We start from the raw sequence: 57,671 nt of genomic DNA on the forward strand, positions 1-57,671 counted from the left end.
GCCGACTATTGTGAATAGGTAGCGGACTAACTGGCAAGTCGAGAAGGTAAAATCTAGGGTCTGTTGACGTTCTAAGCCGCGACCTCATTGTGCTGCCATTGGCGAGGCATGGTCTGGCGTAAAAATGCCAGCAGCGCCTTCACGCGCCGAGGCTGGTAGCCGTAGGCGTAGAGCAGCGTGATAGGAAGCGGCGCTGGCTGCCAATTGGGTAAGCAGGGAACCAGTTCGCCGGGATGATGGGCCTCGCGTTTGTCGGCCAGCCAGTGAGGCAGCAGGCCAATACCCTTGCCGTGGGCGATGGCATCCAGGTGAAGGGCTGTCATGTCCACCCGCAAGCGTGAGCGGGGCGGATAGAAGTGGTAGTTGGCCTGGCTTTCATGGTGCAGCAGCAAGCCATCCTGAGTCGTGCTCAGCAGGTCGATCCAGGGGTGGTCGGCAAGATCGCGCGGGTGTTCAAGCAACGGTTGCTGGCTGAGGTACGATGGGCTGGCATAAAGACCACGCGTCAGACTGCCTAGTGGCTCCTGGTGGAGGCCGTTTTCCGGCACTGGCCCAAGGCACACATGGACACTGTGACTGTTAAGCGAACTGGGCGGCTCATCCCGGGTACGCAAGGTGAGCTCGACTTGGGGATAGCGTGCCATGAAGGTATCCAGGACCTGCCCCATCCAGCCTCTTGCCAGCGCGCTGTGAACCTCCAGAGTCACCGTCCCGCTGATATCTTCACGCAGTTCGGCCAGCGCTTCATGGCTGCTTTCCGCCAGTTTCAGCATGTCCTGGCAGTAGCGATGGAAGACAAGCCCCGCCTCGGTAGGCAGCAGCCGATTGGCCTGGCGACGCAGCAACGGTTGCTCCAGGCGCGCTTCCAGATGGCTGATGCGTCGGCTCAGGGTGGATTTAGCCAGCCCCAACTTGCGCGCGCTGCGCGTCAGGCTGCCGGAGGCCATTACCTCAGCAAAGGCTTTGAGTTCGTCGAAATCGTGCATGGGGTACACCGCAGGAACGGAGAAACGGACATATTGTGCCAGCATTTTGAGCGAATAAAAATTATTGTGATTTATATTGCGACTTGACGCCTGTGCGCACGGGGTCTGCAGTTTTGATGCGAGAGAAACTGAGGCTTAACCGCTCAGCGCCTGCCAAACCAAGCGAGCGGCCAGCAGTGTCAGGACCCAATTGAAGATATGGGCGAAGCGGCGTTCCGGCATATGCTTCAAAATGCGCAGCCCAACCCAGGTGCCGATGGCACCGCTTGCAATCATGGCGCCCGCAAGCGACAGCCAGGGCACAAGGCTAAAGCCCGCCTGCTGAAAGACGAGGATTTTAATGACGTGCTGCACGCTCATGAACGCGGCCATCGTTGCGACGATGGTGAAGCGTTGTTGATAGAGCTGCTTGAGATAGGCGCCGATCAGCGGCCCGGTTGCCCCGACAAACAGCGTCAAAAACGTTGTGACGCCGCCCATCAGGAGTGTGCCTCTGCAGCCCATGACGATTTTGGGTAGTGCCGGGCCCCAGCATAAATACACAATAAAGCTGGCAATGCTCAAATAGAGAAAATCAGACGGCAGGGAAATCAACACCAGGCTACCAAGCAACGCACCCACCGCCGCACCCGGCAAGAAAGCAACAACCATCTGACGGTCAATATCCCGCCAAAGCATCGCCGCCCGGTTGGCGTTGGAACCCAACTGCACCATGCCATGCAGCGGAATAATAGCCTGGGGCGGCACGATCTGGGCCATGATGCCCAGCAACAAGATACCGCCTCCCGCACCCAGGCAGGCGGTAAGCAGGGAAGTCAGAAAAGATGTGCCTATGAGTAGCCCTGCCATGAGAGGGGATAGGCTATTGAGTAAATGTTCCAGTGAGCTTTCTCCACGAAAGGTATCAGCTCAATAACTTAGCAGATGTCACCTTACTACCACTATGACATCAACGTGGTGACACTCATAAAAAGCCCAGGCCAGTGACCGGGGCATGCATCAGCATTGAAGCAGCATGCTGAAAAGTTTGGAACGCGTAGCGTGCTGAGAACCATAGGTGGCGGCCGTCAGCTAACCCCTATGGCTGAGGACTGGATAGTGCCTAATTAGCGCTGTGCACCGTGACTGGAGCCCTACAAAAAAGCGGCCTTTATAAGGCCGCAGCAAACGATCAATAAGACACAAAGTATTTAGAATTTTATGCGTGATCCGAACATAGCGACATTAACATTGCTATATTCGGCATTAACACCAGATAAAGAATGACGCCTATAGCCCGCATAAATGTCAAGCCATTGAGATGGCTTATAAACATACCCAACGCCGACAGTCTCGGCATGATCCCCTTTTAATCTTAGATCCTTGGTCTCCGCATAGTGGGCATCAATCGCATGGGCTTCATTAAACCTATAACCCGCTTTTGCCCAATAAAACTCTGAGTCTGGTGACATGCCGTTGTCATCAGCCCGATTTGAATATGCCCCCGTCAAGTTGAAACCGCTTGTATGTAACCACGAGATTGATCCGCCAATGGTTTCCACATCGCCAGATGTTTCGCCCAAACCCTTTGTTGAATAACCTAATCTGGCGACAACCCGACCTGCCAAAGGCAGCGAGATGCGTCCACCAAGTTCAGTGACATCTGAGTTGCTCTTAACCCCCTGGCTAACAGACAATTCAATGGGGCCTAATGAAGGCGTGTCATATCTAAACCTAGAATACCTGCTCTCAAAGTCTTGATTGCTGACGGAGTTTTTAAGAGCGATTTCTTCCATGGATCCTTTGTTAACAAATGGCAACCCCCCACCAACTAGAGGAAGATTAGCGGAAGAAACCACATTAGTTCCAGACAGATCTGCTTCAATGTTACCATTTGCCGCGCCATCACCCTGGCCAAGTGAGAAACTGCCTGCCGCCCCTTCCAAAAAAACATTAAAGTGACGATCCTTGAATTCTCCACTGATATTTTTACTCTCAGGGTTCACTGCACTTGAAGGATTTTGCACATAGCCAAGTTCAATATGTGCACCAACCGCAATGTTGTGGCTTTCCAGATCCCCCCTTTAACCTGGCGCCCACCCTGCTCGAGCTATTGTTATTGTTCACAATGTAGCCCTCCGAGCCGAGCCCAGTATTACTATGCATATACCCTAAATTAATTTGACCGTAAGGGTTGAAGTCTATGTTTTTAATCGTGTCTGCATTAGCTGAACCTGTTCCCGCAAAACTTGCAGAAATCATTAAAATTGTTTTTCTAAGAGATTTGGTCATATATGGATCCTCGGTTATTTATATAATTGATATTTTGTTGCTGATTTTATTTGCTCATGTGAGTTTTTTATGCATCACCTCCAAGTTTTAAAGGTTGTAGTTTAGGCGCACTTGTCCCTCCCAAGATCACCTTGTCTGGTTCTTGGTTACTTGGTTTATAAAGATAGGTTAAGCGCAGCCGTTGCTAATTTTTAAAAGTCAGAATATATATGGAATAATTTTTACTCCTGAATTTTAATTAACTGTATTGAAGGGTCTGCAGTATCTCTGGTATGGACAAGGTGTTCATATTGTTTCCTTTCGTTGCGCGGGCCGCTGTCGCTAATGGTCGTCGGCCCGCGGTGGGCGTTCATGGCAGGACTGATTCAGCCGAACAGCCAGGGGTCGATCAATCCGCTTGGGTAGGTCAGGGTCAGGAACTCGGCCATGCCAACCAGAAAAGCGGTGACTCCAAGCGCCATGACAGCGGCCGCCCAAGGTTTGAGTCGCGCAATGGTGAGCAGAAAAACGAAGGAGAACAGCGTCGCAATAGTGATAAAGCCCAGTAGCAACATGGCGCCTACCAAGGTAAAGAAGCCCACCAGCCAGAGGCCCTGCAGACTGGTAGCCTGATGCTCCCAACGGGGCCGGCGAATCACGCAGCGGACAATCTCCGCCAGACAGGAAAGGGCCAAGATTGCGATGGCCAGCCGCGGCATGATGCCACCAAGCACAGTCAGGTCGGCTATATCCACCCAGGCGATGACCGCGGTGCCCAGCAGTACGGCGAAGAGCACCACATCGATGACGCCCAGGGTAGGGGCGGTCTTTTGGGTGGCCGCCGCGCCCACGGAGACGGCTTCCCGGCGCTTTCGCCACGCGGCAGTGATCATGGGAATGAACATTGCGCTGAGGATCAGAGCACCAATGATCACCACGCCGGGGCGCATGAATGCGTCTGTACCCTGGAACTGCACCGCCTGATAGAAGTACCCCTCCGCTCCTGGCGCCAGCACGAAACCAATCAGGAAGGCAGGGCGCGACCAATTCGCCTGCTTGAACAGAACGCCCAAGACGCCGACTGCTCCCAGGGCGAGCAGGTCACCCGAGGAACGCGTGGCCTGAAAGGCGGCGAACATGATCAGCACCGTGATCAAAGGTGCCAGCGTGGCGAAGGGAACCCGGGTGAGGCTGGCCACCGGGCGAGCCAGCACCAAACAAAGCGCGGCCCCCAGAATATTAGCCAGGGCCAGCGACCAGATAATGGTGTAGGTCAGGTCAAGGTGATTCTCGATCATACCAACACCGGGCTGCAACCCAAGCAATAACAGTCCACCCAGGAACACCGCGGCCGTGCCCGAGCCGGGCACGCCGAACAGCAGGGTCGGAACCATGGCGCCGCAGGCGCAGGCATTGTTGGCGGATTCAGGGGCGATCACCCCACGGATATCCCCCTTGCCAAATTGGGACTTGTCCTTGGCACTTTGCACCGCGTGGCCATACGTGAGCCAGTCGACCACCGAGCCAGCCAGACCAGGGATGGTGCCAATCAGGCTGCCGATGGCAGCACAGCGCGCGACGAGGCCACGTTGTTCGCGGACATCGCGGATGCCTTTTCGCCAGCCTTCACCCAGCTGGCAAGGCTCTTCGGCGATGGTCCCTCGTTTGACCAGCAGGTCGATAATCTCCGGGAGTGCGAAGATCCCGAGCCCGACCACTACCAACGGAAGGCCATCGTAGAGATAGTCGAGTCCGAAATTGATGCGGAACTCGCCGGTGGCCGGCGCCATGCCGATGGCACCCACCAACAGGCCCAGGCCACAGGCGGCCAGTCCCTTGAAGAGGTCGCGGCCGGAGAGCACGGCCACCATCGACAGGCCGAGCAGGGTCAGCATGAAGAGCTCGGAAGAGGAGAACGACAGCACCAGTGGGCGGGCGATCAGGATAAAACCTGTCAGTACGACGGCACCGATAATGCCTCCGATCATCGAGGAGAGGAACGCACTGGATAGCGCGCGTGCCGCTTGCCCGCGCTTGGCCAGCGAGAAACCATCGATGACGGTTGCCTGAGAAGCGCTGGAGCCGGGTATGCCCAACAGCACCGAGGCAAAGGTGTCGCCGGTAGGGATCACGGCAACCAGGCCCATCAGCATGCCAAGGGCCACGGTCGGTTCCATGCCATAGAGGAAGGGCAGCAGCAGCGACATACCGGCAATGCCCCCGAGGCCGGGAATGATGCCGACGACGAGGCCAACCAGCACGCCCAGCACCATGAAGAGCAAGTGAGACAGAGTGAAGAGCTGTCCCAGACTGGAGAGAAAAATATCGAGCATGGCGTATGGCTCTTATATTGTATGATCGGTAGGGGCCGAGGCTGCCGCTCTCATGGGGCGGCAGGTCCCTCTGCGCGTTAGATCTTGGCGCCGTGCTCCGACTTCAGCCAGTCGGCCAGCCAGTCGCGAGTGGCGTCATCGATGGACATGGCATCATCAAGGTGACGTTGGACAGTGTCTCCGACAACCGGCGTGTATGGTCCCAACTGGGCGTTGGCCGCCTCCTTGAACGCGTCGGTCTCCACGAAGTCACGGGCCGCCTGACGATAGGTGTCGACCAGGGCCTGCGGGGTGTCCTTCGGCACCATGATCAGCTTCTGCAAGGCATAGCCGGAGGCAAAGAATTTGCGGAACGCATCAAACGCACTGCCTGACGGTGCCTCACCATGCCGAGCCTGGTAGACCTCATTGAAGGTAGGTAGCTCGGGGAAAGCCGGATCACGGACGATCTTCCCTTCGTCGTTCAGCACCCCAAGCGAGAATAGTGGTATTGCCTTGCCAGCCTCTACCAACGGCTCAACGTTGCTCAGATAAGCGGAAGAGGTCTGAAAGTCGATATCGGCTTCACCACGCTCGAATGCCAAGCGGCCCTCGCCTCGACTGCGCATGCCGAACACGGCCTGTACGTCGGCGCCCAGCATGTCCAGAGCTATCAAAACCGGAAGCTCGACGCCAGTGGGATTCTGCGCCGCCAATTTGACTGGCTGTTCCAGCAGGGTGTCCAGTGCAGTATCGGACGTCTCGCCGAAGCTGGGTTGGGCATAGACTACCCCGCCTGTCGGTGTGGCCAGAATGGGCGTCCAATCACTGTAGTCATAGCGAACGCGAGGGTCGTCGAGCATGGCTGGATACTGGGTCGAGGCCGAGGTGCCTAACCAGTCGCTACCATCCGACTTGGCACGCATGGCGAACAGATTGGCGCCGTTGATCGAACCGCCGCCGGGCACGTTATCGATCATAATGGTCGGCTCTCCAGGCAGTGACTCGCTGAACCAGGGAGAGAAGAACCGCGCCCAGACATCCGTACCGCCGCCGACCCCAAATGGGATGGTCCATTTGATGTTGCCGGGTACCTCGCTGTCTTGAGCCTGCACGGACGTCGTCAGGCTCAGTCCGGAAATCGCAATCCCGAGCAATACGGCTTTATTGAGCCGTCCGAGCGAAAAGGAAGAAGTTACCGTCTTGTTGATTAGCATGGCGTTACTCCTGATGTGTTGTAGTTGTCATGGTTGATGAAACTCATCCCGGCGGATATGAGGGTTTAGCTGGCCCTTGATGTCAGCATATCCTGACTGGGAGGAGAGGGAAGTGAATAGAAAATGGTTCCGCTCATGATTTTTCTGGCGGTACGAATGAGGGAAACGCGGGCAATGTCGACAGGATTCCCGTCGCGGTGCTCGACATCCAGATCAATGAAACCGGAGGGGTGTTCCAAACTTATCTTTGACAGCTGACCATCAGGCTCCAGTTTCCCTGCCTCGACCACGATGCGGTTGGCTACGGTGCCAGGAACGCTTATGGCCGTGGCCACCGCGATGGCGCCCGTGACGGCAATAGCCTTATGGCAGCGGTGAGGCACGAAGTAACGGGTGCACAAAGTGTTGGTGCTGTCGGATGCTGCCGTCACCAACACGGGCTTGGGCAGGACACTCTGGCTAACATCCCCCAACCCCATTCTTAGTCCGGCCTGGCGACGAATCATCTCCAGTCTCTCGAGCATGGTGGACTGAGCGTCTAACTCCGATGCGGATTCCCGGCCGCTGAGGCCCAGGTCGGCCGCGTTGACCATCATGATGGGAGTGGCGGCATCGAGGCAGGTGACCTCGATACCCTCTATCATGTCGATGGCATTTCCGGTCGGCAGGAGCGCGCCCGTCTTGGTGCCAATGATATCCAGGAAGCTGAGCTGAATGCCGGCGGCATGCCCTGGCACGCCGCTGATGGTCGTATCACCCTCGTAGGAAACTTGTCGCCCGGGCGTCGGCACGCGACACTCGATCAGCCGTTGAGTATTGAGGTTGCGAACGCGCACGACGGTGGTTCCTTCCTGAGGTTCCAACAGCCCTGTCTCAAGTGCATAAGGCCCCACAGCAGAAAGCATGTTGCCGCAATTCGGGTTGAAGTCGACGCGCCGGTTGAGCACATCGACCTGCGCGAACAGGTAGTCAACATCCGCATCGGGATGAGAGGAGTGCTCTACGATGGCTACCTTGCTAGTCAGCGGATCCCCTCCTCCGATGCCATCTATCTGAAGAGCGTGGCCAGACCCCATGAGATTCAGCAGGATCTCGGCTTGCGCTTCCTGACTATCGGGAAGGTCCTTCATGCGCAGGACGGGGCCTCGGGAGGTGCCGCCGCGCATGATCATGCAGGGAATGCTGTTCATCATCGTCATGCCATATCGCGTTTCAAAGTGGTGATATGAGCATGTCAGGGAGCTTTTGATGCTTCAAATGCAAATAAATGTTTATGTCAATGTGGTAAACGCATTAATGTGCTATCGTTATTAATCTTCGCTGCTTCATGCAAGAGTTATGATATGCAACATCGACTAGAATTTCTTGATCTGCAAGCCTTTATCCAGGTCGCAGAGCTGGGATCATTCCACGAGGCTGCGCAACGTCTGCACCTCTCTCAGCCAGCGCTTTCTCGCCGCATTCAGAAGCTCGAAGAACTCCTGGAGATCGAGCTGCTGGAGCGCACCACCCGGCGGACACGGCTGACCCCCATCGGTACGGATTTCCTTCCCCGTGCGAGACGCATGATTGAGGAGTACGAATCGTCGATCCTGGGGATTCGTGAATTGGCCACGCATCAGAAGGGCACCGTCACCATTGCCTGTATTCCCACCGCGGCCTTCTACTTCCTGCCTAGTGTGATCCGCGGGTTTAGCGAGGCATGGCCAGGGATCCGTATTAGGATCCTCGATGTGAGCGCCAAGGAGGGGTTGGAAAAGGTGACCAGCGGCGAGGCCGACTTCGGCATCAACATGTTTAGTGCTCAGAGTCCGGAGGTTTCCTTCACACCACTATTACGGGACCCTTTTGTCCTAGCGCTGCGTTACGACCATCCTCTCGCGGATAAAGACCATATCGCATGGTCAGACCTCGAGCAGGTCAGATTGATCACCGTGAGTCGAGACAGTGGCAATAGGATGCTGTTGGACAACACTCTCTCGGCAGAGGGAATTAGGCTGAATAGCTTTTACGAAGTCCAGCACCTTTCCACTTCGCTGGGTCTTGTTGAATCTGGCCTTGGAGTGGCCATTCTTCCCAAGATGACAATGCCAGGCCCTGACCATGACACTCTCTGCTCTCGGGAACTTCCCGAGCCTAGCATTCAGCGCACGATCGGTCTGGTGAGAAGTAATTCGCACAGCTTATCCAGCACAGCCCAGCTTTTTATCGACATGCTCCTCGAACACTGGGGAGGCTCCATTTCCTCCTGAACGATCGTTGGCATTAACTGCGCTGCCCGCTGTGTCTTCTGCTACACGGCAATGGCTATGGCGATACTCATTCACCACTAGCTATCTCACGAAAATGCAGAATGGCAAGTTCAGATGCTCACGGCTCCTGTTATCTATCGCTATACTCCATAATCTGGTGAGCGCATAAAAAAACCGGCACTTGGCCGGGTTGAAGATCAGCATTGAAGCGAGTTAAAGGAACCGGAAGCGTGCGTGGTGATTAGAATTCGTAGCGCGCCGAGAACCACAGGCGGCGGCCTTCTTCACTGTTGGCGTACACGTTGCCATAGCTGGTTTGCGGGTTACCCGCACGGTCGGTGGATGCGTAGCTTTGGTAGTCGACAAAGTCCTTGTCGAACAGGTTATAGATCGTCGCGCTCAGATTAAGCTGGTCGGTGACCGCGTAATTACCGCCCAGATGGAACAGCGAATAGGCTTTAAAGTCGCCCAGATCATCAAAGGAAGGCGCGCCGCGTACGCTTTCACGGTTACGGTAACGCTCGCTGCGGTACTCTGCGGAAAGCCAGGCGTCCAGTTTGGCGGTGGCCTGCCAGCGCAGCGTGGCGTTAACGGCGTGTTCGGGAGTATCGGTGAGCGGGTCACCCTCGTTTTCGCCGCTTTTCTGTTCGCTATCGGTGTAGGTGTAGTTGGCGTTCAGGCGCCAGTCGGGGGTGAACTGGTAGCCGGTGGAAAGCTCAATGCCCTGGGTAATCGCCTCGTCGACATTGACCTGTTGGCTGTAAACACCGTCAGGAATCAAGGGGTCGTTGGTCACCTGCCTGTCGTTACCACTGGCGATTTTATCGTCAAACTGGTTGTGGAACAGCGTCGCGCTGGCGATAAAGCCCTGCTGGTTATCGTAGTGGGCGCCGATCTCGCTGCTGGTGCTGGTTTCCGGCTCCAGGTCCGGGTTGCCGATGGTCAGTATGGTGCCTTGGCCCGTGACGCCGTTGATACCGTCGTGAAGGTCGTTGAGCGACGGCGTTTTGTAACCGCGGCTGACACCGCCTTTAAGCGTCCAGTTAGGGGTAGTGTTCCAGACCAGGTAGCCGCGCGGGCTAAATTGACTGCCAAAGGCATCGTGGTGGTCGTAACGCCCGCCGAGCGTGAGCGCCAGATCATCGCGTAGCATCCATTCGTCTTCAGCAAACAACGACCAGGTGGTCTGCTCAAAGGTTTCACCCGCCAATCCGTCATCCAGCTCGGCGTCCCACCACTGCATTCCCACGGTGGTCATATGGTCGCCCAGCGGCATGACGAATTTGCTGTCGAGCACCGTGTTGGTGGTTTCCAGCTCGCGCGGGTCACCGCCGACAATGCCCGGGAAGCCGTCATAAGCCTCGCCAATCGCACCCGGAATCGTACGCCCTTTGGTCTCGGTGGTGTTGCGCATCAGACTGGATTCCAGCGTGCCCGAGGCAAAACGCCCGGTGTGGCCGATGGCAATCTGCTCACGCTCAAAGCGCAGCTCGTCAGAGTAGCCAAATGCTTCGCCCGGATCGGGCTCACAGCTGCGCGTGCGGCCATCCAGAGTGCCGAGCTGGCAGTCGTCGTTGTTGTAGCGCTGGCGATTGACTTCACCGTCGAGCCACAGGTCGTGGTCATTGGTCGGCGTCCAGGTCAGCTTGCCGCCCAGGTTATAGGTGTCGCCTTCCACCGGACTGGGGCCGCGCTGGCTGACCTCGATAGGGTCGCCATTTTGGTCACTGTATTCCAGACTGGACGCATCGCGCTCATAGAAGCGTCCGCGTAATTGCAAGCCCAGGGTGTCTTCCACCAGGGGGCCACTGGTGTAGAGATTGATCTCGCGGCGGTCGCCAAAGTCCCGGTCTTCGTTATAGGTGTTCTCGACGCCAATCGAGCCGGTCCAATCGCGGCCGACCTTGCGGGTAATGATGTTGATCACCCCGCCCATGGCGTCGGAGCCGTAAAGCGTCGACATCGGCCCGCGGATCACCTCGATGCGCTCAATGCTTGAAACCGGCGGAAAGAAGCTGGTGGAGGTCTCGCCAAAGCCGTTGGGTGTCACGCTACCGGCGGTGTTCTGGCGGCGGCCATCAATCAAGATCAGCGTGTAGTCGCTGGGCATGCCGCGCAGGCTGATGTTGCGTCCCCCGGTTTTACCCACCTGGCCACCCACGTCCACGCCCTCCACGTCGCGCAGGGCATCGGCAATGCTGGTAACGCGCTTACGCTCCAGTTCCTCGCGGGACACGACAGAAATGCTGGCCGGTGCGTCGACCATGGCCTGCTCAAAACCGCTGGCCGAGACGACGATATTATCGAGCTGGTCGCTTTGCTGGGCGTAAACAGCCGGGGAGGAAACGGTCAGCGCAACAGCGCTGGCCAGAACGGTACGGGTGAAGCGTGGCATGGAGAACCCCTTGTTAGAACAAGTAACCTTGTATTGATATTCGTTATCAAATGCGATGAGGATTCTAAAAACAAAAGTTCCCAAATGCGAGATGAAAGAAGGGAACGACCCGTTGCATGGAATGGAACGCCGTTGACCGCTGGGGCGTTGCGTAGAAAGGAACACGCCATTCGAATGAATGTTGATGAAAGTGCTTTTGATAATCGTTATTATCCCTGCCTCTCAAATCCAGTGAGGATAACGTATGCGAGCGAACGTACTGCGCGTCGGCATTGTGGGACTGCTGTTGAGTGGGCTTTGGGGAGGCGCTGCCCAGGCACGTACCCTGGATACCGCTTTCGGCGAGGTGGACGTCACCGGCACCCCCGAGCGTGTGGTGACGTTGTACGAAGGCGCGCTGGATGCCTCGCTGGCGGCGGGGGTAACCCCACTGGGCGCGGTGACCACCCGCGGCGGCGACAACGTTGCTGAATACGTTGAAGCCCATTTAGGCGATGAGCGTCCCGCCATCATGGGCGTGGTACGCGAAATCAATACCGAAGCGGTGCTGGAGCAGCGACCGGAGTTGATATTGGCGCCCGCCCGGCTGACCGAGGCCCAGTACCGGCTGCTGTCGCAAATTGCTCCAACTATCGTCCCGCATAGTCAGCCGATTGCCCCGGATAACTGGAAAGACGAAGCCCGGCTTTACGGTGAAGCGCTGAATCGCCAGGAGGCCATCGAAGCCGCCATCAACGCGGTTGACGAGCGTGCTGCCGGGCTGGCCAGTGCGCTGGAAGAGGCGGGCGTGGCTGGCAATGCCTTCGTGGTGCGCTGGATGCCGGGCGGGCCCATGGTCATGTCGAAAAACCTGTTTGCCGCCGGGCTGCTTGATCAAGTCGGCCTCACGGTTGAAGACGCCGGGCTGGTAGGCGAGCAGGGCGTGCACAGCGATGTGCTGAGCCTTGAAAACCTCTCCCAGGTGGATGGTGACTGGCTGTTTTTGGCCACGCTGAATAAAGACGGACGGGAAGCGTTGGAAGTTGCCAAGCAAAGCAGTGCCTTTACGCGGCTGGACGTGGTACAGCGTGACCAGGTCGTGCCGGTGAATGGCCAGCTATGGTCGAGCGCTAGTGGCCCGCTGGCGGCCCAGGCGATTCTTGACGATATTGAAGCTGCCCTGTTGCCGTGATGTCGATACGCGTTGCCCAGCAACGAACGCAGATGACGTTACTGCTCACCGCCCTTGTGGCGGTGAGTCTCGTGAGTCTGCTGGTCGGCGCAGGTGAGGTTGGGCCGCTGCGTTCACTGGCGGCGCTGGCCGGTACCCAGGATAGCGATGCCAGCTTTGTGGTGTGGCAACTGCGGGCGCCGCGCACCTTGATTGGCATTGCTGTGGGCATGGCGCTGGGAGTCGCGGGGGCGCTGTTGCAGGCGGTGTCGCGTAATCCGCTGGCCGAACCCGGCCTGCTGGGCGTCAGCGCCGGGGCGGCGTTTGCCGTCGCGCTGACCCTGGTGATGGGCGCTAGTGCCGCGACGCTGCGTATTTCAGTTGCCCAGTTGGGGGCCTTGGTGGGCTGTCTGTGTGTGCTCAGCGTAACGCGGGTGCGCGGCGTCGGCAGCGACCCGGTGCGGCTGGTGCTGGCGGGGGCGGCGTTTTCCGGGCTGTTGGGCTCGCTGACCTCGCTGATGTTGCTGTATGACCAGCGCGCGGCGGACGAAATCCGCTTTTGGGTCATCGGCAGCCTTGCCGGGCGACGCCTGGATGACCTCGCCGCAATGCTGCCCAGCATGCTGGTCGCCGCCGTCGCGGTGGTGTTGATGGCGCGCCCGCTGGCGGCGTTGGCACTGGGCGAGCGGGCAGCCTCAGGGTTGGGCCATCATCCGGGGCTGATTCGTTGGTGTGTCGTGGCCTGTGTGGCCTTGCTGGTAGGGGGCGCCACGGCAATGGCCGGACCCATTGCCTTTGTCGGCCTGGTGGTGCCGTTTGCCGCCCGGGCGATGGCCGGGCCGGACATTCGCCGCACGCTGTGGTTCTGCCTGCCGATCGGTCCCTTGATGGTGCTGGCAGCGGATATGATTGCCCGGGTGGCGGTGGCGCCGTCGGAGTTGCCGATTGGTGTTCTCACCGCGCTGTGCGGTGCGCCGGTGCTGGTCGCCGTGGTGCGCGCCAGGCGGCTGCCGTCTTTATAACCCCTGGCGTTGGCTTGTCATGAATTCAAACCCAAGTGATTTTTCCACATCGGCCTTTATGCCTGAGCACCGTCCACAGGCGGTGACCGCGCCGTCGGGCTACTGGCATATTGCATGGCGTTCCCCATGGGGCAACGCCTGCAGCGTGCTGGTTGAGCGACGTGCGCTGGTTGTCAGCACGGGGCTGTGCGTCGCGCTGCTCTGCGCGTGCGTGCTTTATTTGAGCCTGGGGAGCATGGCGCTACCCGTTAGCGCCGTATTGCCCGCGCTATTCGGCCGGGGCGAGATGATCAGCGTGTTCACCGTCCAGGAACTGCGCCTGCCCCGGTTGGTGGCGGCCTGTTTGACCGGGGCGGCTTTCGCGCTCGCCGGTGTACTGATGCAAACCCTGGCGCGCAACCGCCTCGCCACGCCGGGTATCATCGGTATCGATAACGGCGCGACCGCGTTTGCTGTGGCCTCGGTGGTGGGGTTGGGTGTCTCGCTGGCCCCGCCTGCCATGGCGCTGGCGGGGGCCGCCACTGCCGCTGCGCTAACCTTTGGCCTGGTGGCGGGCGGCGGCACCCAGGGCTATCGGTTTATCGTCGCGGGCATCGGCGTGGGGGCGGTGTTTGGTGCTGTCACCCAACTGATGCTGGCGCGGGTAGCGATCGATACCGCCAATGCGGCCTATCCCTGGACCGTCGGCTCGCTTAATGCGCGCCCTGGCGGTGCAGTAGCGCTACTCGCTGCGGGGTTGGTGATGGGTATGATCGCCGCTTGGATGGTCGCACGCCCGTTATCGCTGATGCGCTTCAAGGACGCCACCGCCTATGGGCTGGGCATCAACGTCAAAGCCCGCCGCTTCCAGGTGCTGATGCTCTCGGTCGTATTGACCGCGCTGGCGGTGGCAGTGGCAGGCCCTGTCGGCATGGTCGGGTTGATTGGCCCGGAGGTCGCCCGCTCGCTTTCCAGCTCACGCCAGGTGCCGCTGCTGGCATCAACGCTTGCGGGTGCGTTGGTGATGGTCCTTGCGGATCTCGCCGGGCGCACCCTGCTTGCCCCGATTGAAATTCCCGTCGGCATTGTCACCGCGGTGATCGGCGGCCCCTGGCTGTTATGGATATTGATGCGCCCGCAACGGAGCCACGCATGATGCAGGTTGAACCATCCCCCACGCTCGCCACCGACGCGCTCGACCTGAGCTATGGCACGCGACGGATTATCGCGTCGTTAGGCGTCAGCCTGCCCAGCGGCCAGGTCACCGCGATTGTGGGCCCCAATGGGTGCGGCAAGTCCACGTTGCTCTCGGGCCTTGCCCGTTTGCATAAACCCGACAAGGGCGCGGTGCTGTTGAGCGGCGAGGATATTCAGCGCCTGCCCGGTCGCGAACTGGCCAGAAAGCTCGCCCTGCTGCCGCAGGAGGCCATCGCACCGGAAGGGCTCACCGTCAGTGAACTGATTCGCTTTGGCCGCCAACCGCACCAGGGATGGCTGCGCCAGTGGTCGGCGGAAGACCAGCGGGTGGTGGAACATGCGTTGCACGCCGCAGGGCTTGAGGCGTTGGCCGAACGGCCTTTAGAGGCGCTTTCCGGCGGGCAGCGCCAGCGGGCGTGGATCGCCATGACCATCGCCCAGCAAACTCCGCTGTTGCTTCTCGATGAGCCAACGTCCGCGTTGGACCTGGGTCATCAGATCGAGGTGTTTGAACTGGTACGCCATCTCGCCAGCCAGGGACGCACGGTGGTCATGGTGCTTCACGACCTGGCAAGCGCCTGTCGCTACGCGGATCATCTCATCGCCCTGAATGACGGACAGATTGTCGCCCAAGGGGCACCGCCAGAGGTCGTCACACCGGAGCTGGTGCGTGCGCTTTACCAGGTTGACTGCACGTTGATCACCGACCCCGACACCGGCAGCCCCTTGCTTGCCAATGTGCGCCGCGCCTGTTCCTAAACCCAGGGCTCAAGCCCTGTCTCTTGCACCTCAGACAATGCTTGGAAAGTGTTACGATAGGCCGCAAACCTCGACCTCTAACCGCTCAGTAAGGAATGCTTGTGGCCTCTTCCACGCCCCGATCTCAAGCTAATGGTTCCCCGAATCAGAGCTTTCAGGCGCTAATGCGCCTTTTGCGCTACGCCAAAGGCTACCGGCGGCGGATTATCGCCGCCACCGTTTGCTCCATCGTCAACAAGCTGTTCGACATCGCCCCCGAGATTCTCATCGGCGTGGCGATCGACGTGGTGGTCAACCAGGAACAAAGCTTTGTGGCGCGGCTAGGCTTTGAAACGCCCCAGGAGCAGATCACCATCCTCGCGGTGCTGACCTTCTTTATCTGGGCGGGGGAGTCGCTGTTCGAGTACCTGTTCCAGGTGTTGTGGCGCAACCTGGCCCAACGGCTGCAGGCGGATATGCGTCAGGACACCTACGAGCACGCCCAGCGGCTGGATATGGCGTTTTTTGAGTCGAAAAGCTCCGGCCAGCTTGTAGCCACCATGAACGATGACGTCAACCAGCTCGAACGCTTTCTCGACGGCGGGGCCAACGCGCTGATTCAGGTGGGCGTCACGGTGGTCGCCGTCGGGGCAGTCTTCTTCGTGCTCTCGCCGCTGATTGCGTTGCTGGCGTTTACGCCTATCCCGCTGATTATCTGGGGCGCGTTCTACTTCCAGCGCAAGGCCGGGCCGCTGTACAGCGACGTGCGTGAAAAGGTCGGCGATCTGGCCAGCCGCCTTTCCAATAACCTGAGCGGTATTGCCACCATCAAGAGCTTCACCAGCGAAGGCCGCGAGGCCGAGCGCCTGCGCGCTGCCAGCGAAGCCTACGTGGATGCCAACCGCCGGGCGATTCAGGTCAGCTCGGCGTTTATTCCGGTCATTCGTATGGCGATTCTGGCGGGCTTTTTGGCCACCTTTACCGTCGGCGGCATGATGGCGCTCAACGGCAATTTGAACGTGGGCGCATACGGTGTGCTGGTGTTCTTGACCCAGCGCCTGCTGTGGCCGCTGACCGGCTTGGCCCAGGTGATTGACCTGTTCGAACGCGCCATGGCAAGCACCAAGCGCATACTCGACCTGCTGGAAGAGCCCATCACGGTGAAAGACGACAGCACCACACCGCTGGCCCAGCCCGTTCAGGGCGAGGTGCGTTTCGAGTCGGTGAGCTTTCATTACAAGTCAAGCGACGTCGGCGTTGACGGGATTGATCTCCACGCGCCTGCCGGGCATACCCTGGCGCTGGTCGGCGCCACCGGTTCCGGCAAGTCGACGCTGGTGAAGCTGTTACTCCGCTTTTACGACCCCGAAAGCGGGCGGGTGCTGATCGATGACCAGCCGGTCATGGATGTAAGTATGCACTCACTGCGCCAATCAATTGGCCTGGTCAGCCAGGACGTGTACCTGTTCGAAGGCAGCATTCGCGACAATATCGCCTACGGTAAGCCGGACGCTGATGATGAGGCGATTATCGATGCGGCCAAAACCGCCGAGGCGTGGAGCTTTATCGAAACCTTGCCCCAAGGCCTGGATACGCCGGTAGGCGAGCGGGGCGTGCGGCTTTCCGGCGGCCAGCGCCAACGGCTTTCGCTGGCCCGTGCGCTGTTGAAAGACCCGCCGATCCTGGTGCTGGATGAAGCCACCAGTGCGGTCGATAACGAAACCGAAGCCGCTATTCAGCGTTCGTTAAAACGTATCGCCCACGGGCGCACGGTGATCATGATCGCCCACCGGCTTTCCACCATCGTGCACGCCGATGAGATCGTGGTGATTGAAAAGGGCCGAGTGGCCGAGCGCGGCACCCATCAAAGCCTGTTGGCGGCCAACGGCCACTATGCCGCCCAATGGCGGGTGCAAACTGGTGAGGCCGAGATGGGAGACGCCGAAACAATAAGCGCTTAACGGTTAACCAGCCGCGCATCGAGCGTGACCGGCACGTGCTCGTCGATCTCCTGGTAGCCCAGCAGCGAGAGCACGCTGCGCAGCGTCGCGTTGGCCATCAGCGCGCGGCCATCCAAGGCCATGGGTTCGGCGTGGGTCACCCGGACTTCATTCAAGCCCTCGCGGGTAAAGCGCAGCGGCACGGCTTCTTCCTGGTTGACCAGGTCGCTCTGTACCCGGAAGGTCAGCGTTTCCACCAGCGACTCGCCAATATCCAGCGCGTCCAACCGCTCGGGCGGCATTTGCGCCACCAGCGTGACCAGGGTGGTATTGGCAAGCATCTCGGCCCAGGTGGGCAGCTCGCCAAAGCGCGTCAGCATATCCGTCTGGCTGAGCTTGAGCGGCAGGCGCAGCGTGCCATCAGCAGAGATATCGCCCTGCAGATCGCGTACCTGATGGTGATGGGTTTGCGGTGCCTCGCCATTCAGCTGGGTAATGGAGGCCTGCACGTTCGAGCGGTCAGGATCCAACTGCCAGTCCGCCTGTGCTGGCACGGCCAATAGCAGCGAAAAAAGCGCCATCAATGCTTTCAAAGCGTATCTCCTTATCAAGGGCCTTTCTAAAAAGGGCTCCTCTCAAGACCCGCTAACCGCCAAAAAGTGCCGCCTAAATGACAAGATAGCCCCAACGGGGGCTGGCCTCGCCCCACCACATTCGCTATGATATGCACGCCTTTCGGGCCCATAGCTCAGTTGGTTAGAGCAGGGGACTCATAATCCCTTGGTCGTCCGTTCAAGTCGGACTGGGCCCACCATTCTATATGCTTATTCTAAAAGCAGGGGATTATGAGTCACTTGGTTCGCGGCCCCCTGTCGCTCGTTTGATCCCATTCTTGTTTATTTTCCTGCTCTCGCTTCGCTACTGGGTAGCTCGTTGTTGGGTGAGAAGTGACCCCAGGTCCCCGGCTTGAATAGCGCTACACCCTAGATGCTGCTCTTTGTATCCATGAAGTTAGACATGGCAAACGTTTCAGCTGAAGTTCAATCATCGAAATTATGCTATCATTGATAGCAATGACAGCGCTTAAGGAGGTTGAAATGGCATCAATCACCATCCGTAATCTTGATGAACAGCTAAAGTCCCAACTGCGTATAGAAGCAGCAATGCATGGCCGTTCCATGGAAGAGGAGGTCCGCATCATACTGCGTAGTGCTCTGAACCAGCCTGAAGCAAAGGGGCTAGGGACTCGCATACGTGAGCGGTTCGCAGACGCGGGGGGCATCGAACTGGAAGTGCCGCCAAGGTCTGATAAGCCTCGTGATCCGGGCTTCGGCGCATGATAGTCCTTGATACCAACGTGCTTTCCGAGCTGATGCGGCCTGTGCCAGATGCTCGGGTTGTAGTCTGGCTGGATAGGCAGGATGCTACTGCCGTGGCAATTTCGGCGATTACGGTCGCTGAAATTCTCTACGGTGTCGAACGCCTGCCCGATGGCAGACGCAAGCGTAGTTTCGCAGCGATGGCGGCAGAAATGTTCGAGGAAGACTTTGCAGACCGCATTATGCCATTCGATAGCGAGGCGGCTATTCATTATGCGGAGCAAGTAGCTGCTAGCGAGCGTGGAGGGAAGCAGGTTCACATGGCTGACGCACAAATTGCGGCTATCTGTATCAAGTATGGCGCTGTGCTAGCGACACGCAACATAAAGGATTTCGAGACGTTGAGCGTCGAGACTATTAACCCTTGGGCAATCCCTCCTGAAGAAAACATTGCTCATACGTAGGTTTTAGCGAACCTAGGCTTCTACGTAGGTTTTAGCGAACCTAGGCTTCAAGGCTTCTGCCATCCTACCCCTGATGCTGCGCGCCAATCCCCTGAAAGGTCTGGCGAAGGTCGAAGCTCGAGCGCTCGCCGATGGTGTCGAAGTTGTCATACAGCCAATGGGTGACGGTTTCGCGGCCGAGGTCGCGTAGCTTGGTAAGGAGGCTGCAACAGCACGTCGATAAGGTGAGCTCGACTGTCCCTACGAGTGCGAGCAGCTTCTAACAAACCTCTCCCATGAAGCGTTGAAACCATAAGAAGCAATTCAGTCGGGCTGCCATTGTGAAGCGTAATAAAAATTCGTATCATTCGTCTTACTATAATTATACGCTTCCTCCACATCCCAAGGTCCTCATCATGCTCCAGAACACGACTCCTTTCACGCGACGTCCGCTTGCTGTTGCTATGCGACGTTCACTCACGCTATCGCTCGGCGGCATGCTGAGTTTTGCGCCGCTTTCCGTGCTGGCCCAAGAGGACACGGTCGATACTGGCACTACCGTCGTTACCGCTACGGCACTGAAGGTGGATACGCCCGAAGTCGAGACGCCGCGAGCGATGTCGACGGTTGGTGCCGAAGAACTGGAAACCCGCGCGGTTAACAAATACGACGAAACCTTCCAGTACCGCTCGGGCGTGGTGTCACAGCCTTACGGCGATGACAACAACACCGATTGGTTCTTCCTGCGCGGTTTTAGCGCTGAAAACTCAACCTACCAAGATGGCCTTCGCCTGTTTCGCACCGGCGGTTATTTTTGGTGGATGACTGAACCCTTTGGGGTTGAGCGCGTTGACCTACTTAAAGGTCCAGCCTCAATTCTTTACGGAGAGGCGCCTCCTGGTGGTGTTATCAATGCCATTAGCAAACGTCCTACTGATGAAGCACGGGGTACGCTCGAAATTGAAGCGGGCAACCAGGATCACCGACAGGTGGGTATTGATGTCTCCGGCCCCGTAGGCGAGCGTGATGACATGCGCTACCGCATGGTCGGGCTTTATCGAGATGGCGAGGGTGAGCTGGAAGGTAGCGAGAAAGAGCGTTACTACTTTGCGCCTAGTCTGGCGGTGGACCTTTCTGAGGATACCTCGGTAACGTTTCTTGCCAGCGTTCAGAAAGACGAAGGCGTTCCGACGACCGGTTTTTTTCCTGCTTATGGCACTTTAAACGATACGCCCTTTGGAAAAATTGATCGCGACACAAACCTGGGCCAGCCGGATTACGACAGGCTGGATCAGCAGCAGACCTCGTTGGGTTATGAGCTGGAGCACCAGATCAACGATACCTGGGAATTCCAGCAGAATGCCCGCTATAGTCACCTGGATCTGGAGTTACGTACTGTTTATCCCTTTCCAGCTAGTACACGCACGGCTTCGCGTGGCGTGATCGACCGTGATGGTGACTATGATGCCTTTAACATTGACAATCGTCTCATTGCGCGCACCTATACAGACAGCACAGAAAATACGCTATTGCTTGGCGCTGGTTATCAAGAGCTAAACCTGAACTATGCTGACAAGGATCGTTTCGGCATAGACACGGTTGATATCTTCGAGCCAGATTACAGTTCTTTTACTGCACCTGCTCAAATGGAGGGTACTGACCACGATCTGAAGAGTCAGCAGTTCGGTGTGTATGTTCAGGATCAACTGCGCGTGGCGGATAAATGGATATTCCTGGCGGGGGCGCGTTACGACAGCATCGACAGTAGCGATGATGCCAGTAATAGCAGCGGTCGTTCGAGTGAAGGGTATGATGAAGAACAACTCTCGCTTACTGCTGGGGCAATGTACTTGGGTGACAATGGCGTTTCGCCTTATCTGAATTATAGCGAATCGTTCACGCCTATAGCGGGAGTTGGACCAAACGGTGCCTATGAGCCTCAGGAAGGCCGTCAAATGGAGGCGGGGATAAAATTCACCCCTCTAAACTTTGATGGTTACTTGACCGTTGCAGCGTTTGATGTGGAAGAAGACAAAACATTGATCTCCACTGGCAGTGGAGCCCAGGAACAAGTAGGCGAGCGTCGTTCGCAGGGCGTGGAAGTTGAAGGCGTTGGCTACCTGACGGATAACCTGAAGCTGACAGCGTCGTACACTTATACTGATGCACGCTACGATGCGAGCGAGTCGCAGCAGGATGAGCGTGCGCCTTTTGTGCCTTATCACATGGCGTCAGCTTGGCTGGATTACGACTTTGCAGGTGATCTATCTGGATTGTCGGTTGGCAGCGGCGTGCGCTATATGGGGGAGACCTCGCCTAGCCCCGGAAGTGGCATTGATCGCGACGTGCCGTCGGCTACTTTGGTCGATGCCATGGCCAGCTACGACATTAATGATAGCTGGACAGCGCAACTGAACGTCAACAACCTCACCGATGAGAAGTACGTTAGCGGTTGTGATTTCTACTGTTACTACGGGGCCTCACGCAGCGTCGTGGGCAGCTTGAAGTACAATTGGTAATCTCATACGTGCTACTAGAAACCCGGCTTAACCGCCGGGTTTTTTATGCGCTGCTGGGCGGGGTACGCAAACCGGGCGGCCAGTTTCCGGGTCCTGGATCACCTGGGCGTCCAGATCAAAAACACGCTTGAGGTTAGCGGCGGTAAAGACCTCGTCAGGCGCGCCGCTGGTGACGATCTGGCCGTCTCGCATCATCACCAGGTGGTCGGCGTAGGCGGCGGCCAGGTTTAGGTCGTGGAGGACCAGTAGCAGGGTGCGGCCTTTTTCGTGGGCGAGGCGAGAAAGCAGCTCTAACAGGTCAACCTGTACTTTCAGGTCAAGAAAGGTGGTCGGTTCATCCAGCAACAACAGGTCGGTCTGTTGTGCCAGCACCATGGCGATCCAGCAGCGCTGGCGTTGTCCGCCGGAAAGCGCATCGACATTGCGCTCGGCAAACTCCGTTACGTGGGTATACGCCATGGCTTCGTTAACCGCGCGGGCATCCTGTTGGGCATCTTTTTGCCATAGGCTTTGATGCGGAAAACGCCCCATGGCGACCAGTTGCCGCACGCTCAGCCCTTCCGGGGCAATGGGGCCTTGAGGAAGAATGCCCAGTTGCCTTGCCACGTCGCGAGTCTTGCGTTGATGAATGTCTTTTCCATCCAGATAAACCTGCCCGGCGCTGGGTGTCAGCGTTCGGGCGAGTGTCTTCAGCAGGGTTGATTTGCCGCTTCCGTTGGGGCCCAGCAGGGCGGTCAGTTTGCCTTCTGCTACGGCGATGTCCACGCCATTGAGTACGCGTTTGGTGTCATAGCCAGCGTAAAGGGCTTCGCCGGTTAATCGAGCATGCGGGGCTGATGCGAGTGGCATGGGCATTCACGGGTTATCAAAACAGCCTGCACCGTAAGACAAAACATTCTCATTTTCAATATTCTCAATGTTGTAAGTTAGCGATTACTCCCTTTTTGGTGCCCTTGTTAGCGGGTTGGTAGTAAAAAGCGTCGACTAAAGCCGTTGCATGATGCCGAATTGCTTATAGCTGCTTGGTAGACCCAATGCCTTCTTATATGCATAATATAACTATTCTCATTTAGTGTTGAGTTGTATTAGCAAGGGTTCTTCAGGCAAAAAGGGGATAAGAAGAAGATGTACGTCAATAAGCATCACGTGCTTTGGCCTACCGTTTCGTTTATCGGTTTGGTGGCTGCCAGTCACGTTTACGCTCAGCAGGATTCTTCCACCGGTACAGCAATAAGCGCGGTGGATGAAAGCCAACCCATGGTTGTCACCGCAACCCGGAGCAAGAGCGAGGCGGGCCAAACGCCGCAAAAAGTCACGGTGATTAGCCGGGAACAGATTGAGCAGCAGATGGCCATCAGCAGTGACCCCGGCCAGGTGTTGAGCAACCTGATTCCGTCTTACTCCCCCAGCCGCCAAAAACTATCAAATGCGGGTGAGACCTTTCGCGGCCGGGATGCCGCTTTTCTGGTCGACGGTGTGCCGCAGTCCAACCCGCTGCGCGACAGCTCGCGTGATAGTTACACCATTGACTTGTCGATGGTTGAGCGCATTGAGGTGATTCACGGCGCCAGTGCGGAACACGGGCTGGGCGCTACTGGCGGGCTGATTAACTTTGTCACCCGGCGCGCCGAGGGTGGGGGAATAAGTCAGCATGCGGGTGTTAGCCTGACGACCGATGACGACTTCGAGTCCGACGGCTTTGGTCATAAGCTGGACTACCGCATAAGCGGCCAGCAGGGAGATTGGGATTTCGTCGCTGCTGCCACCCGCCAAGAGCGTGGTGTCTTTTACGATGGCAACGACGATGTTGTTGGTATTGCCTACCCAGGTGAGCTGCAGAATTCTGAAAGCTACGATCTATTCGGCAAGCTGGGGTACTGGATAGACGATAACCAGAACGTTGAGTTGTCCCTCAACCATTTCGATCTGGAAGAAAGCAACGATTACGTGCCGGTACCCGGCGATCGCGATGCGGGTGTTCCCACGACGGCGCGCAAGGGCACGCGTGATGGTGAGCCTGGCTTCAATGAGGTCACCACGGCGCGGCTGTCCTACGCCCACGCGGATTGGTTTGGCAACGAGGTCGATGCACAGATTTATCATCAGCGCTTCCGCGCCCGTTTTGCTACCACCCCTTACTTCCCTTACCTGGACAGCGCCGGCGACACCCAGTATGACCAAACGCGCAATGAGTCCGATAAGGTGGGGGCCAAATTCACCGTCAACCGCGATGGCTTGCTGGGGGATCGTCTGGGACTGACCGCGGGGCTGGATATCCTCCGCGACGAGACGCGCCAGATGCTGGTGGAGACCGGGCGGACCTACGTGCCGGAAAGCCAATTCGATAACATTGCACCCTTCCTGCAAGGCGAATTTGAACTTGCCAAGCCACTCACCCTGCACGCTGGGGTTCGCCACGAGCATGCCGATCTTGAGGTGGATACCTATCAAAGTATCGATCGCGACAATGTCACCCAGGATAACGTGACCGTTGAGGGCGGTAAGCCCAGCTTTGACGAGACACTGTTTAACGCCGGACTGGTTTATCAGGCCACCGACTGGGCCCAGCTTTACGCCAACTACTCCGAAGGGTTTGGTATGCCCGATGTGGGCAGGGTGCTTCGCGGCATCGGCACGCCGGGGCAGAACGTCGATAACCTGCTCCAGCTTCAGCCGATCGTGACCGATAATCGCGAGGTTGGTGCGCGATTCGACTGGGACCGTTACGGCTTGGAGGTCAGTTACTACCAATCGAACTCTGACTTTGGCCAGCGTCTTACTGAGGAAAACGGCACCTGGGTAGGCAACCGCGAGAAGACCGAGATTCAGGGCGTCGAGATTACCGGCGATATGCAGGTAACGGACAATCATGACCTGTCGCTTTCCTACACCCACGCCGAAGGTAAGTCGGATCAGGACGGTGATGGCCGTGTGGAGACCGAACTGACCGGGATCAATATCGCCCCGGATACGCTTAAGCTGGGCTGGAGCGCTACCTGGAACGATAAAGTGTCGACTCGCTTGCAGAGCCGTTATTACTTCGATCGTAGCGTCGATAACCCGGAACTTGATTTTGACGGCTATGGGTTGGTGGATGCCTCGCTGACGTATCGACTGCCTGCGGGACGCATGTCCGTCGGCGTTGAAAATGCCACCGACGAAGACTACGTCACCTATTACTCGCAGTCGGCCCGTGTCAGCGACGAGTATTACTTCACTGGCCGGGGGCGCACCCTCACGCTGGGCTATCAATTGGATTTCTAAACGCGAATGTCTTCTTAACTAGCAAGCTGATTGGCGGCACCCAAGGGGTGCCGTTTTTTTATTCTCAATAACCGCGTTGGCGTGTTCTATACAGCAAGTAAACGAAAAAGGGCGCGCCGATACCGGAAACGAAAATGCCCGCTGGCAGGTCATTGGGTAAAAAGGCCACCCGGCCTAGCAGGTCGGCGTTGAGCACGATCAATGCACCGATCAAGCCGGATGCCGGTACCAGCCTGACAAAGTGACGGCCCACCAGCTTGGCGGCTATATGGGGGGCCATCAAGCCCACAAAGCTCAAGCCACCCGCAAAGGCAACGGCAGCGCCTGCCAGCGCCACGCTACAGGCCATCAGTATCAGGCGGCTTCTGAGCAGGTTTATCCCGAGGCCTTGGGCGACTAAATCACCCAGAGCCATGGTGTCGAGCTGGCGTGCGTAGCCAAGGCATAGCGGAACAGCGATCAGTAACCAGGGCAGCATACCCGCTACATCCTGCCACTGGGCGGCATAAAGGCTGCCGGTGAGCCACACGTAGGCCACCATGGCGGCCGCGTCATCGCTGATCACGATCAAAAGCGTCGTCGCCGCGCCCATTGCGGCGGAAAGCCCGATGCCCACCAGCACCATCCGCGAAGGGCTAACGCCGCCTTTCCAGGCCAGAAAGAACACCAGCAACGCGGCACAAAACGCGCCACTCAAGGCAGCAAGCGGGAGCCATTGGCTGCCTAGACGGGCACTTAATAGGCTCAGAAACACGACCGCTGCCAGCGAGGCACCACTCGTTATGCCGATAACATCAGGCGAGGCGAGCGGGTTGCGCACAATGCCCTGAAGAATCGCGCCAGCAATCGCCAGCGCGGCACCCACCAGGACGGCTAGCACGATCCGTGGCAGGCGCAGTTCCCAGATAATAAACGTAATATCGCTTTTGTGCGGTGAAACGAGTGCGTGCAGCACCTTTGCAAACGGTGTCGGAAAACTGCCCAGGCTGAGCGATACCCCCATATTGACGATCAGAAGCAGCGCAAGCAGCCCGGTGATGGCCCAAAAACGCGTAGGCAGCACATCACTCGTCAGGTTGTGTTGCTGTTTCAAAACACTGGAAGAGGTCATCATTGGGCCTGCTGTCGCCGCGCCAGATAGATAAAGAAGGGCGTGCCAATCAGCGCCGTCATCACGCCGACGGGAATCTCCTGAGGCGGCATCAAAACGCGCGATGCGATATCGGCCAACAGCAGCAAGCTCGCTCCCAGTAGCGCACAGGCGGGTAGTAGCCAGCGGTGGTCGACACCAAACAGGCCGCGCGCCATGTGCGGCACGATCAACCCCACGAAGCCTATCATACCCGCCAGTGCCACCGAGCTTCCCGCCAGCAGAATCACTACCAGGCCAAGTAACAGCTTGATGGTGCCTGCCCGCATCCCGAGCCCCGCGACCATGTCGTCTCCCAGCATGAGGGCGTTGGCGTGTCTTACCAGCAAACCACACAGCAGCAGGGCAAAGCCGAACAGCGGGAGCAGGGGCGCCACCAGTGAAAGTTCCCGGCCCGCGACGGAACCGGCCAGCCAATACAAGACGCTTTCGAAGCTTTGCTGGTCGAGTATCAATAGCCCCTGGCTGAACGACACAAACATGGCGGTAACGGCCACGCCCGCAAGCAATACGCGTAGCGGGGGAAGCTCCCCCTGACGGCCGCGGCTGAGGACGACCACCAAGCCGGCAGCAACCAGGGCGCCCAATAATGCTGCCCAAACATAGCTCGCAGGCGTATGCAGCGGTAGTAACGAGACGGCGACGACGACAAAAAACATCGCCCCGGCGTTAATCCCCAGAATGCCGGGGGAGGCCAAAGGATTGCGTGTCATGGTCTGCATCAGCGCCCCGGCAATGGCCAAACTTGCCCCCACCAGGGCGGCAATCACCGCGCGCGGCAAGCGCTCAGTGCGCAGGACAATATGGGCCACCTGCGTTGGGTCGTAGTCACTCAGAGAGGTCAGCAAGGCGGCTAGCGGTATATCGGTAGGGCCCGACATGATGCTAGCGATAAAGCTGGCCAGCATGAGTATCCCGCCCACGCATAGCCCCGCGCCTTTGGCAGTTTGCCCGCTCAGCATCGAGCGGACTCCATGTTGCCCGTTAGACGTGCGCGGCATGAGTGCGACGATTGAGGTGGCGAAGGCGTCAGGTCGTAATGGGTATAAAGATCATCCAGCATCGCATTGGCGGCCAGAATGCCGCCGCCCATGATCCAGTTCACCGTATCGACTTCAAACACACGGTCGTTTTGTACCGCGTCCAGTCGCTGCCATAGGGGGTGTGACGTCCAGTGGCGGTAGTTCTCCATGATGGCCGGGTCGTCGGGCTCCAGTATCACAAAAATGACGTCGGCGTTGATGACGGGAATGTTTTCCTCGCTGGTCAGCTTCATTCCCCAGCCCTGGGCCTTGAGTGCGTCAGGCTGTTCAAAGCCCAGCTCGCTTAAAATCGAGCCGGCAAACCCCGACGAATAAAGGCGCAGATGGTCACTCTTGAAGCGAGCCACGGCGGCTTTTTGAGGCCAGGCCAGGCCCGAACGACGCATTTTATGGCGAAAATCCGCCACTCGCTGATCCCACTCTCCGAGTAAGCGGCGGGCACGGTCTTCCCGGCCGGTGGCCTCGGCGATAAGTGAAAGGCTTGCTTTGAAATCGAACACCGGGCCTGCCACGACCGTAGGCGCCGTTTTCTCGAGTATCGGAAGTACCCGCTCATGACGAAAACGGGTGGCGACGATAAGGTCCGGATCAAGCCAGGCAATCTTCTCCAGATTGGGCTGGGTTTCCAGGCCCACGTAGTCAACGTCGGAAAGGGCATCGCGCAGGTAGCGGTACATGGGTTTTTCCAGCCAGGACTCGACAACGCCGACCGGGGTGATGCCGAGCGCCACGGCGCTGTCAGTCGCGCCTTGGTAAAGTGTGACAATGCGTTGTGGCGCAGAAGGAAGGGGCGCGTCAGTATCATCAACGCTTGGGTGGGCGTCTTGAAGGTCCTGCGCGGCGCAGATGTTAATGCCGAGCAATAGCATGCCGAGCAGCCATAGCGGCATGCAACGGTTTAGTGGATGGCGCGTCATTCCAGCTTCCTGATGGCCGCGGTTTTCAAGGAGCCCGTGCGGGGAGAGTAGGCTACGAATGATGGCATGGTGCAGTATCTAATACAAATCGTTATCAATTGTGGCTTCTGCTTCACTGCCCGCTATCTTTCTTGAAACGATGCGGTACCATGCTGCGCCTGGTTCGCTTTCTCTATAAGGCATTATTGGCATGAACACCTCCCCTTTTCAGGCGCTGGCCTGTCCGTTAGACGGTAAGCCTCTGACACCGTCAGATAGCGCATGGTGCTGCCCGGCGGGGCATAGCTTCGACATTGCCAAACAAGGCTATGTGAACCTGCTGCCGGTTCAGCAAAAACGCTCCAGCGATCCTGGCGATAGCAAGGCGATGGTGGCCGCGCGGCGTCGGTTTCTGGAGGCGGGTCACTATCAGCCGATTGCCGAGGTGGTGAGCCGGGCGGTGTTTGACCACGCAGAACAAGAATTACCCCGCGATACCTTGTTCAGCTGTCTCGATGCTGGCTGTGGTGATGGCTACTACCTTCGGGAGTTAGTCGATGCGGCGGCGAGCCAGACGTTGCTTGCATTAATGGGGCTGGATATTTCCAAATGGGCCGTGCAGGCGGCGGCCAAGCAGGATAATAAGCAGCAACCGCACAGCCGCTGGGTGGTGGGCAGCAATGCCAACCTGCCGGTTCAGAACGGGGCGCTCGATTGTGTGCTTTGCATGTTTGGTTTTCCGGTCTTTGACGAGTTCGCGCGGGTACTCAAACCAGGCGGCCTGCTGCTACAGGTGGAGGCGGGGTCGGATCATCTGCGTGAATTGCGCGATATTATCTACCCGACGTTAAAACCGGAGCAGGCAAGTGATGTTGAACCGCCAGCGGGATTCGCGTCGCTGGGTTCAGAGGTGCTGCGCTACACGCTTACGCTCAACGATGCAGAGACGATTGCCGATTTGCTGGTGATGACGCCGCATTTTTACCGTGCCACCACTGAAGGCCGCGAGAAGGCCGCTGCACTTGGGGAGATAACCTTGACGGTGGACGTGCGAGTCGTGCGGTGGGAGCGTATTTAAAGGCAATTTTCATAGATGCCAAACGCAAAAAGGCCCGCCTAAGCGGGCCTTGTGGTCCAAACCCCGGAAGGTTCGGGCAAACTGCTAACGGATGTTAGGAAGTTTGCTTGATGTTTGAAGCTTGTAGGCCTTTCTTGCCTTGGGTAACGTCAAAAGAGACGCTAGCGCCTTCTTGCAGAGATTTGAAGCCGTCGGCTTGAATCTCGGAGAAGTGGGCAAAGAGGTCGTCGCCGCCGTCAGAAGGAGCGATGAAACCGAAGCCTTTAGTGTCGTTAAACCATTTAACTGTGCCAGTTGCCATGATGTAGATCCTTTCGCGCAAAAGCGCCTTAATTAAGTTCCTGGTATTACCCAGATTTAAGTAGCGGGTGAAACAAGGAATACAATGTCAGGCTGCCGAAATAGATCGTACACTTCTGAAACCATGCTGCTTGCTAACCACTGACGACACAGTGCCATGGATCTTTTTGGGTGTCAAAACCTTTCAGGTTTTATTTTTCTAAACCTCATGGCGCCCATTGGTTATTGCCAGCCCATTTTCCACACGCTGTCATCTCTCAAGTGCTGCCATGGCATGACCGTTTCCCGGTGGGAATAGATCGCTTCGACGACAACGTCCACGACGTTCTCATCCTCATCCCGGATCAGTTGGGTAACCATGAAGTGCTTTTCTTTGTTGCGCGGCTGAACCGCCGTCCATTTGCTATGGTGCAGCTTGCTCGGATTGATCTTGTTCATTCGTGCTCCAGGGTACCGACGTGTTCAGGGCAAATATCGCTATGCCACACTGATATAATAATGAGCGTGCTTATAATGTTAGCATTGCGAACATATTCAATCCTGTAAAGGACATCCAATGAATCGCATATGGAAAGCCTATTCTCAGGCGTCGTTGATTTTACGCGTCACCATCGCGCTGGTGCTGGGTGTCGTGGTCGGGCTTTTGGGTGGAGAGACAGTGGCTGCCTGGCTGGCGCCACTGGGCGATCTGCTGCTGCGGCTGCTGACGTTCCTGATTGTGCCCATTGTGCTGTTTACCCTGATGGTGGGCGTGAACCAGTCCCGGGAGGGCAGCGCGGGCCGCATCGGCGGCAAGGTACTCGGCTATTACCTGGCGTCCTCGGCGCTGGCGATTATGGTGGGGTTAACCGTCGCGACGCTGTTCAGTCCAGGCAGCGGGATGACGCTGGATGAGGATGCCAGCTTCTCGGTGCCGGATAATCCGGGCGTTGTCGACACGCTGCTCAATATCGTGCCGAACAATATTATCGGCGCCTTTTCCGAGCTCAATATGCTGGGGATCATCTTTACGGCGCTGGTATTCGGCATCGCGCTGCTGAAAATGCGCCAGTCAGCGCGCCAGCATGCCATGGGCGAGCGGCTGTATGAGGTGATCGAGTCGCTGAACGAGGTCACCTTGAAAGTCATGTCGGGGGTATTGCACTACGTCCCCATCGGCGTCTTTGCGATTGTTGCCGAAACGGTGAGCCGCCAGGGCCTGGAAACGCTGCTGTCATTGGGCGATATGGTCGTTGTGCTCTACATAGCGCTGGCGGCGCATCTGTTGATTTACTGCGGCATCATGAGCCTGTTCGGGGTAAAACTGCGCGCTTTCTTCCGCGAAGCGCGCACGCCGATGCTCACGGCGTTTGCCACCCAGAGTAGTTCCGGCACCTTACCCATTACGGTCAATGCAGCCCGTCGCTTGGGGATTTCCAAAAGTATTTATGGTTTCAGCCTGCCGTTAGGGGCTACCTTGAACATGGATGGCGCGGCGATTCGTATCGCCATCTCGGCGGTATTTGCCGCCAATGTAATCGGCGCGCCGCTGGATTTTATCAGCATGGTGCAGATTGTGCTGATCGGTACTCTTGTGTCGATCGGCACGGCCGGAGTACCGGGTGCAGGCATCATCATGATTGCCACCGTATTCGCCCAGGTGGGTCTGCCGATTGAAACCGTTGCGCTTTTGACCGCTATCGATGCCCTGGTCGGCATGGGGTGTACGGCGCTCAACGTCACGGGCGACCTGGTCGGCACCTCCGTTATTGCGCGTAGCGAAGGCGAGTCGTTAAGTGAAGAACCGGCTGACGAAGCGACAGTAGCGGCGGCAAAGGGGTAGCTTGGAAAACCACGCAAGGTGAGGAGAGCCCATGTTGGATGAGCGAGAGCAGCGCTACCTGGCACACGCCGTGGCGCTTGCCGAAGAAGCCCTGAAGGCTGGCGATGAGCCCTTTGGCAGTGTGCTTGTCAGTGGCGATGGTGAGGTGCTGGCTGAAGATCGCAACCGCATCGCTGGCGGCGACTCTACCCAGCATCCCGAATTCGCCCTGGCACGTTGGGCGGCCCAGCATATGACGCCAGAGGCGCGAGCACAGGCCACGGTGTTTACCTCTGGCGAGCATTGCCCGATGTGCGCAGCGGCGCATGGCTGGGTGGGGCTGGGGCGTATCGTCTATGCCAGTTCCTCGGCACAGCTGGGTACTTGGTTGGCCGAACTGGGCGTGGCACCGCCGCCGGTGGCAACCTTGCCGATTCAGCAAGTGGTGCCTGGCCTCCCGGTAGAAGGGCCGGTTGCTGGCTGGGACGAAAAAGTGCATGCCCTGCATAAGCGGCGGCATGGGGCTGCCAGTTAAGCAAAAAAAACCGCCTGAACGCAGGCGGTTTTTTTCAATTACCGGGGTAAAGCTAGTGTTTCAGTATCACATAAAACGCATGGATGATGCCGGGCACAAAACCAAACAGCGTCAAGAGGATGTTAAGCCAGAAATGTCCTTTAAAACCCACCTCAAAAAATACGCCGAGGGGCGGTAAAATGACCGCAAAGATCATTTTGATCGGGTCAGTCGCGGTAAACGCCATGAAGCCTCCTTTGCTTTCAGGGTATTGTTGCTTACGTCATTCTCGTTATTGCTTACCTGAGCACTTAAGCAAGTGCTTTAAAAAGTACTTAAAAAAGTACTTATACAAGAACGATAACAAGCGATCTCATAGTAGCAGTAGCAAAAACGACTACAATTGTAGACACCGTCAGCGCTTCTAGCGAGGCCAATAATAAGCTATGACGCACGCCGTGAGAAAACGTTCCGTCTAGTTATACAGCATTGTTATACACACTCTTTTGATGCCCCGGGAGGGACCCCTGTGAAAAGACTCACCACCACCTCGGTTTGCCTGGCGGGCTGCTTGCTAACCCCTCCAGCCCTGGCCCAGCCGAATGACACAGAAATGGCAACGATTGAGGTCACGGCTCCCCGGTTGGCCCGCGAGCTTTACGCAACGCCCGCGGCCGTCTCAACGCTTGAGTCCGATGCCATTGCCCAGGGGCAGCAGCGCGTTCGGCTGGATGAATCGCTGGTGCGGGTGCCCGGCGTGTTCTTGCAAAACCGCGATAATTTCGCCCAGGGCCAGCGCATCTCGATTCGTGGCTTTGGCGCCCGCGCACCCTTTGGCGTGCGAGGCATCACGGTCATGGTGGATGGTATCCCTTATACCCTGCCGGACGGCCAGGCCCAGCTCGATGCGATTGACCTGGACAGCGCCGAGCGTATCGAAGTGATCCGCGGGCCGTCGTCGGTACTCTACGGCAATGCAGCAGGCGGTGTGATCGATGTGACCACCGCCGATGGCCGCGATAACCCCGGCACGAGCCTGCGCGCCGAGGCAGGCAGCGATGGCTACCGTAAGACATCCCTGCAAACCGGGGGGAGCCAAGGCGGCTGGTCGCACCACGTTAGCCTCTCGGCGCTCAATGTCGATGGCTATCGCGAGCAAAGCTCGACGGAAAAGTACCTGTTGAATGCCAAGCTTCGTCGGGAACTGGGCAGAGAGCGGGCGTTGACCGCCATCGTCAACCTGTTGGACAACCCGCGCTCGGAGGATCCCGGTGCCTTGAACGCGGATGAAGTAGCAGAAGGCCGTGATCAGGCCGCGCCGAATTCGCTGGCGCTGGATGCAGGACAAAACGTGGACCAGCAACTGCTGGGGTTACAGTACGAAGACCTGGCCGTTGGCCCTGGTGAGTTATACCTCAAGGGGTTTATCTCCCAACGGGATTTTGAGCAGCAGTTGCCGTACGTCGGTGACAGCCGCATCGGCTATCAGCGGGATTACCTGGGGGCGAGCGCCGAGTACCACCATGAGGTGACCTTGGGTGATCTGCCGCTGAGTTATATCGCAGGCGTCGAGGTGGCCCGGCAGGATGACGAGCGCTTCCGCAAGGACGTGAACCCCCAGGGCGTCGTCGGTGAGCAGTTGGCTGAAGAAACCCAGACGGCCACCTCGACCGGCGCCTTCGTCCAGGGCGACCTGGCCATGACCGAGAAGTTGACCCTTTCCCTGGGCGCGCGCTTTGATCAGGTGGAATTAGAGGTGGATGACCGTTATCAGGATGACGGCGACCAGAGCGGCGACCGCCGCTTTAATGAGTGGAGCGGCTCGGCGGGGCTGAGTTATCGCTACCGCCCCCAGCATCAGGTCTACGTGAATACCGGCACCGCCTTTGAAACACCGACGTTTTCGGAGTTTGCCAACCCCGAAGGCGGCGGCTTCAATGCGGCGATTGAGCCGCAAAAAGCCTGGAACCGTGAAGTGGGGGCGCGAGGCTATCTGGCGCCGCTGGCGTTGGATTACGACCTGACGCTGTTTTCGGTGCGCGTGCGCGATGAGCTGGTGCCGTACGACGAGGGGGATCGCACTTTCTACCAAAACGCCGGTGATACCGACCGCGATGGCATCGAGCTGGCGCTGGGCTGGCAGTTTGCCGACCAATGGCGGCTGGATAGCGCCTTGACGCTGGCGCGCTACGAGTTTGATCGCTTCTCTACACCCTCAGAGCGCTTTGGGGGTAATCGTATCCCCGGTTTGCCGGAACAGACCTGGGTCAACCAGTTGACCTGGGAAGGGCGCGATGATCGCTTTGCCACGCTGGAAACCCAGTACATAGGCGACATGGTGGCCGATAATGCCAATGAGGTAGAGGTGGATGATTACTGGTTGTTGAATCTGCGCGCGGGCAATGGCTGGCGCCTGGGGGAGGATACCCGGCTCAACGCTTATGTCGGCGTACGCAACCTGCTTGACGAAGAGCACTACGCCAACGTGCGTTTAAATGCGGGTTTCGGCCGCTATTACGAGCCTGCCCCGGGCCGCAGTGTTTATGGTGGGGTAGAAGTTAGCTTTTAAGTTTTTAAAATCATGGGTAAGCACGGAAGTCGGAAACAACCCGTAGTGGGGGTTATTCGCCATGGATGGCGAATGTAGCGCCCACGGATGGGTTTACAGCGCCCCCACCAAGGGTTGTTCCGACTGTTCATTAAGACAAAAACGGGCGGTCCTCGGTAATCGAGGCCGCCCGTGCTTGCTATGGATACCCGAACTTACTCCGGTAGCGCGTAGCCAATCACGTAGTCACCCATTTGGGTGCCAAAGGTGCCGTGGCCACCGGCCGTTACCACCACGTATTGGCGGCCGTCTTCCCCGGTGTAGGTCATGGGTGTCGCCTGGCCACCTGCGGGCAGGCGAGCCTTGAACAGCTCTTCACCGGTGGTGATATCGTAACCGCGCAGGTACTGATCCAGCGTACCGCTCAGGAACGACACCCCGCCGCCGGTGGTCAGCGGGCCGCCAAGGGCTGGCACGCCTACTTCAAAGCCAATCGGCAGGTCGAAGGGCATGCTGTCCCGGGTGGTGCCATTACGATGCTTCCAGGCTACTTCGGCTTCCTGCAGGTCGATACCCGCCACATCACCCCAGGAGGGCGTTTGGCAGGGCAGGCCGAGCACCGACAGTAGCGGCCCCAGCTTGACGGCGTAAGGCGCACCAGCATTGACCTGCAGCCCCTGTTCGCTGGCCGAGCCCTGGCTCTCTTCGACCTCTTCACGGGGAACCAGCGTCGAGACAAAGGCCAGGTACTTGGCGCCGGTGAACAGCGCCTGGCGTTCGGGGTCCACCGCGACACCGCCCCAGTTCATCACACCGACGTTGCCCGGGTAGACAATGCTGCCCTCAAGCGACGGCGGCGTGTACTGGCCCTCGTAGCGCAGTGAATTGAACTGAATGCGACACATCATCTGGTCAAACGGTGTGGCGCCCCACATGTCGCTTTCGGTGAGCGGCGCCGGCAGCAGGTTAAGTTCGGAACGCGGCTGCGTCTCGGCGGTCCAGTCGCCTTCAACGGCGCCAAGTGGGGCCGGGATTTCCTCGATGGGCACAATCGGTTCGCCGGTTTCGCGGTTCAACACGTAAAGGCTGCCCTGCTTGGTCGGCTGAACGACCGCTGGCTGGGTGCCGTTCTCGGTAGCGAGGTCAATAAGTACCGGCTGGGCGGGTGTGTCCATATCCCAGAGATCGTGGTGGACAAACTGGTAGACCCACTCGACCTGCCCCGATGCAAGGTCGAGGGCTACCAGTCCCGCGCTGTAGGTCTCGTCGTTGGCGCTGCGGTTGGCGCCGTACTGGTCGGGCGTGGCATTGCCCATGGGCAGATAGACCATGCCCAGGTCTTCATCGACGCTGATCGGTGCCCAGACATTGGGTGAGTTGCGGGTGTAGGTTTCACCGGCGTCCAGCGGCTCGGTGTGGTGGGGATTGCCGCTGTCCCAGTTCCAGACCAGCTCACCGGTGTGTACGTCAAAGGCGCGGATCACGCCGGAGGGTTCATCGGTGGAGCTGTTATCAGTGACGTGGCCGCCGAGGATAATCAGGTTCTCGGTTACCGTGGGGGGCGAAGTGGAATAGTAGCCGCCGGGGTCAAAGTCGCCGATATTGCGCGTCAGGTCGACTTCACCGTCATCGCCAAACGCTTCGCAGCGCTCGCCGGTATCCGCATTTAGCGCAATCAGACGCGCATCAGCGGTAGGCAGGTAGAGCCTGCGCGGGCACATCACGTCGGCGGCGCTGGGCATGCGGGGCGCGATGTTGTTGGTAGTGGCGCGGCCAGCCGTCCAGGTCAGCAGAAATGCCGGGTCGATAGCGAAGTCATCGCGGTTGTTGAATAGCTCGAGCACACGGCCAGTGCCAGCTGTGTTGGCGTTGTCGCTTTCTGCATAGCTACCGGCATCGTAATAGGCGAGGCCGCGGCAGGTCATGTGCGCCCAGCCGGAGAAGTCCTCTGCGCCCATGGTGCTGATCTCCGGGTCGAAGGACCAGTTGGTCTCGCCGGTTTCCGGGTCCAAGGACATCGCCCGACTGTGCGAGGTGCAGATGTAAAGGCTATCGTTCACCTTGAGCGGCGTGTTCTGGTTGGTGATTTCCGGCGGCGCGTCAGGGCCTGCCTCGTCGCCGGTCTGAATGCGCCAGACTTCTTCCAGTTCGCCGATGTTGTCCGGCGTGATCTGATCGAGACTCGAATAGTGCGTGCCCGCGTTGGTACCCCCATAGGCAGGCCAGTCGTCACCGGCCACCTGAGCCGGGTTGACGGCTTCCTGGTGGTCGCTGCGCTGGGTATCGAGGGTGCCTTCAACGGTGGCCGGGTCGTCAAGCTGACTGGCCAGGGCGACGCCAATCGAAGCGATGACGGCCAGGCCAAGCGCCACGCTGCCGCCCCGCGAGTCGAGGGATTTTCGCCACCACGGCAGCAGCAATACAATGCCGATCAAACAGGGGATGGCCACCCGGGGAACAAGCTGCCACCAGTCCAGGCCGACTTCCCACAGCGCCCATCCCAGGGTGGCGAATAAAACCAGCGCGTAGAGCCACAAAGCGGCTCCCTTACGCAGGGCGAGCAATACGCCGCTTGTGACCATGGCAATACCCGCTATCAGGTAATACGCACTGCCCCCCAGGCTAAGCAGCTTGCCGCCGCCAATCGCCAGGGCGAGGCCCGCGATGATAAGCAGTAGGCCAAGAAAAATAGCGGGCCATTTTGCCCGCTTGCGGTCTTCCATGAAGTTCCCCTTTTATGAACTCTGGATCGCTTGGCGATCCTCTCGAACCATCATCAGGCGTCATATGCTTAACGCGCTAACTATTTTAAGAGTCAATACATCAATGGTCTAACGATTTTATGTGTTTCTCAATGATATGAAGGGTCAGGTAAATGAAAAAGCCGCGCTGGAAGACCAGGCGCGGCTTAAATACACAACAGTGAGTGGCGTTCAGTGCAGCATCAATTCAACTTGACCAGCATCTTGCCGGTATTGTCGCCATCGAACAGTGCCAGAAACGCATCGGGGGTGTTTTCCAGCCCTTCTTTGACGGTTTCTTTATAGTCGAGCTTGCCGTCGACGACCTGGGGGGCGACTTCCTTGAGGAAGTCCGGGTAATGTTGCCAATGATCCGCCACGATGAAGCCCTGCATTCTCGCTTTGCGCACCACAAGCTGGGCCAGGTTGCTGGGGCCGGGTACCGGTGTCTTGGCGTTGTAGCTGTCAATCATGCCGCAGACCGCAATCCGTGCGCCCTCGTTCAACTGGCTTAGCGCCGCTTCCAGGCAGGTGCCACCGACGTTTTCAAACACCACGTCAATGCCTTTGGGGCTGGCCAACTGGATGGCATTGCCAAGCTCTTCGGCGCTCCGGTCACGGTAGCTCACGGGTTCGATATGCAGCGATTCCAGCCAGGCGAGTTTGTTGGCCGCGCCCGCAATGCCTACCACGTGGCAGCCTTTTGCTTTCGCCAACTGCACCGCCAGTGAGCCGACGGCACCGCTGGCGGCACTGACCAGAACGTTATCGCCAGGCTGACAGTTGGCTATCCGGTTAAGCCCTGTCCAGGCGGTCATACCCGGCATTCCCAGCACGCCCAGGTAGGCCTGTTCGGCCACGCCAAAGTCCGGCAGCACTTGAACACTCTCGGAGGAAATCTGTGCAATATCGCGCCAGCCGCCCATATGACCGACCAGATCACCTTCTTTCAGGCGCTCGTCGCGTGAGGCAATGACTTTGCCAATGGCACCGCCTTCCATGGGCTTGCCCAGCTCAAATGGCGGCACGTAAGTGTGCAGGCCGGTCATTCGGCCGCGCATGTAAGGATCTACCGAAAGCCAATGGTTGCGGATGCGGACTTCGCCGGGGGCGAGATCCGGGAGCGTTTGGGTTTCCAGTTGAAAGAGTTCGCGTTCGGGGCGACCTTCCGGATAACGGCTTAGCGTAAAAAAGCGTGACTGCATGGTGCCTCCAGCGACGATGTTCTTCAAAGCGGTGCTCTTGAAACGGTGTTTTGAATAACGTTCCGTGTTACTTAGAGACCGTTAGCGTGCTTGATAGTTTCGCCGCGAATCCTGGCAAAGGACGCACAAAAAAACAACGGGCGCTTGAGCGCCCGTTGATGTGAATGCAGTAGGTCGTGGTAGGGCGTCGCTAGTTCAGCAGCGTCACCATAACCGGTGCGACGCCGCGCTTCAGCATGCCCAACTCACGCGCTGCGCTTTTGGACAGATCAATGATACGCCCTTGCACGTAAGGGCCGCGGTCATTGATCAGGACCTCGACTTCTTGTCCGGTATCAGGGCGCTTTACCAGCACCTTGCTTCCAAAGGGAAGGCTCGGGTGCGCGGCGGTCAGCGCCTTTTGGTCAAAGGCGTCACCACTGGCGGTGGTTGCGCCTTGAAAGCGGTCGCTGTAGAAGGACGCAACGCCGCGCTGTGTATCGGCTGGTGTCCCGTGTGCCAGAGCGCTATTCACTGCCGTTGTGAATACGGCTATGGCAAAGCAAAAACTCAATAACGTGTGTTTGATAGCTCCCATAGGAGTACCTCAGTGTGTCGTGTCGCGGGTTTCGCATTCATCGATGAGGTGCCAATTTGGCTATTGGATAGTAACGCTGGACCTTATCCTGGGCAAGCTTTTAGAAGATCGGCGCCATTGGCCTCATGTTGGCCTCTCTTGTGTATAATATCTGGCGCCTTTTAATTCAGCGGCTTATCCAGGGCCGTTGATGGCATCATGTTTATAAAAAAAACCAAACCAGATGAGGCTGCCAACCCAATGGCGGCGATTATGCGCATATAATGCCGGATTGAACCCGACGATATCTATCTGCCACAAGATCAAGGATTGCTCATGGCTAAATCTTCTTCGCTTGGTTATCTGCTTGTCGCCGTTGGCGGCGGTGTTATCGGCTTTTTGGCGGCACAGGCCATTACGCTCAATATACCGTCCGAGCTAACACCCGATTCTCAAACCGACCAGGACACTGCTGAGTCGAGCCGTTTGGCAGGTCTTGAGCGCGTCACCTTGGGGGAGCGCTTGAGAGGGGAGGTGACCTCTGAAAGTGCGCTCAACGGCAATGATGGCAGCCGTTTCGAGCGCTATGTCATCGCGCTGGATGAAGACGATTTGGTAGAGGTATCGCTGGCGGGAGCACTCAAAGGCGTGGTGGCGCTCTATGATGACCAGCTTCAACTGCTGGGTAGCGCCGAGGTATTGCGCCAGCGCATCGAGCAAAGCGGCGACTACATGCTGGCGGTCAGTGGTGCAGACGCCCAAAGCTACGGCCCTTTCACCCTTGAAAGCCGTCGCCTTGAGCTCAGCGATACGGACACCCTGGCGTTGGATACGCCGCTGGATAGCTGGCTTCAGAGCGATGAGCGTGACTATACGTTCACGATTGAAGAGGCGGGCATGTACGACATTGACATGCGTTCCGATGAATTCGACGCCTACCTGGTGCTGGAAGGGCCCAATGGCTACTACCGCGAGGATGACGACAGCGCGGGTAACCTGAATGCGCGTATCGCCGATTTTCTGGCGCCCGGCGACTATCAAGTGACAGCACGTTCGGCCTACGGTGACGGCGAAGGTGTCTTTACACTGGCGCTGACGCCCCGTGAGTTGCCCAGCGATACCCAACTGCGTAATGCGGGTGAGCTGACCCCGGGCGAGTCGCTCAATGGCTGGTACAGCGGTGAGTCGTTGACCTATGAGCTCACCCTCGCCGAAACATCCAGCGTCACGCTCGACATGCGTTCCAGCGATTTCGATACGTATCTTGAGCTTGACGGCAACGGCGTTGCGTTGAGCGATGATGACGGGGCAGGGGGCACGGACTCGCGCATAACCGAACAGCTGTTACCCGGTACCTACACAGTCACCGCCCGGGGCTACAGTAATACCGCCAGCGGCTTATTTGAGCTTAGTACTCGCGCTGAGCCAAGCGAGGGAGAGCCTCAGCTGTAAGCGGGATGTGCCTGGCATTAACGACCAGCTTTCAGGCAGCCCACGACCACCAGGGCGCCAGCCACCGGCAGGCGCCAGTCCAGCGTGCTCATGCCGGCCAATACCAACAGCAGCGCTGCCAGAATGGGGACACCATAAGCAAGACTGCCCACCAAGCTGGTATGCCCCCAGCGCAGCGCTTTATCCCAGGCCACCATGGCGATGCCGTAAGGGCCAAGACCCAGTGCCATGCCGGTCAGCACCGCTTCACTGCTGGGTAATGCAATCTGCCCTTCGAGTAACGCACTCGCGGCCGCGGCCATCGCACAGGCAATCAGCAGTAAACGCGGCAGCAACGGCGTTAGCGGTACCGGTGCTACTTGGCTAAGCCAGGAATAAAGTGCCCAGCAGCAGGCGGCTAAAAGCGCCAGCGCATAACCGGTTAGCGCAGTGTCGCCCCCACCCCCAGACGCTTGCGGGATCAGCAGCAGGGCCGCACCGGAAAAGGCAATCAGCGCACCGACCAATCCGCCCATCCGCAAACGACCCAACCGGCTCCACTGGCTGAGCAGCACGAACAGTACCGGCCAGGTATAGGTGATCAATGCCGCTTCAGCCGCGGGGGCCAGCCGCATGCCGATAAAATACGTGCTGACGGCACCAATGATCAGCAGCGGAATACCCAGCCAAATGCTTAGCTGCCAGGTGTGGCCACAGCTGGCAACGTTAACCCGTCGACTCAGCGGAAGTGTTGCCAATGCGCCCGCCAGCAGCGTCAAGGCCGTGAGCTGAAGCGGCGGCGTGGCGCGGGCATAATCGGCCAGAAGGGGGGCGGCACTCCAGAGCATCACGGCCACCAGCGCCGCGCCAACACTATAGCTACGTGGAAACACAACGAGTGGATTGACGGGATGCATGAGCGGTCTCCTGACTTGCCTTGAAATGACCTGCACAGCATACTCATTGCCAACACATCACAATATCGATCTTTTTTGATCATTTTTATCAAGGAATATGATGTATGAGGGCGCCGACGCTGGATCTGACGTTACTCCGCACGCTAGTGGCAATCGCCGACACCGGCAGCGTGACGGCGGCTGCAAAACGCCTGGCCTATACCCAGTCGACCGTCAGCATGCAGCTTCAGCGTCTGGAAACCCAGCTGGCGCTGACCCTTCACGAGCGTGAAGGGCGCAAACTCCGCTTTACCCCGGATGGAGAACGGTTGCTTAACCATGCCCGTCGCTTGTTGATCCTCAATGACGAAGCCTGGAGCGACATGCAGGCGCGCCAGGTGGGCGGTGAGCTGACCCTGGGCATCCCGGAAGACTACGCCTCATTATTGCCTTCCGTGTTTGCCTACTTTCACCAGCTATACCCGGGCGTGGGGCTTCAGGTCAGGTGCGGTACCAGTGGCGACCTGGTGGAACGCGTAAAACGTGCCGAGCTGGATTTGGCGCTGGTGACCCGGCAGCGTAATTCCCCAGGCGGCGAGATCATTCGTCGCGAGCCTTTGATATGGGCGGTAGGCGTTAACCAGCAGCCATCGCTAACCGACCCGCTGCCACTGGCACTGTATTCACCTGGTGCGGATGTGTTTCGTGAGATCGCCGAACAGGCGCTGAAAAACGCCGGACGCGACTGGCGCGTCGCCTATACCAGTCAATCCATGGCAGGGCTGGCGCCTATCGTGACGGCCGGGTTGGCGGTAGTGGTGGTGACGCGGAGCATGCTGACGCCGCTGTTAAGGCCGCTTGACGAGGCCAGTGGCATGCCGTCGCTGCCGATGATTGAACTGGCCCTCCATCGCGCACCGCATCGCCCCTCGGAACCCGCACGTCGGCTGGGCGAACTGATTCGGGAGCAATTGGCCGCACCGGTTGATGCCTGGGCGCCCTGACGGCAAGCGTTGACGGTGACAAGTCGGCTTTAGCAGCGAAGTTGCCCAGAACTCGCTAAACTAAGCGCAACTAAGCGAATTCTGGGCGGTTGTAGAGGGAGCACAGCATGCACGAGTTAGACCACTATATTTACCCTCACCGGGTACTCCACTGGCTGGTCGCGGGGGCGGCGCTACTCTCGCTGGCGAGCGGTTTGACGCTGGGTTTTCTGGGCTTTGAACGAACGGTAGAGCTGATCGGCACGGGGTTTACAAACCTGCTATACACCAGTCATAAAACGCTGGGCGTGACCATACTGTTGCTCATGACATTGCGTATCGTCACCCGTATTGCGTTCGTGGTACCCGACCACGACCCGCCCTTGAACGGCTTCGAACGTATTGTCAGCACCAGCGTGCATCATCTGCTCTACGCGGCCTTGATCGTGATGCCGCTATTGGGCTGGGCGGCAACGGCCAGCGGCGGTTTCCCGGTAGAGTTCTTTCATTGGCATCTGCCAGGGCTGATTGGCGAACGTCCGGCGCTTTCCGAGCGGCTCTTTACCTGGCATGGTTGGCTCGGCTGGGCCATTGTGGTGCTGGTAACCCTGCATGTATTGGGCGCGCTTTATCACTGGCGCATCAAGCGCGACAACGTGATGACGCGGATGAGCCTGTTTGACTAACGCCTTACGGCTTTGCTGAATAATAGCGTATAGCACGGTCGGCTCGGCTGGCTTTAACGTCGTACATTTTTTCATCGGCTTCGCAGATCAGGTTCTTCAAACAATCGTGATCACCTTGGCTGATGCTCATGCCAATGCTGACGTCAATGCTGACCAGCTCACCACAAGGGAGTTTGATGGGCTTGCGTATGGCGGCATTGAGGCGTTGGCGAATGTCGTTGAGGACGGTGACGTCGTCAATGCCTTCAATCAACAAAATGAACTCGTCCCCGCCAAAACGGGCGCAGCGGTCATGCGCACGGGCCAGGTGTTCGATACGCTTGGCGACCTGTTGAAGCACAAAATCCCCGGCTTCATGCCCATATTGATCGTTAATGGGCTTGAAACGGTCCAGATCGAGCATGAAAAGCGCCACGGGTTGCCCGATATGCTGAGCGCGTTGGAGGGCTTTTTCGGCGCAGTCGGTGAGGCCTTTACGGTTCAATAGCCCGGTCAGCATGTCGCGAGTGGCGAGACGTTCGAGCGCTTTTGTGCGGTCGGCCACTTTTTGTTCCAGCACCGCTTCCTGGCGTTTCAGCGTCATCAGCATTTCGTTCTGAGCGCTTTCTTTTTGTCGCTTCAGCTTGTTGAAGCGGGCGGCCAGGGCAAACGATAACAAGAGCATTTCCATTGCCGAGCCAATCTGAATGCCGTGCAAGGTAATAAAATTGGCCGGCAAAATGCCGAGATTGCGCAGCGCAAACACGCAGGCGCCAACCAGAAACAATGACCATGCCAAGACAAATATCCGCGCGCTGGGTACGCGCTGCGTGATGCAGTAGATACCGCATATCAGGATCGTCAGCGCAGCCATGAACCCGGTCACGTCCATCAGGCGCAGGGCCGGTTGAATAGGTAGAAACACCGTCGCCACGAGCGCGAGCAGGCAGTAGACGCGGAAATAGCTCAACAGGCGGTGCCAGCGGGGCGTGAAGTTTTTCGTTTCAAGAAAGCTTTGGGCAAAAAACGTACCCATGGTCGAGGCGAAGATGAAACCAATAGCGACCAAGCGTGAGGTGTTTTCGCCCAGGGCGCTCCAGAACATCAGGGTGCCGATGCCGTTGAAGGTTAAAATCGCGACGGTAAAGCCCAGCGTAAATAGCGAATAATATAAAAATACGCGCTCTTTGAGACCGAAAAATAACAACAGGTTATAAAGACCAAGGCCCAGCAATATGCCGAAATAGGTCGCGAGCCAGAAGTTATGCCGGTCATTCTGCTGGTAGAACGCCTGCTCGGAGAGCAGGTTATAGTTCAGCATCTTGCTGCCCGCCGCATTGACCCTGGCGTATAGGGTAACCGTTTCGCCCGGCGCCAGATTTAACGGAAATACCGCCTGACGATGGGCAAGCTCTCGTTGCTCTATGGGCACGGCGCTGCCGCTTATCTTTTGTTCATTATAATGTTCACGCATTACATGAAGCGTCACGCGATCCAGAAAGGGATATTCAAATTCAACGATCCAGCGCTGGGTATGTGCCGTTGGGTTTTCGACCTGGGTGCGCAGCCATACCTCGTCGGGTGTATAGCCAAAATTCAGGTCGCTTTTGTGCTGAGCCTGAGTGAACGATGGGTCGCGCTCAAGCAGCTCGTCAAGCGTAAGAGGCGCATCGCTCTGCCAGAACTGGGTGTGGTCGGTAAGCGAATAGCGAGACTGATCGACCGAGGTGGTCAGCGAAGCGGCAGCTGGCTGCCAGCTGGCTATCCAGCCTATCAGCAGCAAAAGTAAGCCCACGCAAACCTGGCGGTGTAACAAACATGCATGCATAGGAGGTCGCTTTGGTTATGTTTTTTTGACCCCGTGCTGTTGTCCCTTAGCGCGGTTACCGATATCGGGGCATTGGCTTGGTTATCACAAAGGAAGCTTAAGATACTCTGGCAGCTGCGTCGTTTTGATGACACGTATTGCGTCAACGATAATTCAGCCTTTCACCGTAGGACTGCCGACCTTTAATGGGCTAGTGCCATTGTAGAAGGATTATGCCACCGCGTAAGAAAAATGGATGATCTAGATCAAGGTGACTTGCGACAGTCGTTCGGTGAGCCGCTGAACCAAGGTGCCGCTATGTCGCCAGTAATGCCAATAGAGCGGGACGCTGAGCGCTTGTCCTGGCGCAATGCTGACCAGTTGGCCGCTGTTGATCAGTGCATGGGTCTGTAATTGGGGCATCATGCCATAGCCAATGCCAGCCGCAGCCAGCCGGATAAACCCCTCCGATGAGGGACATAGGTGGTAGGGAAAGCGGCCATGGTAGCCGCACTGGGCGAGAAACTGGTGCTGCAACTGATCATGGGGGCCGAAGACGATGGCTGGTGCTTGTTGAAAAGCGTCATCGCTGGGTCCTTCCGGGAAGTGCCGCGCCGCATAGTCAGGTGAAGCGAGCGGATGGTAGTGCATTTCGCCCAGCGCCAGACTGCGCGCCCCGGCAATCGGCTGCGGTGTGGCGCACAGGCAGGCCGCGACATCGCCGTCGCGCAAACGTTTGAGGCCGACGTCCTGATCCTCGATAACAAGATCCAGCAAAAGCCCCTCAGCCTGGCAGATGTCGGCAATCGCCTCGGCCCACCAGGTCACGACGCTATCCGCGTTAATCGCAATGCGCAGACGAGGAGCGGGATCATCCAGCGTGGGCAATGAGCCGCGCAGGTCGCGTTCTAACAGCTGGACCTGCTGGTAATGGGTTAACAGCCGCTGGCCTGCCGGGGTCGGTGCCAGGTGTGGGTGGCGGATCAACACGGGCTGCCCTAACCGCACTTCCAGGGCTTTCAAACGTTGGGAGACGGCCGATTGCGATAGGCCCAGCACGTCCCCTGCGCGCTCAAAACCGCCACATTCCACCACGGTTGCCAGGGCATGGAGCAGTTTGTAATCGAGCATAGTGATGTTCCCGGGGCAGCAGACAATGACGCAGGGCAAACAATGGCGATTGTATCCAGCAATATGCGTTATAGGGCATCAAATAAGATTGAATCCCAGGGGCTAATGGATTACATTTCATTTTGAGGCTCAATAACAACCCTAGCATTTTACTTTAGCCGTTTCTGTAAGATCTTAACCTAAAAGGATACTGTCATGCCCGCCACCATGCCCCGTCGCCCTCTTGCAGGCATCGTTGCGCTTAGCGCGCTGATGCCTTTTGCCTCGGTTTTTGCCGACACCGCCGCTGACGATACCGTTAGCGCCGATGCGGTGGTGACTCACTACGCCGACCTGGCGCATGCCAATTACGCCGATGCGCTCAACGCCGCCGAGGTGTTGAACGAGCGTATCGACGAATTGCTTGCCAACCCCACCGCCGAAAACCTGAATGCCGCCAAGCAAGCCTGGCTGCAAGCGCGTATTCCTTATCAGCAGAGTGAAGTGTTTCGTTTCGGCAATGCCGTGGTGGACGATTGGGAAGGGCAGTTGAACGCCTGGCCTCTCGATGAGGGCATGATCGATTACGTCGAAGGCGATGACTACCAGCACGAACTGGGTAATGAAGGCGCCACCGCGAATATCATTGCCAACGAGCAAATCACTGTCGGCGGCGAGAGCCTGGACGTCAGCGAGATCACCCCAGAACTCCTCGCCGACCTGAATGAAATCGGCGGTTCGGAAGCCAACGTCGCCAGCGGCTACCATGCCATCGAGTTCCTGCTCTGGGGCCAGGATCTGCATGGCTTTGAGGCAGGCAACGGCGAGCGCCCGGTGAGCGATTATCAAACCGGCGACGACTGCACCCATGGTCACTGCGACCGCCGCCGTACTTACCTGGATGCAGTATCCGACCTGTTGGTCGACGATCTGGAGTGGATGGTGGCCCAGTGGGCACCGGACAGCGACGACAACTATCGCCAGGAACTGCTGGCGGAGAGCGATCAGGAAGGCCTGCGGCGCATGCTGTTTGGCATGGGGTCGCTGTCTCTGGGAGAACTGGCGGGTGAGCGCTTGAAGGTCGCTCTTGAAGCCAACTCATTCGAGGATGAACACGACTGCTTCAGTGACAATACCCACAACTCCCACTACTACAACGGTCAGGGTATTCAGAATATCTACACTGGCACCTATCAGCGCCTTGACGGCAGCGTGGTCGAGGGGCCGTCCCTTGAAGACCTGTTGGCGCAGGAAGATAGCGAGTTGGCCCATGAGCTTCGTCAGCAGCTCGACGCCACCATGGCGCGCCTGGATGCGATCAAACAGGCGGCTGAGGCGGAAAGCTCGCCAATGGCGTTTGACATGATGATTGCCCCTGGTAACGAGCAGGGCAGCGAATTGATCAACGACGCGATACTCACCCTGGTGGCACAAACGGGCTCCATCGAGCAGGCTGCCGGTGAGCTGGGCGTCACCTCGCTACAGCCTGATGACGCTGGTCACCAGTTCTAGACCGGGCTAGCGTCAATCCTGAGCCGCCGATAGTATGACTGTCGAGCGGCTCTGTTGCTTTGTATACCGCATCATCCCTTTCAAGGTATCACCATGTACCGCTTACCCCGGTTTATGATCTTCGCCAAGAGGCTGCCCAGCGCATTTACCCGCAGTAGCGCCATCCTGGCCCTGCTGGTAGCGCCCTTGCAGGCCGCTGAATCGCCTACCCAGGCGTACCCTGTTCAAACGACACCCATGAGCGGTGGCGACGGGTCGGTGGAACAGTTCGACCACAATGCCTACTCGCTGCCGCTGGGCAATATGTCGATGACCAAGCGGCTGGATTTCAGCGTCGGCAATAGCTTCTTCCGCAACCCCTGGGTGGCGGCCCCCGCCAGCACCGAGGCCCGTGATGGCCTGGGCCCGCTCTTCAATACCAATAGCTGCCAGGGCTGCCACATAAAAGATGGTCGGGGGCATCCACCGACAGGGGACGAAAACCCTATCGCGCTTTTTCTGCGCCTTTCGCTGCCTGCGCAGCAAGCAGAACCCGAGGTTCTGGAGCAGCGCGGCGCGCTCCCCGTGCCCAACTACGGCCTGCAGCTACAAACGGCGGCCATCAGCGGTGCCGAACCGGAGGCCAAGATGCTGATCGAGTATCGTCCTCGGGAGGTGACGTTTGCCGATGGCACCAGCGTGACGCTCCAGGAGCCGCTTTACTCGATTGCCGAGCCCGCCTACGGCGAGCTGCCCGAGGATCTGCAGACCTCGCCCCGGCTGGCGCCGCCGATGATTGGGCTGGGGCTGCTGGCGGCGATTCCCGAAGCCGATCTGCTGGCCGCCGCCGACCCTGACGACGCCGACGGCGACGGTATTTCCGGGCGTGCCAATCAGGTCTGGGATCTGCGTACGGGCAGCACCGTTACGGGGCGTTTCGGCTGGAAAGCCGGCGAGCCCAGCATCGAACAGCAGGGCATGCACGCCTTTGCTGGCGATATGGGGCTGACGTCCAGCCTGGTGCCGCAAACCGACTGCATGGCGAGCCAGGACTGCGATGATTTTCCCGATGGCGGAACGCCTGAGGTCAGCGATGACGTGGCCGACTTCGTGACCTTCTACGCTTCCAGCCTGGCGGTGCCGATGCGCCGCAACATGGACGACCCGGCGGTGAAGCAGGGGGCCGAGCGCTTCAATGCCCTGGGCTGCGCCAGCTGCCATACGCCTCGTCATCGTACCGCAGCGGATGCCGACCGCCCGGCGTTAGCGGATCAGATAATATGGCCCTATAGCGACCTGTTGTTACACGACATGGGCGATGCCCTGGCGGACAAGCGCAGCGAGTTCAAGGCTGATGGCCGTGAGTGGCGCACCCCGCCGTTATGGGGCATCGGGCTGGCGCAAACGGTCAATCCCAGGGCGGGATTTCTTCACGATGGCCGCGCCCGCACCCTGGAAGAAGCGATTCTCTGGCACGGGGGCGAAGCTGACGAGGCCACCCAGGGCTACCTTGCGTTGCCCGAAGACCAGCGCGCTGAGCTCATTCGTTTTCTTGAATCCCTGTAAAGGGCGTTGAATGGTTGAAAGGCTTGATTGCCAAGGAGTTTAGATGATGGCTGCGTTTCGACGGTTGGGTTTGCTGGCCTGTGCGTTTTTGGCGGCACCGCTTTCTTTTGCTACGGAGAACACCACCCCACGGGAGATGTGGCACAGCGCCGTGGAGATGCAGTACGCCGAGCTGAGCGTCGCCTCCGAGCGGCTGGAGGCTAGCGCCGCGCGTTTCTGTCAGGGCCCCGACGAAGCACTCAGGCAGCGGCTGGAAGATGACTGGCTGAGCGCCTATCAGGCCTGGCAGGCGGTGCGCTTTATCCAGTTTGGCCCGGTGGAGCAGAACAGCCGGGGCTGGCAGCTGCAGTTCTGGCCGGATCGCAAGAACCTGGTGGGCCGCAAGGTGAACGGCTGGCTGAAAGCGCCCGACGCGCCGGATGCCGAGGCGATTGCCGGTGACAGCGTGGCGATCCAGGGCTTGCCCGCCCTGGAGTACCTGCTTTATGACGATGCCATGGACCAGCAGGCCCTTGGCGAGCCGAATGCCTGTGCACTCATGCAGGCCATCACGACCCATCTTGCGGATACCACCAGTGCCCTGCATCGCGACTGGCAGGCCTTTGGCGAGCACTATCTTGCGACCGCTGACTACACCGAAACCACTCTGGCAAGCGCTATCCAGGCCCTTGAACAGCTTGAAGATAAGCGCCTCGGGGAGCCCATGGGCCTTAAAGGCGCCCCCGCCAACGGCTACCTGGCGGAAGCCTGGCGGAGTGGGCAAACGGTTCGTTTAGTAGAGAGCAGCCTTGAGGGCCTGCGAACCGGCTTCCTGCCCGGCCTTACCGCGCAGCTGCGTGAGGCCGGTGCGTTGCCGCTCGCCGAGGCGTTTCGTGACCAGTTGGACAAGACGCTCGCTCAGGCCAGCGAACAGCCGTCCGGCTTGGTGCCTGCCCTGGACGACGAAGCGGCGTTTCGCGGCCTGCAGTCGCTCTACCTCGATATCAGCCAGCTACGCCACCTGCTGGGCAACGAGATAGCCGCTGAACTGGGGCTGGTGCGCGGCTTCAATTCCAGCGACGGGGATTGAGCCATGCAGCGACGCCAGGTACTCAAGGTAGGCTTGGGCAGCATGGCCGTGGCGCTGACCCCGCTGAGCTGGGCGCTGCCCGCTCGAGAGGAAGTGGATTGGCTGTTTAGCGCGGTGGATGACACCAGCGGCGGGCATTTCATTGCCGGGGTGGCGCTGGATGGCCAGGCCCGCTTTATGATCGAGGTGCCCGAGCGCTGCCACGGCGGTTGCTTGCGGCCGGATTCCCGCCAGGCGGTGCTGTTTGCCCGCCGCCCCGGCACGCGGATGCACGTGATCGATGGCGATAGCCGCCAACTCGCCCACACCATCGACGCCGGGGAGGGCTACCACTTCTATGGCCATGGCGTGTTCGACCCGAGCGGGCGCTACCTGTATGCCACCGCCAATCGCCTGGCGGATAGCGCCGGGCTGGTGCGGGTTTACGATGCGGCCAATGACTACATCCTTGTGCGTGATATGTCACTGGAGGGCATTGGCCCTCACGAGCTGCGGCTGATGCCGGACGGTGACACCCTGGTGATTGGCTTGGGCGGCATTCAGACCCACCCCGACTACGGCCGGGTAAAGCTCAACCTGGACACCATGGCGTCGGCGCTGGTGCTGATGGATCGTCACAGCGGCGAAATCCTGGCCCGCCACGCGCCTTCACACCACCAGCTAAGCTGCCGTCATCTGGACGTAGCCGCGGACAGCACGGTGATTGCGGGTTATCAGTTCGAAGGCCCTGAGTGGGAGATCCATCCGCTGATCTGCCGCCTGGATGCCGCCGGACACTTTTCAGAGTTGGCGCTGCCCGATGAAGTCACCGCCAGCCTGCACCATTACACCGCCAGCGTCGCGTTCAGCCGTGTTTCGGCAAACGTGCTGGTGACCGCACCTCGCGGCAACCGGGTACTGCTGCTGGATGCCGCCCAAGGCAGGCTTGTTGCCAACCTGGCACTGCCCGACGCCGCCGGCGCCCGCTGCGATGGCAACGGCGGCTTTCTGGTCTCCTCCGGCCAGGGCGGGCTCTACCGGGTAACGCCTGACTTGGCAGCGCCTGAACTGCTTGCCAGCCTGGCGCTCCGCTGGGATAACCACCTGACCTGATCAGCGCTGATCTGTTTAGTGCTGACCTAGGTAGCGCACGCCTTGCATGGCGATCGTCGATAGCAGGAAAAATCCAGCGGCCAGGGTGACAATGGTCGGGCCGGTCGGGGTATCGAAGAGGTAAGCCGCTTTAAGCCCCGAGGTGACCGCCAATGCCGCAATGCCCGCCGCCACCAGCGCCATCATTTCAGGGGTTCGGCAGAAGGGACGCGCCGTTGCGGCGGGAATGATCAGCAGGGCGGCAATCAGTAAGGCACCCACAACCTTGAGCGCCACCGCCACGACCATAGCGAGAGAGAGCGTGAGAACTAATTGCTCCCGGCGTGGCTGAATGCCGCTGGCGTGGGCGAGTTCATCGCTGAGCGTGGCGGTCAGCAGTGCCGACCAGCGCCAGCCGAGTAACGCCAACACCATCAGCGTGCCGCCCCCGATGACCCATAAGTCGTCTTTGCCAACGGCCAGAATATCGCCAAATAGATAGGCATTGAGGTCGACACGTACGCCCGATATAAACGAAACGGCAACCAAGCCAATCGCCAGGGCCGAGTGCGCCATGACCCCGAGGAGGGTATCCATGGCATAGCCACGTCCGCTGAGCAACGTCACGCAGGCGGCCATGGTCAGGGCAATCATTAACACGCCTGCAAAAATAGAGATATTAAGCAGTAACGCCAATGCAACGCCGAGAATGGCAGCGTGAGAGGTTGCATCCCCGAAGTACGCCATCCGCCGCCAGACCACAAAGCAACCGAGCGGCGCGGCGGCAAGGGCGACGAAAAGGCCCGCCAGGGTCGCGCGCCACATGAAATCATCCAGCATGGGCAGCTTCCTCGTGTTGGTGGCGATAAACGGCGAGCATTTGGGCTGTCTGCTCGCCGAATAACGCCTGATAGTCTGGGGAGGAGGCAACCCGCTCGGGTTTGCCCTCGCAGCAGATGTGGCCGTTCAGGCACAACACATGATCAGCGGTGCGCATCACCACATGCAGGTCATGGCTCACCATCAAGATCGCGCAGCGATAGGATTGGCGTACTTCTTCAATCTTTTGGTAGAAGTCAGCGATGCCCCGATGGTCAAGCCCCTGCGTGGCTTCGTCGAGAATCAGGATGTCGGGCCTGTTGATGAGCGCTCGGGCCAGCAACACGCGTTGCAACTGCCCGCCGGACAGCTGGCTCATCGCCGCATTGTGTAACCCTTCAACCCCGGCATTTGTCAGCGCCTGGGGCACATCGTCCCGGGGGTGGCGGTGGGGAAGGTTAATAAAGCGCGAGACGGTGATGGGGAGCGTCGGGTCTAGATGCAGCCGCTGTGGCACGTAACCGATATTCAGGCCTGCGTCGATTTCCAGACGGCCTGACGTTGGCTTGATGGCGCCCACCAGCGTTTTAACCAGCGTGGATTTTCCCGACCCGTTGGGGCCAATTAACGTGACGATTTCTTCGCGATGCAGCGCCAGGTGGATGTCTTCAAGAATCGGTTTTCCCCCGATGCGTACGTTGAGCTGGCAGGCACGCAAAAGGGGAGCGCTAGGGGTAATAGATTGGAGCATCAGCAGGCAAACTCTGGCTTACGTATTAATTGTTATGTTATAACATATGTGGTGTGGGCGGCCAAGACAAAATGCGGCCAAAAGCGCTGACCATAAGACGACGATTATTTACCTGCTGTTGACCATTAGGAGAGAGCCATGACGTATCGCTTGGCACATTACGCCTTACCGCTGTTGGTGGGCCTTCCCTTGACGGCCTTGGCCGATGTTCCCCGTGTGGCGGTGGATATCCCGCCCGTGCATTCACTGGTGGCCAAGGTGATGGGTGATCGTGGGTCACCCGAGCTTTTCATCCAGCCCGGCGCATCCCCCCACGGTTATTCACTACGGCCCTCGGAAGCAGACGCCTTGGATAATGCCGATCTGGTTGTATGGGTAAGCAACGATCTAACGCCATGGCTATCAGGCCCGGTGGAGAATCTGGCCGGCGATGCCAGGCATCTGGAGTTGATGCGCGTCTCCGACATCAACACCTTTGCCTATCGCGAAGGCGCGACGTTCGATGTCGCTGACCACGACCACGACCACGACCACGACCACGACCACGACCACGACCACGACCACGACCACGACCATGGTCATGATCATGCCCACCATCACGACGGACAAGACCCGCATGGTTGGATGGATCCTGACAACGCACGGCGTTGGCTCGACGCCATTGCCCAGCAGCTTGGTGAACTGGACCCGGAAAACGCAGATTATTACCGTGACAATGCGGCGAAAGGTCGACAAGCGCTTGAATCACTTGAGCAAGACATCGAAGAGCGCTTGGCTACCAGCGAGAGTACTCGCTTTATCGTGTTCCACGACGCCTATCAGTATTTTGAGAAGGCGTTTGATGTAACGGCAGCGGGCGCGATTTCCATCGGCGATGCCTCCTCACCCAGCCCTGCACGCATTGAAGCTATTCAAACGCTGGTCAACGAAGAGGACATTCACTGCGTCTTCAGCGAGCCGCAGTTTAACCCGCAAATTGTCGAATCAGTCTTTGGCGATACCGATACCTATATCGGCGTCATGGACCCCCTGGGCGTTGACCTAACGCCTGGCCCCGAGCTTTACGACGCGCTGCTCAACCAGATGGCGGATGAAATCCAGCATTGCACAAACGCCATGTGACTGGCTGGAAAGGCTGGCGCGTCACTGCGCCACGGCGATATTGTGCTCCCCGTTCGGGTGCTTCATGACCTGCATGGGGAGCCCGTAAATCGCTTCCAGGGTGCTGTCGCACATCATGTCATTGGGGGAACCGCAGGCCAGCAGGCGGCCGCTGTGCAGCGCCATCAGCTCATCGCAGTAGCGCGAGGCCATGTTGATATCGTGCAGCACGATAATCACCCCGAGGTTTAGCTCGTCGCACAGTTTGCGAATAAGCGCCAGGACTTCGATCTGGTGGGCGATATCCAGCGCCGCGAGCGGTTCATCCAGCAGCAGAAAACGGCTGCCTTGCGCCAGTAGCATCGCCAGCCAGACCCGCTGGCGTTCGCCGCCAGAGAGTGTATCGACCAGGCGGTCGGCGAAGTCCTCGGTGTGGGTAAGGGCAATGGCGCGATCAATGGCGTCCTTGTCTTTCTGGGTGTGGCGCCCCAGCAGGCCGTGCCAAGGGTAGCGGCCAAAGGCCACCAGCTCGCGCCCGGTAAGACTCTCAGCGCTGGGCAGGTGTTGAGGTAAATACGCGACTTGGCGAGCGAACTCGCGGTTGCCCCAATCACTCAGCGGGCGCTGATCAAAGTAGATCTCTCCCTGGCTGGTGGGCTGCTGCTGGGCCATGAGCTTTATCAAGGTCGACTTGCCCGAGCCATTATGGCCAATCAGGCCGTAAATCTTGCCTTCCTGAAAGCTATGTTCAATGGGCGTTAGAATCGGTTTTCCATTGATTTCGAAGGTGGCCCCTTTGACCTCGAACATGAATCCCTCCTAGCGATGCGTTAATGACCATGGCTCCATTCTAGTGCTAATAGTTCTCATTTTTAACAAAGAAATGGAAAAAAAATCACGCGGGCGTGACTGCGCTCTGCGCAAGCGCGCTATCGGTAGGCAGAAGGAGAGGTGCCGATCAGGCATGGCAATGCGGTTTAGTCGTTTTTCATCAACGTCAAGAGTTGGTCATGCCGCTCGGGGTGGGCCACAAGCAAGCTATTCCATTCGCCGGGATGCGCCTCACCAGCGAGGTCGGTAACGCTGCAGCCTGCTTCTCGGGCAATCACAATGCCCGCGGCGATATCCCAGAACTCGAGCTTGGCACCCTGGGACCAAAAGGCATCAAAACGGCCCAGACTGACGTAGGCAATCTCGAGCGCCGCCGAGCCAGGGCTGCGGATGCCAGCCACTTGAGGCATCAGCACGGTAAGCTGGTTCAGGGCGGTGGCGCAATCGCCTTTGGCATGGTAGGGCAGGCAAGTGCTCACCAGCATTTCGGTCATTGGGCGAGGCGAAGGTGTGGTGAGCTTTCGATCATTGAGAAAAGCCCCCATGCCTTTGGCCGCCCAAAGCATTTCATCAAGCAGCGGTTGATAGACAACGCCCATGACGAGCTCATTCCCTTTGGTGACCGCGATCGACACCGAAAAATGTGGCACGCCGTGCAGGAAGTTATTGGTGCCATCCAGCGGATCAATCACCACGGTATAGTCACTATCGGTACTGGGCGTCAGGCCGCTTTCCTCACCAAGAAAGGCAATATCGGGAAAAGCGCTGCCGATACAATCGATAATGATATTTTCAGCTGTTGTATCGTAGTAAGTCACGAAATCAGACGCACCCTTTTGCTCAAAGGCAATCCGGCCCTTTTGCGAATACCCCTCGCGCAACAAGGTGCCCGCTTCATAAGCAGCTTGCTTGAGCGTTTCGAGTAGGTCATTGCTATCGAGCATCGTTTTTCCCCTGTGCAGAACGGCTGATGCGCCTTGCTGGGCGTATGGTCGCGTCAATATAACTCGCTATCTATGACGCGCCGATGACAGGCGTCAGTCTAGATTTGATCGCTAGACCTATAAGCCTGTTTGCGGTTTCTTCTAAGTGATAACGAGTACCGCCTATTAAACAACCGACGTGGGTTGTGAATTAGATAGAAGCGAATTGAGGCACGTCGAGGTGATAGGAATCTACTTACTCGTCTTTCAGTGCGTCAATAAGAGAATCAGCGAAACGCATGGCCGAGGGAATTGCACCAAAAACCCAGAAGTCGGCATCGAGCAAAGTGGTGTTACCCGCTTGGACACTGGGCAGTTGGCCCCATAGCGCGCTAGCCATGACCTTTTCCTGAGTCGTACGTCTGCTCGGCAGGTGCGAGGTATCCACTACGACGAAGTGAGCCTCCATGTTAAATAGCTCACCGATTCCGATGGTCGAGATTCCCCAGCGACTGGATGGACCATCCCAGGCGTTGCGCAGACCAAGTTGTTCGAGCACGATGCCAGGTAGGCTGTTGCGTCCGTAGACCCTGACGTGTCGCGTATCGAGGAACTGCACTAGCAATAGTGGCTGAGGAAGCGTTTTGGCAGTATCACGGAGACGTTCCATGCGGTCATCCGCATCAGCAATCAACTGGTTCACCGCTCGTGTTTTCTCAGTATGAGCCCCGAGTTCCTCAGTGAAGACGAGCATTTTCTCCCATCCCGATGAGGGGCTTGTGTTATAGGGAGAGAGTGGCGCCACAGGGGCAATGTCCGAAAGATCATCCTTCAGATACGCATACTGTAGGGGAATCAAAATTGTGTCGAGGTCGAGCGTGGAGAGCAACTCCTTATTGGGCTGCGGGTTGGAGCCGATGTCCACGAGGTTCGGCGGGAGCGAATCGTATTCGGTCCAGCTTTGGTAGTTACTGACGCTGCCCATGGCGACCGACAGGTCCTGAATCTCGAAGAGTGTTTCGGCGATGGCGAAGTCGAGGGTTGCGACGGTTCCTGCTTCTCTGACCTGCTGACTCCATACGGGGGAGGCGGTCAAAAAGGTGGCGATGACCAGTGCAAGCCACGAAATGGAACTTATCGGTCGTCCGTCAAGCATGTCAAAGTCTGTGTAATGGTGAGGAGCGGTAGCAGCTCAGAAAGGAAAACCGGTACAGATGTGGCACCTGCACCGGTCTTGGCACTTAGTACTGGTAGCGCATTGTTAGCATGAAGTTACGTGGCTCACCATAGTAGTTGTTGCGAGTCCTAGCTCTGACAGTCTCAAAATACTTCTTGTCTGTCAGGTTTTCTCCGGTCAGGGCGAAATCCAAGTTACGGTTGAGTCGATAGCCAATCAGGCCGGAGATTGTCGTGTATCCGCCTTGCTCCCAACGCGTATCCCCGGCTTCGGCGAAGGTTTCACTTGAATAGTTGAGACCGGCGCCCACTCTCCAGCCTTGATCGGGGTTATCGGAGAAGCGATAGCGCGTCCAGAGCTTAAGGTCATGCTCCGGCGTGTCGGTGGAAAGCGGTCTACCTTCCTGTTCTGGGTCGTTGACGAGTTCTGTCTGAGTATAGGCATAGCCTGCTGAAACATCCCAGCGAGGCATCAAGCGGCCTGTGACCTCAAGTTCGAAGCCTTCACTTTCTGCTTCACCCTCGGCAATTGAGAAGCCTGGATTGTCCAGATCAGTAATGCCGCGGTTTTTGTCGGTGATCTTGAAGGTCGAGGCATGCCAGTTCAAGGCTCCGTTCATGTGCTCCCCCTTCAGCCCTAGCTCAACCTGCTGACCAGTTCGGGGGCTAGGAAGTCGCCGTTCACCTCCTGCGAGCTTTGCGGCTGGAAAATTTCGGTGTAGCTAGCATAAGTCGAGACCTGATCATTGATATCATAAATCAAGCCGACATAAGGAGTGAACTCACTATCGATTTCGAAGTTGTTAGTTGAATCCAGTTGGTCCTCTGATTCCCACCAGCTTACTTGGCCGCCTGCAATGAAAGTGGTGTCAGCAAGAACCGATAGCCTGAGCTGGCTATAGAGACTGGTTTCCTGTGTCTCAAGATCCCGAGTCTGGTTGACATCGAAAGTGGGTTTCGGCGTTTCAGGATTGGGATTGGCCAAGTTGCGTTGAATGAACTGAGGGTCGCCGGAACCGAACAAGGTCTCTTCCTCAGTGATCCTATGGCTTGCGCCGACCATCCAGTTGTGTGTTTGACCCGCTAGCTCGAAGGGTGTTGAAAGCGTGGCATCGACGAACCTATCTTGACGGGGGTTGACGATGCGCCATTGCCAGATGTTGATA

Annotated in this window: 50 protein-coding genes and 1 tRNA gene (1 of these 51 cut by a window edge); 23 read left to right on the plus strand and 28 right to left on the minus strand. The window is 58.2% G+C overall.

Annotation, left to right across the window (positions count from 1 at the left end):
* Positions 1 to 71: 71 nt before the first annotated feature.
* The 6 genes from NH395_RS04775 to NH395_RS04800 form a co-directional block, all read right to left on the minus strand.
* Positions 72 to 986, minus strand: a complete 915-nt coding sequence (locus tag NH395_RS04775) for a LysR family transcriptional regulator (RefSeq protein WP_253022777.1) — start codon at positions 984 to 986, stop codon at positions 72 to 74.
* Positions 987 to 1,121: 135 nt separating this feature from the next.
* On the minus strand, positions 1,122 to 1,835 hold the full coding sequence (locus NH395_RS04780) for a sulfite exporter TauE/SafE family protein (protein WP_253022779.1): 714 nt from the start codon (positions 1,833 to 1,835) through the stop codon (positions 1,122 to 1,124).
* Between the two features lie 341 nt (positions 1,836 to 2,176).
* Positions 2,177 to 2,992 (minus strand): porin, encoded by an 816-nt coding sequence (locus NH395_RS04785; RefSeq protein ID WP_253022781.1) that lies wholly within the window; start codon positions 2,990 to 2,992, stop codon positions 2,177 to 2,179.
* A gap of 630 nt (positions 2,993 to 3,622) precedes the next feature.
* Positions 3,623 to 5,569 (minus strand): tripartite tricarboxylate transporter permease, encoded by a 1,947-nt coding sequence (locus tag NH395_RS04790; RefSeq protein WP_253022783.1) that lies wholly within the window; start codon positions 5,567 to 5,569, stop codon positions 3,623 to 3,625.
* A 77-nt stretch (positions 5,570 to 5,646) separates the two neighbouring features.
* Positions 5,647 to 6,765, minus strand: coding sequence for a tricarboxylate transporter (locus tag NH395_RS04795; RefSeq protein ID WP_253022785.1), 1,119 nt, complete (start codon positions 6,763 to 6,765; stop codon positions 5,647 to 5,649).
* 65 nt (positions 6,766 to 6,830) lie between these two features.
* Entirely contained in the window at positions 6,831 to 7,964 is a 1,134-nt protein-coding gene (locus NH395_RS04800) for a 4-oxalomesaconate tautomerase (protein WP_253022787.1), read from the minus strand.
* A gap of 144 nt (positions 7,965 to 8,108) precedes the next feature.
* Here NH395_RS04800 and NH395_RS04805 point away from each other — a divergent pair, with 144 nt between their 5' ends.
* A complete protein-coding gene (locus tag NH395_RS04805; protein ID WP_253022788.1) occupies positions 8,109 to 9,017 on the plus strand; it encodes a LysR family transcriptional regulator in 909 nt (302 codons plus the stop codon).
* 241 nt (positions 9,018 to 9,258) lie between these two features.
* Here NH395_RS04805 and NH395_RS04810 read toward each other — a convergent pair whose 3' ends face one another.
* Positions 9,259 to 11,412, minus strand: a complete 2,154-nt coding sequence (locus tag NH395_RS04810) for a TonB-dependent receptor (protein WP_253022790.1) — start codon at positions 11,410 to 11,412, stop codon at positions 9,259 to 9,261.
* A 244-nt stretch (positions 11,413 to 11,656) separates the two neighbouring features.
* Between NH395_RS04810 and NH395_RS04815 the strand changes: the two genes are divergently transcribed.
* The 5 genes from NH395_RS04815 to NH395_RS04835 all read left to right on the plus strand — a co-directional run bounded on the left by NH395_RS04815 (position 11,657) and on the right by NH395_RS04835 (position 17,459).
* Positions 11,657 to 12,583 carry an iron-siderophore ABC transporter substrate-binding protein gene (locus NH395_RS04815; protein WP_253022792.1) on the plus strand — a complete coding sequence of 309 codons (927 nt, stop codon included), beginning with the start codon at positions 11,657 to 11,659 and terminating at the stop codon, positions 12,581 to 12,583.
* A gap of 32 nt (positions 12,584 to 12,615) precedes the next feature.
* Positions 12,616 to 13,584, plus strand: coding sequence for an iron ABC transporter permease (locus NH395_RS04820; RefSeq protein ID WP_253022794.1), 969 nt, complete (start codon positions 12,616 to 12,618; stop codon positions 13,582 to 13,584).
* 58 nt (positions 13,585 to 13,642) lie between these two features.
* Entirely contained in the window at positions 13,643 to 14,719 is a 1,077-nt protein-coding gene (locus tag NH395_RS04825) for an iron ABC transporter permease (protein ID WP_253023080.1), read from the plus strand.
* Positions 14,716 to 15,519, plus strand: a complete 804-nt coding sequence (locus NH395_RS04830) for an ABC transporter ATP-binding protein (RefSeq protein ID WP_253022796.1) — start codon at positions 14,716 to 14,718, stop codon at positions 15,517 to 15,519. Before NH395_RS04825 ends, NH395_RS04830 begins: the two co-directional genes overlap by 4 nt.
* Positions 15,520 to 15,683: 164 nt before the next feature.
* Positions 15,684 to 17,459, plus strand: coding sequence for an ABC transporter ATP-binding protein (locus NH395_RS04835; protein WP_253022798.1), 1,776 nt, complete (start codon positions 15,684 to 15,686; stop codon positions 17,457 to 17,459).
* Here NH395_RS04835 and NH395_RS04840 read toward each other — a convergent pair.
* Entirely contained in the window at positions 17,456 to 18,031 is a 576-nt protein-coding gene (locus NH395_RS04840; RefSeq protein WP_253022800.1) for a hypothetical protein, read from the minus strand. The genes NH395_RS04835 and NH395_RS04840 overlap by 4 nt on opposite strands.
* Before the next feature lie 144 nt (positions 18,032 to 18,175).
* Here NH395_RS04840 and NH395_RS04845 point away from each other — a divergent pair.
* From NH395_RS04845 to NH395_RS04860, 4 genes are all read left to right on the plus strand, one after another.
* Positions 18,176 to 18,252 (plus strand) — tRNA-Ile (locus tag NH395_RS04845).
* A gap of 283 nt (positions 18,253 to 18,535) precedes the next feature.
* Positions 18,536 to 18,778, plus strand: coding sequence for a plasmid stabilization protein (locus tag NH395_RS04850; RefSeq protein WP_253022802.1), 243 nt, complete (start codon positions 18,536 to 18,538; stop codon positions 18,776 to 18,778).
* Entirely contained in the window at positions 18,775 to 19,221 is a 447-nt protein-coding gene (locus tag NH395_RS04855; protein ID WP_253022804.1) for a type II toxin-antitoxin system VapC family toxin, read from the plus strand. The genes NH395_RS04850 and NH395_RS04855 overlap by 4 nt, the downstream gene beginning before the upstream one ends.
* A 395-nt stretch (positions 19,222 to 19,616) precedes the next feature.
* Positions 19,617 to 21,719, plus strand: a complete 2,103-nt coding sequence (locus tag NH395_RS04860; protein WP_253022806.1) for a TonB-dependent siderophore receptor — start codon at positions 19,617 to 19,619, stop codon at positions 21,717 to 21,719.
* Between the two features lie 27 nt (positions 21,720 to 21,746).
* Here the strand turns inward: NH395_RS04860 and NH395_RS04865 are convergent, their stop codons facing one another.
* Positions 21,747 to 22,568, minus strand: a complete 822-nt coding sequence (locus tag NH395_RS04865) for an ABC transporter ATP-binding protein (RefSeq protein ID WP_253022808.1) — start codon at positions 22,566 to 22,568, stop codon at positions 21,747 to 21,749.
* A 276-nt stretch (positions 22,569 to 22,844) separates the two neighbouring features.
* On the opposite strand from NH395_RS04865, the gene NH395_RS04870 reads away from it, so the two are divergent.
* On the plus strand, positions 22,845 to 24,983 hold the full coding sequence (locus tag NH395_RS04870) for a TonB-dependent receptor (protein WP_253022810.1): 2,139 nt from the start codon (positions 22,845 to 22,847) through the stop codon (positions 24,981 to 24,983).
* Between the two features lie 64 nt (positions 24,984 to 25,047).
* Here NH395_RS04870 and NH395_RS04875 read toward each other — a convergent pair whose 3' ends face one another.
* Genes NH395_RS04875 through NH395_RS04885 form a run of 3 tightly spaced genes read right to left on the minus strand, consistent with a single transcriptional unit; the run spans position 25,048 to position 28,093 of the window.
* Positions 25,048 to 26,094 (minus strand): iron ABC transporter permease, encoded by a 1,047-nt coding sequence (locus NH395_RS04875; RefSeq protein WP_253023081.1) that lies wholly within the window; start codon positions 26,092 to 26,094, stop codon positions 25,048 to 25,050.
* Entirely contained in the window at positions 26,094 to 27,095 is a 1,002-nt protein-coding gene (locus NH395_RS04880; RefSeq protein WP_253022811.1) for an iron ABC transporter permease, read from the minus strand. The genes NH395_RS04875 and NH395_RS04880 overlap by 1 nt, the downstream gene beginning before the upstream one ends.
* Positions 27,089 to 28,093, minus strand: a complete 1,005-nt coding sequence (locus tag NH395_RS04885; RefSeq protein ID WP_253022813.1) for an iron-siderophore ABC transporter substrate-binding protein — start codon at positions 28,091 to 28,093, stop codon at positions 27,089 to 27,091. The genes NH395_RS04880 and NH395_RS04885 overlap by 7 nt, the downstream gene beginning before the upstream one ends.
* A gap of 190 nt (positions 28,094 to 28,283) precedes the next feature.
* Between NH395_RS04885 and NH395_RS04890 the strand changes: the two genes are divergently transcribed.
* On the plus strand, positions 28,284 to 29,150 hold the full coding sequence (locus NH395_RS04890; RefSeq protein WP_253022815.1) for a putative RNA methyltransferase: 867 nt from the start codon (positions 28,284 to 28,286) through the stop codon (positions 29,148 to 29,150).
* 94 nt (positions 29,151 to 29,244) lie between these two features.
* On the opposite strand, the gene NH395_RS04895 is transcribed toward NH395_RS04890, so the two are convergent.
* On the minus strand, positions 29,245 to 29,451 hold the full coding sequence (locus NH395_RS04895; protein ID WP_027336479.1) for a cold-shock protein: 207 nt from the start codon (positions 29,449 to 29,451) through the stop codon (positions 29,245 to 29,247).
* A gap of 221 nt (positions 29,452 to 29,672) precedes the next feature.
* A complete protein-coding gene (locus tag NH395_RS04900) occupies positions 29,673 to 29,888 on the minus strand; it encodes a TIGR02450 family Trp-rich protein (RefSeq protein WP_253022817.1) in 216 nt (71 codons plus the stop codon).
* A 118-nt stretch (positions 29,889 to 30,006) separates the two neighbouring features.
* Here NH395_RS04900 and NH395_RS04905 point away from each other — a divergent pair, with 118 nt between their 5' ends.
* On the plus strand, positions 30,007 to 31,272 hold the full coding sequence (locus tag NH395_RS04905) for a dicarboxylate/amino acid:cation symporter (RefSeq protein WP_253022819.1): 1,266 nt from the start codon (positions 30,007 to 30,009) through the stop codon (positions 31,270 to 31,272).
* A gap of 31 nt (positions 31,273 to 31,303) precedes the next feature.
* Positions 31,304 to 31,786 (plus strand): nucleoside deaminase, encoded by a 483-nt coding sequence (locus NH395_RS04910; protein ID WP_253022821.1) that lies wholly within the window; start codon positions 31,304 to 31,306, stop codon positions 31,784 to 31,786.
* Between the two features lie 52 nt (positions 31,787 to 31,838).
* Here NH395_RS04910 and NH395_RS04915 read toward each other — a convergent pair whose 3' ends face one another.
* Entirely contained in the window at positions 31,839 to 32,012 is a 174-nt protein-coding gene (locus NH395_RS04915) for a YqaE/Pmp3 family membrane protein (protein WP_066319665.1), read from the minus strand.
* Between the two features lie 282 nt (positions 32,013 to 32,294).
* On the opposite strand from NH395_RS04915, the gene NH395_RS04920 reads away from it, so the two are divergent.
* Complete coding sequence (locus NH395_RS04920) at positions 32,295 to 34,334, plus strand: TonB-dependent receptor (protein WP_253022823.1); 2,040 nt, start codon at positions 32,295 to 32,297, stop codon at positions 34,332 to 34,334.
* Positions 34,335 to 34,528: 194 nt separating this feature from the next.
* Here the strand turns inward: NH395_RS04920 and NH395_RS04925 are convergent, their stop codons facing one another.
* The 3 genes from NH395_RS04925 to NH395_RS04935 all read right to left on the minus strand — a co-directional run bounded on the left by NH395_RS04925 (position 34,529) and on the right by NH395_RS04935 (position 38,836).
* Positions 34,529 to 37,036, minus strand: coding sequence for a glucose/quinate/shikimate family membrane-bound PQQ-dependent dehydrogenase (locus tag NH395_RS04925; protein ID WP_253022825.1), 2,508 nt, complete (start codon positions 37,034 to 37,036; stop codon positions 34,529 to 34,531).
* Between the two features lie 221 nt (positions 37,037 to 37,257).
* Complete coding sequence (locus NH395_RS04930; protein WP_253022827.1) at positions 37,258 to 38,259, minus strand: NADP-dependent oxidoreductase; 1,002 nt, start codon at positions 38,257 to 38,259, stop codon at positions 37,258 to 37,260.
* Between the two features lie 190 nt (positions 38,260 to 38,449).
* A complete protein-coding gene (locus tag NH395_RS04935) occupies positions 38,450 to 38,836 on the minus strand; it encodes a septal ring lytic transglycosylase RlpA family protein (RefSeq protein WP_066319673.1) in 387 nt (128 codons plus the stop codon).
* Between the two features lie 315 nt (positions 38,837 to 39,151).
* On the opposite strand from NH395_RS04935, the gene NH395_RS04940 reads away from it, so the two are divergent.
* Positions 39,152 to 40,267 (plus strand): hypothetical protein, encoded by a 1,116-nt coding sequence (locus NH395_RS04940; RefSeq protein WP_253022829.1) that lies wholly within the window; start codon positions 39,152 to 39,154, stop codon positions 40,265 to 40,267.
* 17 nt (positions 40,268 to 40,284) lie between these two features.
* Here the strand turns inward: NH395_RS04940 and NH395_RS04945 are convergent, their stop codons facing one another.
* Positions 40,285 to 41,163 carry a DMT family transporter gene (locus NH395_RS04945; protein ID WP_253022831.1) on the minus strand — a complete coding sequence of 293 codons (879 nt, stop codon included), beginning with the start codon at positions 41,161 to 41,163 and terminating at the stop codon, positions 40,285 to 40,287.
* Between the two features lie 104 nt (positions 41,164 to 41,267).
* Between NH395_RS04945 and NH395_RS04950 the strand changes: the two genes are divergently transcribed.
* On the plus strand, positions 41,268 to 42,146 hold the full coding sequence (locus tag NH395_RS04950) for a LysR substrate-binding domain-containing protein (RefSeq protein ID WP_199283838.1): 879 nt from the start codon (positions 41,268 to 41,270) through the stop codon (positions 42,144 to 42,146).
* Between the two features lie 107 nt (positions 42,147 to 42,253).
* Positions 42,254 to 42,811: a cytochrome b gene (locus NH395_RS04955; RefSeq protein ID WP_253022833.1), complete on the plus strand. Its 558-nt coding sequence runs from the start codon at positions 42,254 to 42,256 to the stop codon at positions 42,809 to 42,811.
* A 4-nt stretch (positions 42,812 to 42,815) separates the two neighbouring features.
* Here the strand turns inward: NH395_RS04955 and NH395_RS04960 are convergent, their stop codons facing one another.
* Both NH395_RS04960 and NH395_RS04965 read right to left on the minus strand, forming a co-directional pair.
* On the minus strand, positions 42,816 to 44,585 hold the full coding sequence (locus tag NH395_RS04960; protein ID WP_253022834.1) for a diguanylate cyclase: 1,770 nt from the start codon (positions 44,583 to 44,585) through the stop codon (positions 42,816 to 42,818).
* Between the two features lie 273 nt (positions 44,586 to 44,858).
* On the minus strand, positions 44,859 to 45,728 hold the full coding sequence (locus NH395_RS04965; RefSeq protein WP_253022836.1) for a LysR family transcriptional regulator ArgP: 870 nt from the start codon (positions 45,726 to 45,728) through the stop codon (positions 44,859 to 44,861).
* A 195-nt stretch (positions 45,729 to 45,923) separates the two neighbouring features.
* On the opposite strand from NH395_RS04965, the gene NH395_RS04970 reads away from it, so the two are divergent.
* From NH395_RS04970 to NH395_RS04985, 4 genes are all read left to right on the plus strand, one after another.
* Complete coding sequence (locus tag NH395_RS04970) at positions 45,924 to 47,219, plus strand: imelysin family protein (protein WP_253022838.1); 1,296 nt, start codon at positions 45,924 to 45,926, stop codon at positions 47,217 to 47,219.
* A gap of 93 nt (positions 47,220 to 47,312) precedes the next feature.
* Positions 47,313 to 48,764, plus strand: a complete 1,452-nt coding sequence (locus NH395_RS04975) for a di-heme oxidoredictase family protein (RefSeq protein ID WP_253022840.1) — start codon at positions 47,313 to 47,315, stop codon at positions 48,762 to 48,764.
* A 43-nt stretch (positions 48,765 to 48,807) separates the two neighbouring features.
* Positions 48,808 to 49,833, plus strand: coding sequence for an imelysin family protein (locus NH395_RS04980; RefSeq protein WP_253022842.1), 1,026 nt, complete (start codon positions 48,808 to 48,810; stop codon positions 49,831 to 49,833).
* A 3-nt stretch (positions 49,834 to 49,836) separates the two neighbouring features.
* Entirely contained in the window at positions 49,837 to 50,925 is a 1,089-nt protein-coding gene (locus NH395_RS04985) for a DUF1513 domain-containing protein (protein WP_253022844.1), read from the plus strand.
* 15 nt (positions 50,926 to 50,940) lie between these two features.
* Here NH395_RS04985 and NH395_RS04990 read toward each other — a convergent pair whose 3' ends face one another.
* Both NH395_RS04990 and NH395_RS04995 read right to left on the minus strand, forming a co-directional pair.
* Positions 50,941 to 51,744, minus strand: a complete 804-nt coding sequence (locus tag NH395_RS04990) for a metal ABC transporter permease (RefSeq protein WP_253022846.1) — start codon at positions 51,742 to 51,744, stop codon at positions 50,941 to 50,943.
* Positions 51,734 to 52,474, minus strand: a complete 741-nt coding sequence (locus NH395_RS04995) for a metal ABC transporter ATP-binding protein (RefSeq protein ID WP_253022847.1) — start codon at positions 52,472 to 52,474, stop codon at positions 51,734 to 51,736. The genes NH395_RS04990 and NH395_RS04995 overlap by 11 nt, the downstream gene beginning before the upstream one ends.
* Before the next feature lie 138 nt (positions 52,475 to 52,612).
* On the opposite strand from NH395_RS04995, the gene NH395_RS05000 reads away from it, so the two are divergent.
* Entirely contained in the window at positions 52,613 to 53,596 is a 984-nt protein-coding gene (locus NH395_RS05000) for a zinc ABC transporter substrate-binding protein (RefSeq protein ID WP_253022848.1), read from the plus strand.
* Between the two features lie 21 nt (positions 53,597 to 53,617).
* Here NH395_RS05000 and NH395_RS05005 read toward each other — a convergent pair whose 3' ends face one another.
* The 5 genes from NH395_RS05005 to NH395_RS18450 all read right to left on the minus strand — a co-directional run.
* Positions 53,618 to 54,385: an ATP-binding cassette domain-containing protein gene (locus NH395_RS05005; protein WP_199283829.1), complete on the minus strand. Its 768-nt coding sequence runs from the start codon at positions 54,383 to 54,385 to the stop codon at positions 53,618 to 53,620.
* A gap of 167 nt (positions 54,386 to 54,552) precedes the next feature.
* Positions 54,553 to 55,350 carry an inositol monophosphatase family protein gene (locus NH395_RS05010; protein WP_253022849.1) on the minus strand — a complete coding sequence of 266 codons (798 nt, stop codon included), beginning with the start codon at positions 55,348 to 55,350 and terminating at the stop codon, positions 54,553 to 54,555.
* 235 nt (positions 55,351 to 55,585) lie between these two features.
* A complete protein-coding gene (locus tag NH395_RS05015; RefSeq protein WP_253022850.1) occupies positions 55,586 to 56,485 on the minus strand; it encodes an ABC transporter substrate-binding protein in 900 nt (299 codons plus the stop codon).
* An 85-nt stretch (positions 56,486 to 56,570) separates the two neighbouring features.
* Positions 56,571 to 57,125: a TonB-dependent receptor gene (locus NH395_RS18445; protein WP_366065198.1), complete on the minus strand. Its 555-nt coding sequence runs from the start codon at positions 57,123 to 57,125 to the stop codon at positions 56,571 to 56,573.
* Between the two features lie 17 nt (positions 57,126 to 57,142).
* Positions 57,143 to 57,671, minus strand: the 3' end of a protein-coding gene (locus NH395_RS18450; RefSeq protein WP_366065200.1) for a TonB-dependent receptor. Its footprint extends 1,028 nt past the window's final position; only the last 529 of its 1,557 coding nucleotides appear in the window; the start codon falls outside the window, past its right edge — the gene reads right to left on this strand; the stop codon is at positions 57,143 to 57,145.

Origin of the sequence: Halomonas sp. Mc5H-6 (assembly GCF_024124705.1) — a bacterium.
In the GTDB taxonomy this organism is placed as follows: Bacteria; Pseudomonadota; Gammaproteobacteria; order Pseudomonadales; family Halomonadaceae; genus Vreelandella; species Vreelandella subterranea.

Bases quoted from the DNA above. Each gene is read 5' to 3' on its own strand.
- NH395_RS04810 (WP_253022790.1), bottom strand. From the start codon at position 11,412: ATGCCACGCTTCACCCGTACCGTTCTGGCCAGCGCTGTTGCGCTGACC.
- NH395_RS04970 (WP_253022838.1), top strand. From the start codon at position 45,924: ATGCCCGCCACCATGCCCCGTCGCCCTCTTGCAGGCATCGTTGCGCTT.
- NH395_RS04885 (WP_253022813.1), bottom strand. From the start codon at position 28,093: ATGACGCGCCATCCACTAAACCGTTGCATGCCGCTATGGCTGCTCGGC.
- NH395_RS04900 (WP_253022817.1), bottom strand. From the start codon at position 29,888: ATGAACAAGATCAATCCGAGCAAGCTGCACCATAGCAAATGGACGGCG.
- NH395_RS05010 (WP_253022849.1), bottom strand. From the start codon at position 55,350: ATGCTCGATAGCAATGACCTACTCGAAACGCTCAAGCAAGCTGCTTAT.
- NH395_RS04915 (WP_066319665.1), bottom strand. From the start codon at position 32,012: ATGGCGTTTACCGCGACTGACCCGATCAAAATGATCTTTGCGGTCATT.
- NH395_RS04940 (WP_253022829.1), top strand. From the start codon at position 39,152: ATGGCTAAATCTTCTTCGCTTGGTTATCTGCTTGTCGCCGTTGGCGGC.
- NH395_RS04950 (WP_199283838.1), top strand. From the start codon at position 41,268: ATGAGGGCGCCGACGCTGGATCTGACGTTACTCCGCACGCTAGTGGCA.
- NH395_RS04930 (WP_253022827.1), bottom strand. From the start codon at position 38,259: ATGCAGTCACGCTTTTTTACGCTAAGCCGTTATCCGGAAGGTCGCCCC.
- NH395_RS04980 (WP_253022842.1), top strand. From the start codon at position 48,808: ATGATGGCTGCGTTTCGACGGTTGGGTTTGCTGGCCTGTGCGTTTTTG.
- NH395_RS04965 (WP_253022836.1), bottom strand. From the start codon at position 45,728: ATGCTCGATTACAAACTGCTCCATGCCCTGGCAACCGTGGTGGAATGT.
- NH395_RS04790 (WP_253022783.1), bottom strand. From the start codon at position 5,569: ATGCTCGATATTTTTCTCTCCAGTCTGGGACAGCTCTTCACTCTGTCT.
- NH395_RS04775 (WP_253022777.1), bottom strand. From the start codon at position 986: ATGCACGATTTCGACGAACTCAAAGCCTTTGCTGAGGTAATGGCCTCC.
- NH395_RS04820 (WP_253022794.1), top strand. From the start codon at position 12,616: ATGACGTTACTGCTCACCGCCCTTGTGGCGGTGAGTCTCGTGAGTCTG.
- NH395_RS04985 (WP_253022844.1), top strand. From the start codon at position 49,837: ATGCAGCGACGCCAGGTACTCAAGGTAGGCTTGGGCAGCATGGCCGTG.
- NH395_RS05015 (WP_253022850.1), bottom strand. From the start codon at position 56,485: ATGCTTGACGGACGACCGATAAGTTCCATTTCGTGGCTTGCACTGGTC.
- NH395_RS04860 (WP_253022806.1), top strand. From the start codon at position 19,617: ATGCTCCAGAACACGACTCCTTTCACGCGACGTCCGCTTGCTGTTGCT.
- NH395_RS04975 (WP_253022840.1), top strand. From the start codon at position 47,313: ATGTACCGCTTACCCCGGTTTATGATCTTCGCCAAGAGGCTGCCCAGC.
- NH395_RS04945 (WP_253022831.1), bottom strand. From the start codon at position 41,163: ATGCATCCCGTCAATCCACTCGTTGTGTTTCCACGTAGCTATAGTGTT.
- NH395_RS04865 (WP_253022808.1), bottom strand. From the start codon at position 22,568: ATGCCACTCGCATCAGCCCCGCATGCTCGATTAACCGGCGAAGCCCTT.
- NH395_RS04875 (WP_253023081.1), bottom strand. From the start codon at position 26,094: ATGACCTCTTCCAGTGTTTTGAAACAGCAACACAACCTGACGAGTGAT.
- NH395_RS04995 (WP_253022847.1), bottom strand. From the start codon at position 52,474: ATGCTCCAATCTATTACCCCTAGCGCTCCCCTTTTGCGTGCCTGCCAG.
- NH395_RS04910 (WP_253022821.1), top strand. From the start codon at position 31,304: ATGTTGGATGAGCGAGAGCAGCGCTACCTGGCACACGCCGTGGCGCTT.
- NH395_RS04990 (WP_253022846.1), bottom strand. From the start codon at position 51,744: ATGCTGGATGATTTCATGTGGCGCGCGACCCTGGCGGGCCTTTTCGTC.
- NH395_RS04870 (WP_253022810.1), top strand. From the start codon at position 22,845: ATGTACGTCAATAAGCATCACGTGCTTTGGCCTACCGTTTCGTTTATC.
- NH395_RS04895 (WP_027336479.1), bottom strand. From the start codon at position 29,451: ATGGCAACTGGCACAGTTAAATGGTTTAACGACACTAAAGGCTTCGGT.
- NH395_RS04835 (WP_253022798.1), top strand. From the start codon at position 15,684: ATGCGCCTTTTGCGCTACGCCAAAGGCTACCGGCGGCGGATTATCGCC.
- NH395_RS04850 (WP_253022802.1), top strand. From the start codon at position 18,536: ATGGCATCAATCACCATCCGTAATCTTGATGAACAGCTAAAGTCCCAA.
- NH395_RS18445 (WP_366065198.1), bottom strand. From the start codon at position 57,125: ATGAACGGAGCCTTGAACTGGCATGCCTCGACCTTCAAGATCACCGAC.
- NH395_RS04925 (WP_253022825.1), bottom strand. From the start codon at position 37,036: ATGGAAGACCGCAAGCGGGCAAAATGGCCCGCTATTTTTCTTGGCCTA.
- NH395_RS04830 (WP_253022796.1), top strand. From the start codon at position 14,716: ATGATGCAGGTTGAACCATCCCCCACGCTCGCCACCGACGCGCTCGAC.
- NH395_RS04795 (WP_253022785.1), bottom strand. From the start codon at position 6,765: ATGCTAATCAACAAGACGGTAACTTCTTCCTTTTCGCTCGGACGGCTC.
- NH395_RS04815 (WP_253022792.1), top strand. From the start codon at position 11,657: ATGCGAGCGAACGTACTGCGCGTCGGCATTGTGGGACTGCTGTTGAGT.
- NH395_RS04880 (WP_253022811.1), bottom strand. From the start codon at position 27,095: ATGCTGAGCGGGCAAACTGCCAAAGGCGCGGGGCTATGCGTGGGCGGG.
- NH395_RS04805 (WP_253022788.1), top strand. From the start codon at position 8,109: ATGCAACATCGACTAGAATTTCTTGATCTGCAAGCCTTTATCCAGGTC.
- NH395_RS04955 (WP_253022833.1), top strand. From the start codon at position 42,254: ATGCACGAGTTAGACCACTATATTTACCCTCACCGGGTACTCCACTGG.
- NH395_RS04780 (WP_253022779.1), bottom strand. From the start codon at position 1,835: ATGGCAGGGCTACTCATAGGCACATCTTTTCTGACTTCCCTGCTTACC.
- NH395_RS04935 (WP_066319673.1), bottom strand. From the start codon at position 38,836: ATGGGAGCTATCAAACACACGTTATTGAGTTTTTGCTTTGCCATAGCC.
- NH395_RS04800 (WP_253022787.1), bottom strand. From the start codon at position 7,964: ATGACGATGATGAACAGCATTCCCTGCATGATCATGCGCGGCGGCACC.
- NH395_RS04890 (WP_253022815.1), top strand. From the start codon at position 28,284: ATGAACACCTCCCCTTTTCAGGCGCTGGCCTGTCCGTTAGACGGTAAG.
- NH395_RS04905 (WP_253022819.1), top strand. From the start codon at position 30,007: ATGAATCGCATATGGAAAGCCTATTCTCAGGCGTCGTTGATTTTACGC.
- NH395_RS04855 (WP_253022804.1), top strand. From the start codon at position 18,775: ATGATAGTCCTTGATACCAACGTGCTTTCCGAGCTGATGCGGCCTGTG.
- NH395_RS05000 (WP_253022848.1), top strand. From the start codon at position 52,613: ATGACGTATCGCTTGGCACATTACGCCTTACCGCTGTTGGTGGGCCTT.
- NH395_RS05005 (WP_199283829.1), bottom strand. From the start codon at position 54,385: ATGTTCGAGGTCAAAGGGGCCACCTTCGAAATCAATGGAAAACCGATT.
- NH395_RS04825 (WP_253023080.1), top strand. From the start codon at position 13,643: ATGCCTGAGCACCGTCCACAGGCGGTGACCGCGCCGTCGGGCTACTGG.